This is a genomic window from Methanobacterium sp. (assembly GCA_039666455.1).
Classification (GTDB): Archaea; Methanobacteriota; Methanobacteria; order Methanobacteriales; family Methanobacteriaceae; genus Methanobacterium_D.
Genome location: JAVSLW010000014.1, coordinates 1 through 57,671 on the forward strand (window position 1 = coordinate 1; position 57,671 = coordinate 57,671).

Below are 57,671 nucleotides of genomic sequence, written 5' to 3' on the forward strand. Positions count from 1 at the left end.
CTCCTTTCCAAGAAATCCATAAATAAAAGAAATAGTTATAATATCTTTGTTTCCACATGACTATCTTTGGGTCAATCCTTTTTTAAAGGATTGAAAGAGTAGTTATAATATCTTTGTTTCCACATGACTATCTTTGGGTCAATCCTTTTTTTAAAGGATTGAAAGAGTAGTTATAATATCTTTGTTTCCGCCTGACCACCGGTTAGCTCGTTTAATTTCCTATCAAAGCTTCCCTGCAGGCCTCCAGGTACTTCAACCACAGCTATCCATGATCCGTCTGCTTGCCATTCTTCCCTTTTTGTTTTTCCAAATTCTGAGATTACTGAGTATACCTTTCCAGTGTAATCTCCAGGTATCTTAATTGCCATATCCACCTTTTCAAATCTTATGGGTATTTTAACACGAATGGCTTTAAGAACAGCATTTACCTGTTCATCAACACTTTTAAATGGATCAATTTTAACTTTAACCTCTTCCATGGCTATTTCTATTCTTCTTGCTGGGTGAGGGAGTTTTGTCTGTGGATTTATGGCTTCTCTTGTTATTTTTGCAATGATCTTTTTTCTTTTCTCTTCCTGCATATCTCTTCGCTGTTTGGCAGTTAACTGAACCTGACCTTTTTTAATAATTATGGCTGCAGCTTCAAGAGGGTCTGTACTCCCAAAAGCTTTCATCATAGCTTCTTCAGATGCTTTATCCCCCTTTCTTGCATCCTTAAATATTTCCTCAACAGCTAATATTTTATCCACTTCTATTTCTTTACCTCTTTTAAAATCGGAAGCAAGGTCTGGATCTACAAGAATTTCAAAGTGTTCTCCATGATATTCCAAACGTGCTATAACTGAATCTTCAAGAGTAACCATTTTTACTCCTCTTCTGCTTCCTCCTTAGGTTTTCGTAAAAGAAGTTCCTCTACATATTCATCAATTTCATCCTGGGTTAATTTTTTGAACATTCTGGTTTCAAGTTCTATCACTGCGATTTCAACACTTTCAGCACTGGTCTTACCTTCTGTAGCTTCATAAACAGCATCTAAGGCCAGGTCAATGGCTTCATTTAGTGACATATCTTCTCTGTATTTTTTTTCAAATTCTTCCATTGCAATCTGTCTTCCTGCACCTATTGCTGTTGCCTTGTATTCAATTAAAGCACCGCTGGGGTCAGTTTCAAACAGCCTGCACCCACTATCATATACTCCTCCAATGATCAAAGCTGAACCAAAAGGCCTTACACCACCGTGCTGAGTATACATCTGTTTCATGTCACATATTTTTTTGGCTAAACTATCCACTCTTATTGGTTCATTGTAGGTAATTCTATTTATCTGGGATTCTATTCTTGCTCTGTCGATCAGAGCCCTTGCATCAGCTACAAGTCCAGAGGTGGCTGCACCAATATGTTCATCTATCTGGAATATTTTTTCAATTGATTGGGGTTCAACAAGCTTGCTTGTTGGTCTTTTATCCACAACAAGAACAATACCTTCACGAGATTTAACCCCTAATGAAGTTGTACCTCTTTTAACAGCTTCTCTTGCATATTCAACCTGAAAAAGTCTTCCATCTGGGCTAAATACAGTTATAGCCCTATCATATCCTGCTCCTGGCATTGGTTGCATTATATATACCTCTCTTTTTTTTTCAATATATGAATCTAATTTTTTATTTCAGTTTAAATAAAGTTTATTAATTAAAACTATTTAATTAAATGGAATTTCAATAAAATCTTAGAACTCCTGTTACATGAATTAAAAAATTCAAACTATTTATTTATGTTGGTTTTCTATTTTAATAAAGTTTTTTATCGCTGATTTAATTGTTCCTGAAATACCAAGTGTATGAAATACCACAGATTTTCCCCTAAATTTTGATATAAGTGATAGGGCAGCTCTTACCGAGTTAACTTCATTTCTGCTGCACTGAATAATCCCTTTAATCACATTATTATCTGTTGACTCTATTTTCCAGACTTTCATAATCCATAAATCAAATTTACTTGTTTTACATTCTCCGTGAATGTTTAGTGATGTTACCCATACCAGAGATATCACATCGTCCCTATTTAAAGGAATTTCTGAAATTGCTTCAAATGATATGTATCTCTTCTTGTTTCTAAGCGTAGGAGGTAATATTTTGAGCTTATTCATAATCTCTCCTTTTCAATAATATTTACCCCTTTTACCACTGTATTTATTTTGTTTCTTTCTATAATATTAACCGGGTTTTTTGATAGAGAGTCTTCAGCTTCTTCAACTATCATTCCAAAACAGCGTGCAAGTGCAATTATGTCTCTGGGGGTCCGAAGATCGTATATTGAGTATGCATTGCTGGATATTATGATTGGAAACCCAAATTTACGATGCATTTTAATGATCTGTCCAAATTGACTTAGTAACCTGGCCCTTAATGAAAGTCTGGTTTTAATCAGTGGAGCTATACTTAATTCAATTGCAACTTCGTTTTCTGAAGCTTTTTTGGCATGGACATGATTTATTCCACTGTCTCTACGGTTTTTATAGGGATGTGCCAGTATATCCACCCTTGGATCTTCACATGCTGCTCTATTTATCTTTAAATTTCCGCCATTAACTATTAAAACGTCTTCTTTATCTTTAAATTTCTGGACTTTCTTTTTTAAATCTTCTGGATTTCCAGCATAAATTTCAACACCACTCCAGATTTTAAAATCACCATCAAATTTTTTAATTTCAGCAGATTTTTTATGACTATAGTTTTTAGAAGACTGGATAATTGCAACGCCGTTGTATCCAAGCCTGCGTGCTTCTAAGGCTAAGCTGGAGTCTCCATGAACATGGAAGTCAAAAAACATTTGTTATTCACCGAAAATTTCCCTTGCAAGTTCCATGGCTTTTTCTTTTTTAGCAGGATAGGCTGCTATTTTTATCTTAACATGTACAGCATCGCCATGTTCAACAATCTTTAAATCTCCAAGATATGCTCTTTGCTTGTCAAATCTAAGAAATAAATTTCCTTTCTCATCCATTTTACTGTTCAATTCATTTATAACTCTTTTTTTAGTGGAGGAATCCAGTTTCTGCAATAGTTTTATAAATTCTTTAGTTTCACGTTTTCTTTCTATTTTATCGTGCAGTATTAAAACAGGGTTTTTAAAATAACCTTCAACAGTTTCTTTTTGAGGATGAGATTTTGGAAAGAGAGTCCTGATTGCCTCCCTAACCTTTTCCTCGTTTTCTGTTCCATAAACAAACACACGGTATGAAATGTTATGGATCATGGAAATTTTACCTTTTTAAAAAAGAATTTAAGGCTTATCTTGCCTTTTCAGCACCTATTCCTTTTCCTCGAAGTCCACGGGTCTTTTTACCTTCACTGGTTAAACCACGGAATGCTCTTCCTTTATGCTGATTTTCACAGATCCAGTTAATGTTCTTATCGTTTTTAATTGAAGGGTTATTTGGATCAACCAGTATAACTTCAAAGAACTTGAATTTACCGTCTTCCCATACCCAGTATGAGTTTAAAATTTCTAAGTTAGGGTACTTTCGTGCTACTCTTTCTTCAGCAATTCTTTTAAGGGATTTTACAGGAGTTATCTTGTTTACACCCATTCTTTTGGGTTTTCTCCCGGCTGTAAATCGTGTTTTACGTCTTCCACCACGTCTAACTCTTGTTCTTACAACAACGTATCCTTTCTTAGCTTTATATCCCAGGGATCTTGCCCTGTCAATTCGTGTAGGTCTTTCTATCCTGCAAATAACACTTTCCCTTCTCCAAACAGGAGCTCTTTCCTGCATGAGTTCCTTGACGAAGGAATCGTCAGGATTTTTCCATGCGTCTCTTATATATTTATACAAAAAAACACCTCTTTTGTTCAGCTTTCGCCACATCCATGAGACTTTGTCTCAAAAAAAATTATTTTTCGCCAAATTGGCAATAATCATTATAAGTTTATGTCCATATAAAAAGGTTTTGTATATTAATCATAAATCTGCTGAATTTTTAATGGATTCAATAATGATCTTTGAATCTTATCTCAAACCTGGTTCCTCTGGATGTATCCAGATTAACTTCAGCCCCGATTTGATCAGATAAGCTGTATACTAACTTTAAACCCAGAGAATCTGCATTTTCATAGTTCAATCCTTCTGGAATTCCTGTTCCATCATCACTTACTATTAACCTGTATTCATGGTCTTTTAAGTGGAATTCAACTGTTAGATGTCCTTTTCTACCTTCTGAAAACCCGTGCTTCAGACTGTTGGAGACAAGCTCATTAAGGATTAATCCTAAAGGAATGGCTGTATCTACATCTAAAAGTGCATTATCCACATCAACATTGAGCTTTATTTGATTGGAATTAGTGGTATAACTTTTAAAGAGGTTAAAAACTATGTCTTGAGTATAATTTCCAAAATTAATTTTTTTCAGATCGCCTGACTGATATAAACGTTGATGGATAAGTGCCATGGATTTTGCACGGTTTTGACTTTCTCTAAAAATATTTAAAGCATTTTCATCCTTTATATATTTTGACTGAAGCTTGAGGAGACTTTGTATGATCATTAAATTATTTTTAACCCTGTGATGTATCTCCTTCATCATAAGGTCTTTTTCCTCTAAGGACTTTTTTAATTCTTTTTCCACATTTTTACGCTTATTTATGTCTTGAATTATGATTAGTTTCCCCTGAAATAAATTATTATCATATATTGGCGTGATCTGAACCTGAATCCAGCGGTTTAAGGGATCACCTAAATAGATTTCTGATTCATGTTGCAGTGATTCATAAGCCTCTTCAAGCTTGGAAAACTTGCTAAAAACCTCCCCTGAATGTTTACCAATATCCCGATCTGTTATCCCAATTAAACCTGCAGCTGAATTTACTTCAATCAATTTATTTTTAGCATCAAAAATCATAAAGCCGTTAACCATATTTTTAAAGAGTAGATTATATGCTAATGGAAGAATATCAAGAAAATAGAGCCTGAAAATACCTATAACAAGCAGTATTCCAGATATGGAAAAGGCAAATGGAGTAATATCCAGTCCTGGAATTTTAATAATATTAGCAGTATAAAGAGAACTAAAAATCAGAGGTATTAAACCGCTTAATAAAATAACGTAAATCTGTGCCCGGTATTTTTGGGAATAGTTTACAAGCATTTTAATTAAAATAAAAATCCCTGTTAATACAACTGCGAAACTGTACAATATATTTATCCAGAAAACAGGACCATGCTCGTAAATCAGAAATGATCCAGGTACACTTGAAGCTGGGGTAATGCTTGGCCATAAAAGCCAGTGCCACTCGTTTGTAAGTGCCATAGTTAAAACCATTAATGGTATCAAAAAAAGCAGCCCCAAATAGGATTTTTTGAGATATTTATCGTATTTAACATATTTTAATACGAAAACAAGCCAGAGAGGAGCGGCAGTAGTAACTCCAATATAGCTAATTTTTATCCAGAAAACTTTTGCCTCCATTTCCACACTGAAAAATTCCATTGCAGATCCAAAGCACCAGAAAAATACAGAAGCCATTAAGAGTATGAAACAGGTGTGTAAACTGGATGAACGCTTATTATAACTGTAAATAGCTAAAATAAGTATTATAAAAATATTTAACATTAATACTGCACCGTAGGATGAATACTGAAGACTCATGATTTTCCCTCGGATTTTTTGATTAATTTGATTAACTAAATTTTGGAATACAAATATATTCAAAAATATTCAAAAATAAGATCGAACTTTTTAAATTTTTTGTGTACAGTTTCATCAGGCCATTTATTTAAGTTAAAATTAAAGAAATAAAGAAATCATTAAAGAATCTTTATAAATTCAGTTTATTAACTGGTTAACTTATAAAGAATTCTCATTGCTTTTATAAATGGCGGATTTCCAGATGTTAAAAGAACCACTCTTAAAACATCCACTATTTCATCCTTTGTTATCCCAAATTCGTTTATAGCACTTTGCATTTGCTTTTCCATGGCACGATCATCTGAGGCTCCTGCAGTGATTCCAAGAGCAATTAGTTTCTGTGTTCTGTAGTCTAAGACTTTTCCAGTATATGCTGCCTCATTTAATTCTACAACTGCTTTATAAATGTCTGGATAGTCTTTTTTAACGTGTACCATTCCTTTACCATAGAATACATCCTCTTTCATTCCTGAATTCCTCCTTAATTGAATTTATCTCCTGTTTTATGCAAAACGTTACCCTGTGTAACGCTGTACTATTATATGAATTTAATAATATACATAATTATTCATATAATTCATATACTCTGATCATTAGAATAAGGCCATATCTCTATTTTACTGGAAAAAAAACATATGAAACATGAGAAATTTAAGCTTTTAAATTATACAGGCCCTACATCTTCTCGCCCTTCTCTCATACCTTTTCCTGCTTCTTTAAGCATGGCATCAGGTTTGAACATCATCTTAACCAGATTTCTGGCGTGATCACGTGCCCTGTTTTCTGCTAACCACTTCAGATCTTTTGCATCCTTTCCCTCATCTTCATGGACAAAAACCTCAAGAATATGGGTGTTTGTCATAAGTTGAGCTTGAATAAGGCCTGTCGAAGCTTCATGGGCGCAAACTTTGTCTTTTTCTTCGCCTCCAGGCATTCCAAGAGCCATTACAATTTCACACCCTTCTTCTTCTATTAATTTTTTAGATGCTACTGGAAGATCCTTTATTCCGGGAACAGTACGTCTTATAAATTTAATATTTCCAACATGCTGCTTAATTTCATCTATTGCATGCGCGCCCATATCCACTCTGGCAAAGGTAGTATCACAGATTCCTACTTTCATTCTATCACCTACTTGCAGCTAAGTTTATCTTTAAAATGATCCTTTAATTTCCTTCTTGCTTCTCCTATGGTTAAAGGATATGGTTTTTCAAAGGGCATTTCATCCTCTTTTTGCAGTATCTCCATAAGATGAGCAATCCTTGGAAGTCTTAAGTTAGCATCCCTTATTGTTTTAACATCCCCAAATACTTCCTGAGGGCTTCCTTTTTTTATAATCGTTCCATTACTAATTATATAAACATGATAAGCATAAAGAGGCACCAGATCTACGTCATGAGTTGATATAATAATGGTCATCCCTTCTTTATTTAATTCGTAGAGTATTCTAAGGATCTGTGATGCACCCTTTGGATCAAGACCTGAAGTAGGCTCGTCGAGCACCATGATCCTGGGATTCATGGCCAGTATACCCGCAATGGCCACTCTCTTCTTTTGACCCCCGCTTAAATGGTGAGGTGCTTTATTTTTAAATTTTTCCATCCCAACACGCTTAAGAGATTCGTCAACTCTCCTTTCAACTTCATCTTTAGATAAACCCATGTTCATAGGCCCAAAGGCCACATCTTCAACTACTGTGGGTGCAAAAAGCTGATCGTCAGGATTTTGAAACACTATTCCCACATTCTGCCTCACTTTCATAAGGTTATTTTTATCGTATTTAATTTCCTCGCCATTTACAATGATGCTTCCAGAAGTGGGTCTTAAAATGCCATTAAAATGTAAAAAAAGTGTGGATTTACCTGCACCATTTGGACCTAAAAGTGCAATGATTTTTCCATCAGCTGCTTTAAAATTAACTTTTTTCAAGGCTTCAGTGCCGTCAGGATAATGATAAGTAATGTCTTTTGTTTCTATTATATTCATGAATTCACCTTGATAATAAATAGTATAATGGGATCTATTTATTAGTTCAAAGTTTCATTTTTCTATTATATAAAGTCTAATTGTTAACATTTGATTATAGAGCCGAAAGTGGAAAACAAAGATAGTTCATATAATTTTTAAGCCCCATGTTAAATAAGTGCCTAACAAAAGGAGTGATTCAAATAATAGCAGTAATATTATATTTTTAACGCCCATGTTCTCATGAGTTTTAAATGAGTTAATAGAACCATCATAACACCTTGACTCCATTGCAATATATGCCTGCTCTCCTTTTAGCCAGGTTCTAATAAAAAGATTGCTTGATAACATCCCCAGTGCTTTATAAGTGTTTTTTATGTTATTGTAGCCCATTCGTGTTTTCTGTGAGTTGTACATATTTCCTGCCTCTTCTAAAAATAGAAATATGTAGCGGTACATGAGCATCGCAATTTCAATTACTATTTTGGGTACCTTCAAACCTTCAAACATGAAGAACATTTCATTCATCGGTGTTGTAAGTGTTAAAAATGCAAGACAGGTAAATCCCCCCATAATTCTACTAAAAATTAGTAATCCAAGGTTAAAACCGTCTTCAGTTACTGCAAGATTGAATATTCCAACTTCTAAAAGCGGTGCACCAATTCCAAAGAAGATTGACATAAAGATGAATGTTAAAAATCCAAAGAAGAAGGGAATGCTTAGAAATTTTAGATAAAAGTTCCATGGAATTTTAGCTTTAAAAATAATCAAAAATGACATTGAAAAAGTTATAAATAGAGGAATAACCGGTGATGTGGCTATTAAGCTCACCATCATTGTTAAAATTGCAAATAAAACCTTAAAATATGTATTCACATTTTTAAGGCTGTTGGAATGAGCATAGCTATCTAATGTGTTTTCAAACATCACGTCACCAGTTTCTGCATGTTTTATTTAGCGTTGGACACATTTCTTTCTGTTTCATCCATCTTTTTCTTCTCTTTTGCCTGGCCATTATAATATCCAAGGACGTAGCCTATTATAATCCCGCCAATAGCTGCCTGCAATGAAAACAGGAGACTTGCTATCTCCCCACTTGGTGGTTCCCAGATAGAACTGAACCATGGTTTATAGCCGGTTTCCTCTATAATTTCACTGGCTGCGCCATCTGCACCACCAAAGTAACCTTCATCTTCTCCAAGACCACTATAGATGACAAGGGGGGAAATTGCAATTAATGCAACCAGGCAAAGTAAAATAACTGGTTTTTTATCCACCATTTAAACCACCGCCTTTGTTTTTAGCCCTATTACTTTTAAATTCTCTAAAATATCAGGCCTTAATTTCATCAGATAATCGAATATTACAACTGTTAGCAGGCCTTCTGCTATTGCAAGTGGTACCTGGGTGTAAGCAAATACTGTCATGAATGTTACGATTGATTCTCCAAATGTAGGTATTGGAAATGCCAGAGATAGCTGTACTGCAGTAACAACATATGTCAGGAGGCCGCCGATAAACACTGCCAAAAATACTCCAATTGATGTAGATACTCCTGCTTTTGCAGCTCCTTTATAAATTATCCATGCTGCAAAAGGTCCTACAATACCCATAGAGAAAATATTAGCACCTAATGTAGTTATCCCCCCATGTGCAAGGAGTAAAGACTGGAAAAGCAGAACAATTGTACCTAAAACACATGTTACTGCCGGTCCAAATAGTACAGCACCCAGACCAGTACCTGTAGGGTGAGAACAACTCCCTGTAACTGAGGGAAGCTTTAAAGATGATAAAACGAATATAAATGCACCTGATACTGCCAGTAATGGTTTTAGTTCAGGGTTTTTGTCTGTAATCTTTTTAATTTGAATTATGCCATATGCAACTACTGGTAATGCTACCATGTACCAGAATAAGCACCATTCAAGAGGTAAAAATCCTTCCATAATATGCATGTTCAAATCTCCTTTACTTTTTATAAAGTATACTTGAATGATTTTTATATATAAATATTTCCACGGAAACCAGGGACAAACCATTTAAGTAAATTAGACCAGATTAATTCCATGGAAGTGAAAAATAACATTATTCTGGCACTGGACGTTTTAAACATGGAAGAAGCACTGAGCATCGTTGATAATGTTCATAAATACATAAATACAATTAAAATTGGATATCCTCTTGTTTTAAGCCAGGGACCAGAGTCAATAATGGTTATTGAAGAAAATTTTGACTCTAAAATAATAGCAGATTTTAAAGTTGCAGATATTCCAGAAACTAATAAAAAAATAGCAGATCTCACATTTGAAGCAGGGGCAGATGCTTTAATTGTTCACGGGTTTGCAGGTGAAGACAGTGTCAAAGCATGCATGGAATCAGCTGAAATCTATGGCAAGGAACTATTTCTTTTAACTGAAATGTCTCATCCTGGAGCTTCAATGTTTATCCAGCAGCATAGCGAAGAAATTGCTGAAATGGGAGTTAAAATGGGTATAACTAATTATGTTGGTCCTTCAACCAGATTAGATCGGCTCCAAAAGATTAGAAGCATTATAGGAAATGAATCCTTCCTCATTTCTCCAGGAGTAGGTACTCAAGGAGGAGATCCAAAAGAAACCCTTAAATTTGCAGATGCATTAATTGTTGGAAGGTCTATTTACCTATCAGAAGATCCTGAAGAAGCTGTTAAAGGTATCATTAATGGAATAAGATCTTAAAACTATCTTTAAGCCGTCGAACACTATGTGTTCGGGCCAACCAAAATCAGAGATTTTGATTGATTTAGAATCTGTAAGTTCCAATAATACTGTAAATTCGGCTATAGATCGAATCAAATTTCAAGCCAGCAAATTCATAAGCTAATTCAAAGATTAAAAACAGTACTAAACTTTGAATTGCCATAAAGTGAACACCATAAACCTGAAAACCTGGATAAAAACTGTTAATAGCTCCAAAAAGTGCTAAAACAAGAATTGCTGTTTTAAGAGCAAATCTGTATTTAAAAAATATCTCTAAGATCTTGCCTTTTTCATAAATCCTTTTGTTATCATTCCCGATTTCGTCGATATATGATGCAATAGCACATACTGCCAGCGTCCCTATTCCAACTGCGGGAAAGCCATGTAAAAATGCAATTAATAGAAATATAACTGCTGTAACTGCATGATTGATACAGTTTATTTTTTTTGCAATAAAAGTTCCAGTAAAGACTCCGAAAAAAATATAGGCAGCATCCAGGTTGAATGTTACCAGATAGCCCATGAACACCCCGCATAAAATTCCAGCAAGTATTCCAAGAAGCTTATTATTCTTTTTATCATGCATATCATCAGATATTTTCATGAAAAAACCCGATAATGGGTAAAGTAAAATTTCTAACAAATTATCTCTCCTCAAATAATATTTGAATTCGTATTATATATTTTTTTAAACTGGTTTAATATCCTATTCAATTATTTCCCCTACTTAAAAAACATTAATTGTAGGGATAATTATATACTTTAAAGGTGAAACAAATGGAAATAGAGATAGAAGTGGTGGGAAAAGGTAAAGCTCTTGGGAAATTAGACAGAAGAAACCCTGAAACTGCAGGAAAAATTTATGAAAGTTTACCTTTCAAGGGAAATGTAAATATATACTTTGAGGAAGTATATTTTGTTATACCTCTAAATTTAGAATATGAAAATCCTTCTGGAAAATCTATATGTGGTGATATATCTTACTGGCCGCCTGGAAATGCCTTCTGTATTTTTTATGGCGATTCGCAACCGGCATCAGACGTAAATCACATTGGTAAAATAACTGAAAACTTAGACGTCATAAAAGAAGCTCGAGATGGAGATAAAATAATAATCAGAAAAAAGTAAATCCTGAGTCTTTAATGGAGATTATTCAACTATCAGTTTAAAAAGCATGTCTTTAAAACTTCTTTAAAATTTGAATTACTTCATCCTCTGTAACATCTGACCATTTCATATAAGCATCTGCAACTGCAAAGGCCCATCCACTTCTTAGATTTGCACAGTACACAGCTTCAACATTTGGGACAATATGTTTTACAGCTTCCAGGTGCCCTGTTGGAACTGCTACAATTATTTCATCAGCACCAGAATTTTTAAGAGCTTCTACAGCTACGAGCATGGTGAAACCTGATGCAATTCCATCATCTACCAAAATGACAGATCTCCTCTCCACCTGAACTGGAGATTTAACCTTTCGAAATTCCATAACACGCTTTTTGACTTTGTCCAGTGTTTTTTGAATACCTTTTTCAATTTCATTTTCACTAAGCCCTGTTCTGGAAACTATATTTCGATTTATACGTACTGTACCATCAAAAGCTACTGCACCATAACCTGCTTCCCTGTTCCATGGAAGGGTGATCTTGCTTACAACTGCCACATCCAGGGGGATTTGCAAATTTTTAGCTGCGGCAGCTCCTACAGGTACTCCTCCAGCTGGAATTGCAAAAACAACTGCATCAGAATTTTTGTATTGTTCAAGCATTTTGGATAGAACTTCTCCTGCATGTTCACGATCATGGAAAACTCCTGCCTGATTTCTAAGCTCTGGTAGGTCGAAAAAATTATCATAGGTCGATACCATTAAATACACACCTCCACGTTCATTTAAATCATTTAAATGAATATGAAAATAATGAATAAAAGCTGTTAAAATGAAATTACATGCATTTAAGATATTTGTCTGAATATATTATGTAAATTATTTGAAAATGAAAAGGGAGTTAAGAAGCATAATTTATAGATATAACTCCCTGACCTCCAGAAGTACTTTGATCTACAACAACATTCCCTTCTTTAACCAGTTTTACAGATAAAGTTCCAGCATTTCTGGTTTTCTTTAGAGCAATTGTAATAGCACCTGGATTTGGACCTAAATCATATTCAACATTTCCATTTCCATTTATAATCTGAGTTTTACCATTATATGTTAATGTACCGCTCCATAAAGTGTCTGAATTAATCTGAACTACTGTATTTGAATTACTTTGTATATTTGAATTATTTTGAGGAGGGGAAATGCTTGACTTTGAATTATTATTGCTTGTGCATCCAGACGCAAAGACTACTAAAAGTAGAATGGGTACCGCTAAAATTGCAATTTTTTTCATTTAAATATTCTCCTTTTTAATTAAATATAAAACTGGAAATAGCGCTTTTTCAATTAGTTATCTACTTTTTTTTATTTGCATACCATCAAATGTTTTAAACAAATTTTTTAATAATATATTGTTTTTAAATCATAAATATTCATCGATTCGAATTTTTTTAAAAATAAAATGAAAAAAAGAGAGATGCAAGGCTTTAATGGCTTCGAATAAAATCTTAAGCTCAAAAAATATAAATAATACAAAATAGGTTAAATCTACAATCTATTACACAGCAACATGTTTCCAACCCCGACGTTTTCTGCTTCAACTTCCCGTATTATAGTCACCATTGCTTCTACTGGTAACCCCATAATTTCACTTGCACTTTCTGCAAAAGATTTTACAAGCTGTTCTTTCTGCTGTTTAGTTAATTTAGGTCCGTCTATTGTAATTACAGGCATAATTTATCTCCTTTAATTCTTAATTCACATAAACTAATTAAATCACTCGTTATTTAAGTTGTTAATGTTATTTTTTAATATTTTGACTATAAATACTTATAAGGAATTTATTCTTTCTCTGTATCTTTCAAGTTCTTCTTTTACATCATCTTTAGACATTAATGAAGGTCCAAATATCCCGAATGAAGGTAAAACTTCTAAACCTGCAAGTTCAAGCGTAGTGTGAGTTATATATTTGAATAATTCATCAATATCTCCATGAGGTCCATTTTTAGAATAAGCTTCTTTTACTGCACCGGTTGTAAATGAAAGCATGGCTTTTTTGCCTTTAAGTAATCCATATTCATAATATTTTTCTTTAGAGCTATCAAATGCAAATCCATTTGCAAATACTCTGTCAATCCAGCCTTTCATAATCGCTGGAGATGAAGTCCACCATACAGGAAACTGGAATATCAAAAGATCTGCCCATTCCACCTTTTTCATTTCATCCCTTACATCCTCTGTAAATGATCCTGTTCCAGAGGCATTAAGCTGTTCTACAGTTGGATTAAAAAATGATTCATCTTTTCTTTGTGTAAAATCCTGTTTATCCATGGTAGCTTTAAAATGCATTCCATAAAGATCTGATATTTTAACTTCATGCTCATTATCCCGCAATGTTTTAGCTGCAAGGTCTTTCATTATGCCATTTAGGGAATTTAGCTCTGGATGAGCAAAAATAATCAATACATTCATATCATCACCTCAAAATTTTGTTTTTTGTGGCGCTCAAACGCTGCTAAAATCTTTCAAAATTCATTGAACTTCGGGCTCGAAAAATTTCATTTATCGACAATTCGAAGATATGTATTATTTTATTAACTTTATATATTAATATATCTAAAATTTAAATTCTTTTTAATTAACTGAAAAACTAATTCATTGAAATATTTAAGTTGAAAATTTAGTTAACGGTTCCTTTTAATAATATTAAATCTATAATTAATATTGCAAAAATTCAGAACTAATAATTTCAAAGAGTGTTTTTAAAAGTATAAGACATAGTGGAGTGAGTTAATGAGTAAAATAGCAGTTATACTTGCAGATATGTTTGAAGATGTGGAGTATACCAGACCTTCAAAAGCTTTTAGGGAAAATGGACATGAACTAAATATTGTAGGGCTTAAAGAGGGAGAAACAGTGAAAGGTAAACAGGGGACCGTATCAGAGAAGATTGAAAAATCAGTAAAAAATGTATCAGTAAATGATTTCGATGCTCTTTTCATACCTGGTGGATACTCTCCAGATAAATTGAGAGCAGATGATGATGCGGTGCAGTTTACAAGAAAATTCGTTGAAAATGGTAAACCCGTATTTGCAATCTGCCATGGCCCACAGCTTTTAATTACAGCCCAGGTTATTAAGGGACGTAAAATTACAGGATGGAAATCAATAATTCAGGATATTAAAAATGCGGGGGCTATTTTTGTAGATAGAGAAGTTGTTGAGGATGGTAATTTAGTTACAAGTCGAAATCCGGGCGATATTCCTGCTTTTATTAAGGCATCACTTAAAAAATTAGAAAAATAGGATAAATATATAAATTTAGATCATTTCAACTTAAAATCAAGTATTAATCTCACCATAGCCTGTTCTTGATTTATATCAACACCAACAGGAGGACCTTCATCCATATACATATCAGCTAATACAAAATCGTCAGATATTTTTTTACCATCAACTCCCACAGTCTTTAGGCTGAAAATCTCCCCTTCAGATTCTTCAAAGAAATCTCTGACTTTTATTGCATCACCACCAGCAATCCTTATCATTATCATAAGATGTTTGTCTGTTGAAAAATGAAAATCTCTGATGAAATCTTCTGGAATTATTAAATCACCAATTTTACCTTCTATTTCACGGCTGAATGTTACAGGCTCTAAAATTTCTGTCAAATTAATCACCTCATTTAGTCAAGTAGAATTAGTTAATTTAAATAGATTCTATTTATTCTCTTATTTAAAAGGATTTAAATTACCTAAAAATTATTTTAGCACCTCCATTTGCAGGTGTTGTATGGCTTCTTTTAAGTTACAGCCTGCAGCATGATCAGTGCTCCCCCAATATTTCCCAAAAATTCCATTAGAAGTCTCTCTGGTCATAGATGGCAGAGATTTCATTTAAACACCAGAAGAAGTATGTACTTCCTCCGTATTAAATTTACTGGTTTAGTTATAGGTTAAATCATATACAGATAAAAAATAAACTTGTACCCTTCTACAACCCCCAAATTTGGAGGGAGCTAATATTTTTTATTCAAAAAAAGAGGGCATACCACTTGAAAATTGAAAAACGTACCCCTCACCAGCAACTTTACAGTTCCAATCCTTTGTAAAATTCTACTACAATAATATTAAATACCATAAATATACTATTATTTAATTGAAAGGAACTGTGAAATTTTAATCACCTTAACTTTAATGAATAATTTAATATTCACGTTTAGAGGTGGTAAAATGTTAAAAAATGCTGGAATTGAAAATTATCCCGGTAAAATAAGGGATTTAAACCGTCGAATATTACATGCTGCTTTAAACTCAAGTGATTTAAAAAATTTTTTAGATGAGATCGTTGAAATAGGTGCTGAAAGTACAGAAGCAAAATCCTGTAGTATATATCTATTAGAAGAATCTGAAAACAGAAATGGAAAAATATTAAGGTTATATTCCTCTTCAGGAGATATGGATAAAATTCTAAAGGATGAGGAAACAAGATACTATATCCCCAAAAGAAGCCCGTTTACAAAAAAGGGTGAAGGTAAAAGAAAGATAATAGCTTATCTAAGGAGATACTTCCTTGAAAAATGCAATTACAGTACTGAAAAACTTGAAATTTATGAACAAGACCTGTTAAAAGAGAGAAAGACATTAATAGATTTACTATGGGAAAATGAAAAGTCTTTAATTAATATAGCTAAAAAAATGGGGGACGATTTAATAGATTTGATAGAAAAGGGAGAATTACCAATGGGAATAACTGCATATAATGTGAAATCTAAAGAGTTCATACCCCCATTACAAGGAGCAGAAATATGTGAACATCCAGAATGGATGGGAAGCTACTGGGGTATCCATGAAATCTGCACGACCCTTGTTCAGGTCCCTTTGTTAAAACAGCGCGATGGAGAAATAGTGGGCTTAATAAAAATCAAGAATCATAAAATAGGCGATTCTCACTGTTTTACAGACAAACATAAAGAAATTCTAAGTATTCTTGCAGATAGTATAATTATTGCAATCCAGCAGATTATATACAAATCTGATACCTACAAAAAACTTTATGGGACCGAAATTCTAAAAAAAATAAATGAATTAAAGATTGAAAACCCTCCACTCAACAGAGAAATTCAAAAACCATTAAAAGAATTCTACAGTAAGCTTGAAATAGAAATTGAAGATATTGGAGGGATTGACAGAATTTATAATAAAGTGACAAGGTTGGTAAGCGACATTGCGCAGGCCTTAAATTTATATGCCGTCCTTGATATTATAGACAGTATTGGACCGGCGTTTGAGCCACTTTTAGGAACAGATGTTCAATATAGAGAACATTTCATACACCAGTTTAATGTATTTTTGCTTGGATACTATCTGATCAATAAAAAAAGCCCTCTTCGTAAAAAGCTTATAAAACATTTACAAACCATAAATCCAGATTATAATTTAGAAGATGTTTTAAAAGTCTGGTTTATTACAGCAATGTTTCATGATTTCAACTATTCTGTTGAAAAAATGGAAGGCTGGTTAAAAAATTATTTTTTAAGGGTGGCAGTTCCATCCAGATTTCATATTAGCTGGGCAGATATATTCACCCACTATGAAATTGAAAAAATAAACTTAATTGAGTTAATTTACTCTAATTCAGATAAATCAAAGGAGGAAATTGCAAAAATCATTAAGGATACCTTTATAGAAGAACATGACCATGGAATTATGTGCGGATTGATGCTGATGGACATTTTAGAGGTAGAGGATGCGTTGCTTAAAGAAGCATGTTGTGCGATTGCCTTGCATACAAAAACAGTTTATTCTAAGCTTGAGAAGCTTAAAATTGATAATTTTCCATTTGCATTTTTATTAGTGTTCTGTGATAATGCTCAGGAGTGGGGGCGCCCTGTTATGATGAATTTAATTCCGCATTTAGACGTTAAATTAGAAGGTATTATTACAGATGAAGATAAAGTCGATATAAAACTTAGATACCATAAGCTTACATCTGAGCAGAAGAGAATAATTGAAACAAATATATCTCCTTTAACAAAATACTGGTATTCAAAACCTTCACTTAAATTTAGCATTAAACTCTATGAAAGTATTAATAAAGAACCTTTTAGACATTATATCTTTCCCTATGAATAATCTAAAACTTAATTTTTTTCCTGCATTAACCGCATCAGTCCCTCATTAAACCCTATGAATAAGCCAAATAACTTAATTTCATATATATTAAGCCAGTTAGAAGCTAATATATGTATTTTTACAGATTAAGGTGAATAAATGAAAATTTTCAAAAAGAAAGGAGAACTTACCAGATTCCAGATTCTGGCAGAGATTGCTAAAACCCAGCCTCACCTGAGGCAAAAAGACATAGCAAAAAAGCTTGGAATAAGTATTCAGGCAGTTTCTGAAAATATTAAAAGCTTAACTGATGACGGTTTTGTAGAAATAAGAGGAGACACCATCAGATACCATATAACCAAAAGAGGTATTGAAAAACTTAAAAAAGAAGCTGTTGACCTTAGAAAGTATGCAGATGAAGTTTCTGAAATAATGAATACTTATAAATCTATATGGCCTGCAATAGCTGAAGACGATTTAAAGGAAGGAGAAAAAGTATGGCTGAAAATGGAAAACGGAACACTCTATGCCACAAAACATAAAACGCCTGCAAGTGCTGAAGTGCTTCAAAACGCACAAAAAGGTGAAGATGTCGCTTTAACCAATTTAGAAGGTACCATAGAACTTAAAGCAGGTGATGTAACCATTATTAGACTCCCCCCTATAAATAAGGGCGGTTCAAGGGTCAGTGATCTGGATAAAATTAATAAAATATATAAAAGAGGATTTGACCGTGTTGGTGTCATGGGAACCATTTCCAGGGCAGTTGCAGATAAATTAATGATTTCTCCTGATTTTGAGTTTGCCACGCCCTATGCCACTGTAGCTGCTTCAAAAAAAGGTTTAAAAGTACTTGTTTTTGCTGTTGGTAAGATGACAAACAGTATTACAAGGAAACTGGATGAAGAAGGAATTCACTACATTATAAAAGACGTTGAAAAATGATTATGGAGAATTTTTGATTTACATCTCTCTATTATCTATAATTTGGGGGTTTTTCAAAATTTTATAAAAATTTTAATCCATCATGGTTAAGTTTTGCAACTATTGCATCTTCAATGCTTGTGTCCTCTCTTTTAGAAATAGCAAAGGCAGTATTTCCAAGCATAGCCATGGATGCTCCCATTGTTTCATCTTCAAGTATCTCAACTGTCTCTTTAACTTCAGTACTCATAAGTTCGGTGTTTTCAGCAAATTTTCTGGATAATTCCATGAATTTTCGTGGTTTGGGATCTTTAATAAGTTCTTGTAGCAAATTTCTTCCTATTTTATTGATTTTCTTTTTATAACGTGGGTCTTCAATTATATCTGCGGTGTTAATTTCTCCAAATGTTTTAAAGATAACAAAAAGTTCTTCTGATTCATCTACTAATAATTTATCAGTTATTCCAATTCCTGGAGCCCCTTCTTTAAGTCTTAAAACCATTCCACCCGATATTTCCCCTATAACATCTCCTAAACCGCTTTTCATTTCGACCTCAGCAATGTGGGCAATTTGAGCCGCCCTGTTAAATGTTAAAGGCAGATTAAGTAAATTCGAAAGTCCAAATGCTGTTCCAAGGGCAAAAGCAGCAGATGTTCCAAAGCCAGCGCCAGCAGGTACCTGAACCTCATGTTTTATGAGTATTTTTTTATCATCCAAATTAAAACCCCTTTTAATAATTTCGATGGTTTTTTCTGTGATTGTAGCATTTACAGGGTCATTTTTGCCATTAATCTTAATCTGTATCCCCTTTCCATCACTTATTTTTGTTCTGGTTAGGACTCCTTTATCCATAACAACTCCAGCACCTCTGGAACCTTTTTTAAGGGGGTCCTTGTTATCTATTATTTCAAAAAAGCCAGTAAGATGGGAAGGAACAAATACAGAACAATTCATATTAACACCTGTTTAGCATTCAACTTATCAGCATATTTAATTATATCCTTTGATAATAAAAGGATCAGTCAATAAATAAATTCAGGTTTTAAATTAGTCTAATTAAACATTTTAAATTACTGGAGGGAATTTTATAAATAAAAGGATAGACCTTCACATGCACAGCATATTCAGCGACGGTGAGCTTTTACCTTCTGAAATTGCAAGAAGAGCCAGCGTACTGAACCACGAGGCAATTGCAATTACTGATCACGTGGATGCATCAAATATTGATTGTGTTAGACGAATACGGAAAGTAATACTGGACATAAAAAACAACTGGGATATAGAAGTGATTCCTGGAGCTGAAATCACCCATGCACCTGTAGAAATAATAGGAAAACTTGTAAGTAAGGCTCGAAAGCTTGGAGCAGAAATCATCGTTGTTCACGGCGAAACCCTGGTTGAACCAGTGATTGAGGGGACCAACATGGCTGCTTTAAACTGTCCTGAAGTAGACATACTGGCACATCCCGGGCTTATTACCCACAAAGAAGCAGAACTTGCAAAAGAAAACAATATAGCACTTGAAATAAGCTCCAGAAGAGGACACAGCCTTTCAAACGGTCATGTTGCTAAGGTAGCGCTTGAAGTTGGTGCAAATCTTGTTTTAGATACTGATGCACATTCACCTGGAGATATCATACCCTACGAAACTGCATATAAATTAGCATTAGGCGCTGGAATACCAAAAAAACATGTTTCAACTATTTTAAGGGATAATCCTGTTGAAATTTTACAGAATAAAGATTTATTATAACTTATTTTATTTTTTATGGAATAAAACTGCTGCTTTAGAAATGTTTTCAGGTGATCCAAGCAGTACTGCAGTGTCATCGACATAAAATATGGTATTTTTATCGGGATTTGGTAAAATTTCATTTTTATTTGAGTTTTTAAATATTGCAAGCACGTTAACATCATATCCACTTTCAAGTCCTGTTTCAAGAATTGATTTCCCCTCCACTGCAGAATCTTTTTGAACCTGAAATAAACTTATTTCAACGTTGGACGGGCATCTTTTTAAGTTGCAAATGGATGTGCCATTTATAGCAAGGTCACGGAACATTTCATAATGATCAAGACGGATTCTGGATGTGAATTCATTGATCTCTTCTGATGGAACAAGATATTTGGTCAGTACTCTACTGAATATTTCTACAGAAGTTTCAAATTCTTCAGGAATTACTTCATCTGCACCTAAATTATATAATTCATCCATATTCTGGATATAACGAGTTCTTACAATGATATATACTCCCTCATTTAATCTTCGTGCTGACCCTGTTATTTTTTGAGTTGCAAATGGATCAGAAATGGCCACTACAAGAACTCGGGCATTTTCAATATTTGCATGTCGAAGCACTGTTTCATGAGTTGCATCACCATAATAGATAGATTCACCCTCTTCCTTTTCTTTTTTTACTATTTCAGGATTCATTTCAACAACCAGGTAGGGAATATCAGCAGTTTTCGTTGCTCTTGCCACATTTCTACCATTTACTCCATATCCCACTATAACAACATGATCTTCCAATTTTAATTTTTCTGATATACGCATAGGATAAGAACCTGTTTTTAATTTTTCTGGTACTGGTAATTTTAATAAATTCCTGACAATAAAAGGAGATGAATTCAAAATAAAAGGAGTTACAGCCATTGTTATAACAGAAAGGCTTATAAATATTTGATAGCTGCTTTCAGAAAGTAGATTGTATTGAATACCTGTTGCAGCCAGAATAAATGAAAATTCACCAATTTGACTGAGTATCAGCCCAACTAAAACAATAATACGGAATGAAAACCCTAAAATAGCTGTTACTATACTTGCAATTAATGATTTAAGAATCAATACACCTGCAACTATTAAAAAAATTACAAAAAAATACTGAAAGAAGAAATTAATGTTAAATAGCATTCCGATAGATATAAAAAAGAAGCTTATGAAAACATCTCTGAATGGAAGGATGCTACCAAGTGCCTGGTGGCTGTGTTCAGTATTGGAAATCATTAAGCCTGCTAAAAATGCTCCTAAAGCCGGAGAAATACCTATTACAGTAGTTAACCATGTAATGGATAAACATATTGCAATAACACTGAGTATAAAGAGTTCACGGCTTTGTAAACGGGCAATATGATATAGAACCCATGGAATAATCCATTTTGTACCTGCTGTAATAAAAAATATTATTACTGCTAATTCCAGAAGGAAAACAAATATATCAACATTTAAATTTTCTGCAGCTCCTGCAAGTAACGGTATAAACAGAATCATAGGTACTACAGCAATATCTTGAAAAATCAGGATTCCAAGAGATGTATGCCCCTGAGGGCTGTCCATTTCATCTTTATCTTGAAGAAGTTTAAGTACGATAGCAGTACTACTTAAAGAAATAAGAAATCCAATAAATATCGATTCTTTAGTGCTTAAACCTGAAAAATGAGTTATGAGAAATACTGCTAAAAAAGTCAATGCAATCTGGAGTGATCCACCTAATAAAACCGATCTTCTAAGCTGTGAAAATTTTTCAAGTGAAAATTCCATACCAATTGTAAACAGTAAAAAAATAACACCTATTTCTGCTAAAAGCTGGACTTCGCTTACAGCCTTTACAAGACCAAATCCACCAGGGCCTGCCAGTATACCGGTTATAAAGAAACCTACAATGGCTGAAACTTTGATACGTTGAAAAAGATACAGTACCAGTACTGATAATACAAAAATAGTGGCTATATCTTTTAACAGAAATATTTCCATGGCACCAGTTTCCAACTTAAGTTTACCTATTAAAGAGTAAGCTGTAAACGTATTAAAATAGTTTGTTGGTCACGATTCCGTCAACACCCATATTAGCGAATCTCTTAAATGTTTGAGGATCATCTATTGTCCAGGGATAAACAGTTAGACCATGATTTTTGGCGTTTTTAACAAGTTCTTCAGTCATATATCTGTAACTTGGAAAAATCACGTTGGCACCAGCATCAGCAGCTAATTTATGAACATTTACCGGCTCTCCCACAAAGATTATTCCAGCATCAATATTCAATGATGATTTTCTAACATTTTTCACTGATTTATGGAAAAATGAGGTTAAAATAGTATTTTCCAGACCACTATCCTCTATTTTTTTTATTATACTACCCTCTATACCTGGTTCTTTAATCTCCACAACAAGGCCGATTTTATTTTTTACAAGTTTTATAACTTCTTCAAAGGTTGGAACCTGTTCTCCAGGGCCTGCAGAAATTTCATTTTTGTGGTGATAGCCTGCATCAAGTTTTTTAAGTTCTTCCAGATTAAAATCCTTCACCAGTCCCTTTCCATTAGTTGTCCTGCCCACATCAGCATCGTGCATTATTACAGGTTCTTTATCTTTACTTAAACGCACATCTACCTCAATAAAATCTGCACCCATCTCTATTGCTTTTCTATAAGCCCTAAATGTATTTTCAGGCTCAAAAAAAGATGCACCTCTATGAGCTATAATTTTCATGATATCTTCCCTACTTACTGTAATTTACGTTTTAACTATTAAAAATATTTTTTGAAACCCCAAATGGTTTTATTGTTAAATCCATTAAAATTGCAGATTAACCAAAAAAACTTTAATATTAACCTATTAACTTTATAAATTAACCACTACTATCTAAAATAAAAGCAGAAAATTTACCATTCCCTTTCCAGTAATTTTTTCAATTTCCCTATATAAAACTATAATAATAACTTTAAAGATAAATAATAATAAATTATGGGGTTTATATCAATGAACGATAAATTAATGGGAATAGTATATATTATAGTTGCACTTTTGATAATGGTAGTATATATTGGAGTTCCATGGTTCTTTGTCTACTTAATATGGATAATAGCTATTATTTTACTGATTTTTGGGATTTATCTTCTCATATTGAAAAAATAGTGGTTATTAGTTTAGTGGACATGATTTAAATTTTAAATATTCGATTAATCACCTTATACTCCAGAATCAAATCAGGGCCCAGAGAATAACTTTTTATTAATTTTAATTTAATCGCATTCTTCATCTGGTCAATACCTTCACCATCAACAAGAGTTTTTGATTGTACTCCCCCTGCAATCATTGGAGCTATACATACTCTCACTTCATCAACAAGGCCATTTTCAAGCATTGAATAATTCAGTGTTGACCCTCCTTCAAGCATCAATGCATTTATTCCAGTTTTTGAAAGCTCTTTCATCAATAATTTAAGATCAACTCTGTCTTTACCGCACTTCAGTACAGTTGCCTTTTTTTCCAGTTCTTTAACTTTTTCAGGGTCAGCATTTTCTGCTGCAGCAATTATTGCAGGTGCCTCCCTATTTAAAATACGAGAATTCAGTGGAGTCCTTGCATAGCTATCAACAACTATCCTTACAGGATTATCTTCTACTTCTGCATCTATTTTATGTACGGTGAGCCTTGGATCGTCAGCAAGCAGCGTATTTATGCCCACCATTATGGCATCCATTTCCTTTCGAAGATTATGGACCCTGATTAGATCTCTCTTGCCAGAAATTTCAGAACTGCCTGTTTTAGTGGCTATTTTACCGTCAAGGGTCATTGCAGCATTTAATATTACATAAGGCTTCATTTTACCACATGAAATTAAAAAATAATTTATTAAGCCCTGCCCGATGCTTACAGGAACTGTTGAATTTGCTGTATTATGAAATTAATACTTTCAGGATTATAAAAAATTAAGCGTCACCAGCAAATAATCTTCATTTTCAGTTTTAATTGTTTTATCTATTTAAGTATTTTAAGTATTTGCTAAAGCATGGTCCTGGATTTTTAGTATTTAATTTGATACTGATCTTACAAATAGTTAAATTGGATGAAAACAATAATAGTAATTAATGAATGAAGAATTAAAATCCAGGAATTATTTTATTGATACAGAAATATCTCCGCAATACCAGAATGAAGTTCTAAAATTCATACAAAAGAATTATCTTAAAGTGCGTCCGGAATATTTTAAAGAAATTAAAAAATCAGGTGTTAATGGGCTTAATCAACTTTCATTTATCTCCATGGATCCAAAAAAGGATTTTAGTGTAAAAGTTACAGTTAAAGCAGGGGATCCTGTTGAACTGGTTTTAGATGATAATAATGCACCTGAAAGCTTTTTAGAATCAATTAAAGATGACCTGTATTTTTTGATTTCTTCATTTGAAGAAAATGTACTGAGCTCTACATTATACTTTTCATGGATTGAAGGAGATGATATCATCCCTGAAGAGCCTCCAACAGCCAGAAAAAAGTCAGGGAATGTGCTTTTTGGAAGCAGCTTACTTTTACTCTATGTGCTATTTTTTGCAGTTAACATTTTTCTTTTCATTTTACTGGGACTGCTCTTTGCTGTAATTGCAATTCTGGTAATACAGTTTTTAATTGTAATTTTTGCAGATAAAATCCTTTTAATGAGCAGTAACTGGAAAATAACTTCTGAAAATCCTTATCTTCACATACTGGAGTATCAACTGCCTGTTGGAGAATATATGGAATTTCAAAAGAAGTTTGGTAAAGAAAGTATTTTGAAGATGAAAAATGAAATTTATGAGAGAACTCTGGCTCAAAAAAGAAAGCCTACATGTGAAGTTGGAGACGATGTTTTAAAAAACTATGGATTTCATTGCAATCCTAAAAACAGTGTTTATAAAGTAATAAATGTCTACGATATTGTAAAAAAGGCAGCAGATAGCTTCAATTTACCTGTACCTCAGATAACAATATCCAACACCATGATACCAAATGCAGCAGCCACTGGACCAACACCAAAGAGGGGTCTGGTACTTATTACAACAGGACTACTTGTTCATCTAAACGAAGAAGAGGCTTTGACTGTTATTGGACATGAAATGGGACATCTTCAAGGGAGAGACCCTTTAATACTCTTTGGTTTAATAACTGGAGAATTCCTGCTGCGGTTTACAGTCCTATGGCCAGTAGTCATTATTAACCCCTTCCTGTATTTAATCGTTGCATTTGCAGCTATTTTCTTTGTGGCTAAATTCTTTGAAACACGAGCAGACCTTTTATCTGCAATTAAAATTGGAAAGCCAAAAATACTTGCAGCAGCACTTAGAAAAATAGCTTTTAGGAGACTTCAACTGGAGAGGATCTCCAGATCAAAAATTCCGGGCTGGCTGGCATTTGATCCTCATCCACCTATTTATTTTAGAATAGATCAACTTGAGAGGATGAAAACGCCTGTAAATGTAAGAAATCCCCTTATACAATCTGCAAGAAATGTGTTTAATGGTTTTATTGCTGCATTCAGGTGATATATTTTTAAACCATTGAAAAAGAGCTAACAGTGGGGGAAATTGTGATATGTGTATTTATTGCAGCATGTATTGTGCATGATTTTTTAGCTGGAACTAATGTGTTATATAGAAAATGAGAATATCTGCAAAATGTTTTATATTAAATAAAATAGATGTTTAGGTGAAAGATGCTCCAAAAATCTGGGAAAACTTCAATCACTGGAGTAGTGGATAAATGGTACAGATAATTAAAACCTCTGTTAAATGTTACAAAAAGAAGGCTAAAAAGACTGTTGGCGGTAAACAAAAGATTTATGAGTATAATCAGTATCTTATACCTCTTAAAAGAGATGATAACCTGAATTGTGGGGAAGGAGTACTCATAATACCAGAACAATATTTTGAAGAATTATTTGGAGTAGAAGACACGTGGTCTGTTAAAGAATACATAAGTAAACTCAAAGGATATGAAAGAAACATAGGCGAATACATAAAGGAATTTAAAGACCTTGAGTGGAAACACAACGAACTTTCAAAATCCTACAAGGAACTTTTAAGCAAGCACACCAAATACAGAAAAAAATACAGAAATGAAAATGAAAAGATGGCTGAACTGGAAGCAAAAAATAAAGAATTACAGGTTAAACTTCAATCTCAGGAATTGGAATTAAAAAAAATAAAACATGCCTATGAAAGAGAATCTAAGAAGGCAACAATCCTTGAAAACGAACTTAAATCAGATGATGATAAAGATTTCTGGTCTATGATAAAAAATCGTATTGGTAAAAAGGAACTGGCATCAAAAAAAGATGAATAAATATTATTTTAATTATTAACATGATTGAATATCCTGATTTTGAAAATATCGTTGTTAATGTGCTTGAAAGAGATATAAGACCTTTCATTAATAAAGAGCAGCATAAAGCTATTAAAGCACCATTAAACATTTCATTATTGATTGCTGCCGGTCCTGGAAGCGGTAAAACCACAGTCATGGTTCTTAAAATTCTAAAATTTATTTTTATTGATAATATTCATCCTTCAAGCATCCTTGCTACAACATTCACCAGAAAAGCAGCTTTAGAACTTAAATCAAGAGTTATAAAGTGGGGAAATAAACTTAAAAATGAGTTTAGAAACGATCCTAAATATTTTTATTTCAGGGACTATCTAAACTCAGTTGATTTTAAAAAGGTAACCATAGGAACAATTGACAGCATTTCAGAAGAGGTTTTAAGGAAAAATAACCGTTTAGAAAATTCCAGTTATGCAATAATTGAAGATTTCATTGCTAACTCGCTGATGATAAAAACTGGACTTGTAGATCAGAAACTGCAAAATGACAGACAGCTTAAAAGCTTCCTGAACCATATAAGAGGTACAAAATCACAATTAAATCTTTCAACCATGAGTCAGATATTACTGGAAATAAAAGACAGAGCTCACCATGATAGAATAGATTTAAAAAAGTTTATAGAAAAATATGAGCATCCAGGTGCACAAAAAGCATTTAAAGCCATCACCTGTTATGAGGATGATTTAAAAAAGAGGTCTCTACTTGATTTTTCAATGCTTGAAGAGGAATTTTTAAGAAAACTTCAAAACAATGAACTGCATAATTTCCTTGAACACATAAAAATAGTTATGGTGGATGAATATCAGGACACAAACCTTCTTCAAGAATCCATCTACTTTGAAATTGCAGAATCTGCGGTAAAAAATGGTGGAAGCATGATCGTTGTGGGTGATGATGATCAGTCACTTTACAGATTTAGGGGTGCCACAGTTGATCTTTTTAAAGATTTTAAGGATAGAATTGGTTTTAAATTAGATTTGAAGCCACAGTTTATAAATCTTTCACAGAATTACAGGTCTACAGAAAACATTGTGGATTTCTGCAACAGTTACATACATCTGGATGAAAAATTTCAAAAAGCACGGGTTAAAGGGAAAGGATCCATTATTTCTGCACGTAAAAAACCCTATGAGAATTTTCCAGTGCTTGGAATGTTTAGAGATGATATAAAAACCCTTGCAACAGATCTTGCAGATTTCATTCATAAAGTTGTTCAAAAAGAAGGTTCTCCCCGAGATATAGCATTATTATGCAGTTCACCGCTGGAACAGGATTTTAAAGGCAATTCCAGACTTCCATATCTATTAAAAGATGAATTATGTAAATTTAATCCTCAAATAAGTGTTTTTAATCCACGGGGCCAGCACTTAGGTCGTATACCGCTCGTTGAATTGATATGTGGGTTAATTTTAGAATGCATCGATCCAGAATCAGAGGTACAGAAAACACTGAAAATTCCTCGAAATGCAATTTTAAATATTAAAGCATGGCGTGCAAAGGCATTAAATTATATGGATCATCCAGAAAACACCGGAAACATTTTAATATTCAAAGATACATGGAAATATGAATTGAAACAGGATAAGGGAGAAACAGAAATTTCAATAGTAGATATTATCTCCAAAATCATAAAATTGATGCCTGAAATTCAGGATGATAACGAACTGGTCTATGTTGAAGTCATAACTAAAACCATTGTTCAAACAGGTTTATGCAGCGACTTTAGTGCAAATATTATTTTAGGAAATGGATATGAAATAAATAGAGATTCAGTAATTGAAGCTATCTGGAATATATTTGTTCCCATTGCACTTGGAGCTGTAACTGTTGATCTGGATATACTGGAAGATATTCCCAAAAACAGAGTGAATATCATGTCCATACACCAATCTAAAGGCCTTGAATTCCCTATTGTTATTGTTGATGTTGGATCTGATTTTAAAATGAATTATGCGTATCATTCATTTCGGAGATTTCCAGGCACACCTGGAAAATCATGCACAATTGAGGATAAGATGAGGGAATTTTCACCCATTGGAAAACCAGGTAGACGTGGTCTGGACAGGGCATTTGATGACCTTATAAGACAATATTTTGTGGCCTTTAGTAGAGCTGAAAATATTTTGCTTCTTGTAGGTCTTAATTCAGTTAAAAATGGTTATTATTTCAATAGTGATACCAGATACATCCCTAACGTGGCTACAGGGTGGGATAGAGATATGGAATGGGGTTGGAAGGGTCTTGAAAACATTGTTCATATTTAAGATTTTTTCAAAAGACTATAATATACAGGCCTGAATTAAAATTATGCACCCTAATTTGCGACCGATACATTTAAATACGAATACATGTAAATATTTGACTTGCCACTTGCAGATAAATCTGCTTACTTTTTGTTAATAGTCCTGTGGGGTAGTGGTAATCCTGCTGGTCTTTGGAACCGGCGACGGCGGTTCGACTCCGCTCAGGACTATCCTTTAAAACGCCATATAATGTGTATAATGACTTTGTGCATGGTTCAAGCACTGAAGGTGTCAAATTCCAGACTTTATACTACAGTTTGTAAGCGTTTAAAAAGCAAGAGGTTAATATATGAAAAACATTCTTGTTGCAGGTATTAATACACGACCTGTGGCCTGTTCTGCAAAGAAAATGGGACATACTGTTTATTCTGTAGATTATTTTTGTACAAAAGACCTGGTTAAATGTTCTGACTATCTTCGATGTATTTTAAACCAGTTACCATACGAATCTTGCGGAAATTATGCAGATACATTTGATCCAAACATGCTTCAAAAATATGCAGATGAAGTAGTGGATGATGTGGATTATATTTTATGCAGCGCTGGAGCAGTCCCTGATAATTTCCCGGAATCTAAAATTATCGGAAATAAAAAAATAATGCACGTGGAAAATAAATATAACCTCTATAAATTGCTTAAAAATAAATTCCAGGTTCCAAAAACCTTTTTAGTATCGTCTTACAGGGAAGCATTTGAAATAGCAGAAAGCTTTGAAGATAAGAAATTCATTGTTAAACCAGTAATAGGTGCGGGAGGTAAAGACATCCGCCGCTTTGAAGAAACCACTGGAAACTCTGATTTTAGCAAATTCATACTGCAGGAATTTATAGAAGGAGAAAGTATCAGTGCATCAGTTTTATCAACAAAAAATGATGCTAAAACAATTCTAACAAGCAGACAGATAATAGGAAATAGTCTGCTGGGGCAGAGGGATGAATTTGCCTACTGTGGAAATGTAGTGCCCCATTCAGATGATCATCAGATAAAAAGGACAGCAGAAGAGATTATAAAGGAATTATCTCTTGTAGGATCAAATGGTGTGGACATGATTCAAGGAGAAGATGAATTATTTATTATTGAGGTCAATCCAAGATTTCAAGGTACACTGGAATGTGCTGAGGAAGTTTTAGGTATAAATATGTTTGATGCACATTTCAAAGCATCTACTGGAACAATAATTGACATCCCTGAGCCAAAAAGATATGCTGCTAAAATGGTCGTGTTTGCTAAATGGTGCTCAATTGCAGGGGATTTAAATATTGAAGGAGTATATGATATTCCTGAAAAAAATGTGATAATTGAAAAGGACGAACCTGCTGCAACTGTTGTGGTAAGTGGTGCAACACTTGAAGATACAATTAATAAGGCTCAAAAAACTGTAAATAAAGTTTATGACCTGCTTTATCCATATCCACAAAAAATACTTGCCAGAAATATCAGTACTTAAATATTCCAAGTGCCCATAGAATGAAAATTAAAGTTCCCACAACAATTAAAATTGTTGATAGAATCTGTACTCCTACAAATAATAGATAAAGCTTTGCCCTTCTATCAGGGTCTTTAAACATTTCTTCAAGGGGATCTATGCTCAAGACGATGCCTCATTGTAATTTCTGATTAATTTATTTGTAAAATTTTTATTTCCTATCTTACTAAAAAGATATACTGAGTAGCTGTTGGAAACTCCTTCCGGAGTCCCTTTATATCTGGCCTGTATATAAAAAGTTCACTTTTACATGGTTCTATTTCTAATATTCTGCATATAATCTCTGTTTCTAATCTTCCTGTGATTCTTGATCCTCCTCCTGAAGTGGAATCAATTTCTATATAGATTGGAAGCTTTAAATTCCTGTAATCTTTCTCTTCTATAAAAGCAGCTAATTTTTTAATTTCAGAGATTTTAAATCTGTGTCTTGTGCCATCAACGCCTATTACATATGGGGTTTCTTCTTCAAGGAGTTCTGCAAGGTTTTTTCGCCTTCTTGGAAGATGTCGATTTAAACTTAAAATCTGCTTTTTTACTAAATTATCTCCACGATCCATACTGCTCATTTAATAAATTTATTAATTTCATAAAATATATACTCTTCACAAGTGTTACCACAAATTATATTATCTGTCTTTGTTTAGAGTAACGGGAAGTTCGCTAAAATATGATTCCGATTACAGTAGTTATTTAAAAATAGAAAAAAAGTTTATCTCATTACCTCTACTGGAAGAAGAATCAAAACTCCCAGTAAATCATCTTTCTTTATGCTACCATCAAAGCCTGCAAGGAAAAAAGCACGGTCAACTGTTTTTTCCAGGGCCATGGGGAGAGGTATTTCTTCTCCCACTGCAACTGTATGTCCATACCTGTTTGATGCATAGGCAGCTAAAAAAGTGATGTGGTTAGCTGGGATTTTAATCTGCTTGATTTTAATTGATCTGGCTTCATTAGCTTTAATTTCAATATCTCGAGCTGCAATTATGGCCCTGAGCTTGCCGATAATGGTACCTACCTTAAAATCACCTAATGCAAGTTCTTCAAGTTCTGTATACTCTTTTTTAACTTCATCAAGTCTTGTAATTATTCTAACCATGTGAAGTCTCCATAGCTTTTTTAATCATCTTCAATCTCACGAAGTTCTCTCTTTCCATCTCTTCAAGCCGCATATCGATGTACTTGACTGTGTTTTCCATTCTTGGAATTATAATGTGTTCTAAGGCATTAACCCTTCGTTTTGTTGATTCAATTTCTGCTGCAAGAAGTATTATAGTCTTTTCAATTTCTGCAAGTTCAATGATCAGTTTAATTGATTCTTCGAAATTCTTTGCTGCCTCATCAAGCTTGGCAGAAGTGTCCACAAATCCATAACCCCTCTCCACAAGGGTTTTGGTTGAGGTTTCAGATTCGATTAAAGGCACTGAAACGCCCATTATGCTTCTTGAATCAACATCCACCTTTACAGACTCTTTTACAGACATGGCTGCTTTTTTAACTGCCATGTCACCCATAGTGATCTGGGCCGCAGTTAAATCTTCAAATGCTTCAGCTAATTTATTTTCAACATTTTCTCTGGAGCCCTTCACACGGTCCAGAATATTAAAAAATTCCATTATAAGAGCATTTCTTTTCTCTTTAAGGAGTCCGTGTCCTTTAACTGCCAGTTTTTCACGGTCTTTAAGTTTTAGAAGTTCCATCCTTGTTGGATTTATTCCTTCAATCATTTCCTGTGCCATTTTTTTTTCCGCCTGAAAATAAATAAAGGAGGTTATTCTTTGTATGCAGGGTGATATTTTGGAATATGCTCTGCCCTAACCCTCTTAAGTTCAGCTTCAGGAAGCAGACTTAAAAGCTCCCATCCAAGGTCAAGAGTTTCCTGTATGGTCCTGTCCTCATCTTTTGTTTCTGTAACGAACCTGTTTTCAAACTCGTCTGCAAAGGTGAGGTATTTTCTGTCACGTTCTGTAAGTGCTTCTTCACCAACAACCGCCATAAGGTCTCTTAAGTCACGACCCTCTGAATAAGCAGAATAAAGCTGATCAGATACACTGCTATGGTCTTCCCTTGTTCTTTCTTCACCAATTCCACCACTCATCAACCTTGAAAGTGATGGAAGCACATCTACTGGAGGATATATACCTTTCCTGTGAATATCTCTGCTTAATACAATCTGTCCTTCTGTAATGTATCCAGTTAAATCTGGAATTGGGTGGGTGATATCGTCTTGAGGCATAACAAGAATCGGCATCTGAGTAATTGAACCCTCTTTATCTTCCACACGACCTGCTCTTTCATAGAGAGATGCAAGATCGGTGTACATGTAACCCGGGTATCCCCGTCTACCTGGAACCTCTTCACGTGCAGCAGAAATTTCCCTTAATGCTTCACAGTAGTTGGTCATGTCAGTAAGGATAACCAGAACATGCATTCCTTTTTCAAATGCAAAGTACTCTGCAGTTGTAAGTGCCATCCTTGGAGTAATGATCCTTTCAATTGCAGGGTCGTCTGCAAGGTTCATGAATACTGTAACTCTTTCCAGTGCCCCGGTTCTTTCGAAATCTCTCATAAAGAAGTTTGCTTCTTCGTGAGTAATTCCCATAGCTACAAATATAACTGCAAACTCAGTTTCTTCTCCCACCACCTTGGCATGCCTTGCAATTTGAGCTGCAAGGTCGTTATGAGGTAATCCTGATCCTGAAAAGATAGGAAGTTTTTGCCCACGTACAAGGGTGTTCATCCCGTCTATGGTTGAAATACCGGTTTGAATGAATTCTGCAGGGAACTCCCTTGCAGAAGGGTTCATTGGAGCTCCGTTAATGTCTAATTCTTTTTCTGGAATGATTTCCGGTCCGCCGTCTATAGGTTTTCCTGTACCTCCAAATACTCTACCAAGCATGTCCAGTGAAACACCAAGATGGGCTGTTTCGCCTGTAAATCTGACTTTAGTTGTTGCGGTGTTAAGATTGCTTGTACCTTCAAATACCTGTACAACTGCAATTCCTTCACGCACCTCCAGAACCTGCCCTCTTCTTGTTTCTCCTGCTGGTGTTACTATATCTACAATTTCCCCGTAAGCAACACCTTCAACACCTTCAACAATCATGAGAGGACCGGATACTTCAGCAACAGTTGTGTATTCTCGTGTTTTGATATTTAAATCCATTTTCAGACCTCATCCGTTTGTTTAATTACTTTATCCTGAATTGCTTTAACCTCATCTTCAAACCCGGCTTCAGGTATGTACTTCATTCTACCAATATCTTCCTTAACACTCAGTGCTATGACATCTTCAGACGCAGCACCTCTATCTAAAGCTGCAGTAGCGTTTTCCTGGAACATAACTATGGTTTTAAGCATACCATACTGCTTTTTAGGTGAACAGTAGGTATCTACTTCATGGTAAGCGTTCTGCTGCAGGAAGTCCTCTCTGATCATCCTTGTACTTTCAAGGGTGATCCTTTCCCTGTCCGGTAATGCATCAGGCCCTACAAGCTGAACAATTTCTTGAAGCTCTGATTCTTTCTGAAGTAAAACCATTGCCTTATCCCTTAATTCTCTCCAGTCTTCACCCACATTGGTGTTCCACCAGGAGGATATGCTTTCCACATATAATGAGTAACTCTGCAGCCAGTCAATTGAAGGGAAGTGACGTTTATCTGCAAGTGATGAGTCAAGCGCCCAGAACACCTTGGATATACGTAAAGTGTTTTGAGTAACTGGCTCTGAAAGGTCACCGCCAGGCGGTGAAACTGCACCAACAACAGTTAATGATGACATTTTATCCTCTGTTCCTGCTGCACTTACCCTTCCTGCTCTTTCATAGAACTGTGCAAGACGGGAAGCAAGATATGCAGGGTAACCTTCTTCACCAGGCATCTCTTCGAGCCTTCCTGAAATCTCCCTCATAGCTTCTGCCCATCTTGAAGTTGAATCAGCCATAAGAGCTACATCATATCCCATATCTCTGAAGTATTCAGCAATTGTAATTCCAGTGTATACAGATGCTTCCCTTGCTGCAACAGGCATGTTGGATGTGTTTGCAATGAGAACAGTTCTATCCATAAGCGGCTTACCTGATTTAGGATCTTCAAGTTCTGGGAATTCCTGTAGAACCTCAGTCATCTCGTTTCCACGTTCTCCACACCCGATATAAACGATAATATCTGCGTCAGCCCACTTAGCAAGCTGCTGCTGTGTAACAGTCTTACCTGAACCAAATGGGCCCGGCATAGCTGCTGTACCTCCTTTAGCAACTGAAAAAAATGTGTCCTGTGCCCTTTGACCTGTTATTAGTGGTATATCTGGATCGAGTTTCTTTTTGTATGGTCTTCCAACTCTTACAGGCCATTTTTGCATCATCTGAACTTTTTCCACTCCACTTGCAGTTTCAACTTCGGCGATGTCTTCTTCTACTGCATATTCTCCGCGAGCAGCGATGCTCTTTAAAGTACCTTCAATTTTGGGAGGGATCATAATTTTGTGGACTATAGATGATGTTTCCTGGACTTCACCAATGATATCTCCACCTTTTACTGCTGTTCCAGCATCTAAAACTGGAGTAAATTCCCATTTTTTGTCTTTGCTCAGTGCTGGAACATCCACACCTCTTTCGATATAATCGCCAGTTAGAGCCTTAATGTTTTCAAGTGGTCTTTGGATCCCATCATAGATAGATGTAAGAATTCCTGGACCTAATTCTACTGAAAGTGCTCCTCCTGTACTTTGAATTTTTTCTCCAGGTTTTATACCTGCAGTTTCTTCGTAAACCTGAATGGTTGCAGTGTCACCTTCAAGTTCGATTATCTCTCCGATAAGTCCTTCTTCACCGACTCTAACCATTTCATACATCTGGGTTCCCTTCATGCCGTCTCCGACAATAACTGGACCTGCTATTTTAATTATCCTTCCTGTAATCATTTTACCATCTCAACCCCAATTACTCTTTTTATAAGCTCCCTCATAGGATCAGTGGCCCTTTCAGTTGGCCCTGTTTTATCGGGTATTTCAATTATCATCGGTAATACGCTTGAACCTGTCAGCTTGTCTATTGTTTCTCTTAAACTGTCACCAATTTTTTCTGTGATTATTATAATAGAAACATCTTTTTTGAAAACTTCTTTAAGGGTATCTTCTGCTTCCTTCATGGTATCTACAGGATATCCCTCTTTCACGCCTCCGAGTTTAAAACCTGTAACTGTATCTGCGTCTGCAATCACCACTATACTCATATTAACATCTCCTTAATTTTTGAGTTAGGGAATCCTACTTCTCTTTTAGCGCGAACAATGACTTTTAAGTTGCGTATCTCCTTATCCTTTCTATTCAGGTAGCCTATGATCGGTCCTACTCCAAACGGTATTTTCATTGACAGTGCTCTGGCTATTTTCCTGATCTGCCTGTCTAAAGCTGCCTCAAAAGGTGCTATAGAACCTGTTTTTGTGTATTCTACCATTGAATCTGCGAGAATCTGCGCATATTCTGTTCCTTCAAGACTGCTTATGACTCCCCCTACATCTTCAGCTTCCATTAAATCCTTCAGCTTCCATTCCCTTATCCCGTAACCTTTAGGAATGATATATTCCTTTATGTCTTCATACTTCAATCCTTCAACCTTTGATCTTAATATAATGCTTAAGTTTGCAGCATCAACCTGTGCCCCTATATAAGAATGCAAAATTCTTGTGCTTTCTTCTGCAGGATTTGATGCAGCGGTTATTAGATTTTCCATGAAGTATCTGTCAAGGGAAGCTTCTAAAGGCAGGATCATGCCAGTATCATGGTACGCTGAAAGTGCATCATCAAGAACACGGGCATAGGGTGTTCCTTCAAGACCATTAATGATATCAGTAATGTTTTTTGCATCCAAAAGCTTATCCATTAATTCACTCAGTTCCCCAAATGGAACCAGGAGATCTGCAGTTTCTTTTTTGGATAAACCTGCATCTTTAGCAATGATTAAACTTTTAATATTGTTTACATCCCATTTTTGAAGTAAAGCCTTGAATATAGGCCTGATACCTCCAGGCGTAATTTTTGCAAGTGTATCATAAGTTTCTGCAAGCTCTGTATCCAGAGCTTTTTCCAGCGGATATTTGTCCACGTATTTTGCATATTCTGGAAGCCCTCTAAGGTAATTTTTTACTTCTTCAATTGTATCTGCTTCAATTATTTCTGATAATTGTTTTTCGCTTAGAAGTCTTCCCATTCGCGCCCTTACCCTTGCATTAGGGTAAGCGTAAGGAAAGTTGTCTAAAACTGGCCTTATAGTTGCTATTACTGCTATAACTCCAATAACAGCTCCAACTATAAATATTAGACCTAAAAAGGATTCAATAGAAGGAAACCCCATTGCAGTTACTACTGATATAATTTCGTCTGCCATGATACTTCCTCCTAACTAAATAACACCTTTGCAACCTCTGATCGTAGAACTTTTTTGAATCTCTGCATTCTTGCTTCAATTGTGTTGTTAACTTCAATGTCTCCATTTTTAGTTTTTAAAACAGCTCCACCAATGGTTTTAATGTTTTCACCAATCTCTAAGGTTGTTTTTTGGCCTGTTTTCTCTTCAGTGTCTTTTTCGATTGATGGAATTATGTCCTTTATTTTTTGAACATCCTCTTCCTTTAAAGATAATATCAAATCTCCCCCACCAATCTCTACAGATGCTTCCTGTATGATTTTTTTAAGGGATTCTTTGTATTGTGGAGATGAAGTGGATGCAATTTTTTGCAGTTCTTTTAGAGCGTTTTTAAATACGTTTTCAATGATTTCTTCTCTTGCCTCAAGCTCTGCTCTTCTGGCATTCATTTTAGCTTCAGAAATGAGCTGCTGATACTTCATCGCAGACTGTTTTTTTGCATTTTCCAGAATTCTTTCTTTTAAAAGAGCTGCTTCTTTTTCACCTTTCTGGGTAATAACTGCAGCTTCTTTTTCAGCTTCCTGAATTATGCTATCAGCCTTGTTTTGAGCTTCAGACAGTATGCTTGAGACAATTTTTGCTGCCCCAGAGTTCATATAATATGTCCTCCTATCCTAAAATTCTGCCGAATACCATGAGCAGTATAGCAATCAGAAAACCGTAAATCGCCTGTGTCTCTGGCAATGCTGAGAATATAATACCTCTTGCAAACATGTCAGGATCTTCCACTACAGCACCTACTGATGATGCGGCAGTGATACCCTGACCCATACCGGAACCAAGACCTGCAAAACCAATTGCAGCTCCTGCACCAACAGCTATTAATCCTGCTGTAACGTCCAATCCTTCCCCTCCACCGAGAAGACCGGAGAATACGAGTAACAGTATAGCAATCAGAAAACCGTAAATCGCCTGTGTCTCCGGCAGTGCAGAGAATATAATACCTCTTGCAAACATGTCGCTATCCTCTGCAACTGCACCTACACTTCCTGCTGCTGCTATACCCTGTCCTAAACCTGATCCTAATCCAGCAAAACCTACGGCTACGCCCGCACCTATTGCTGCTAAAGCTGTACCTAAAGCTATTTCTACCATTTATTTACCTCCTAATTTAGTAAGTTTTCTTTTTGTACGAAAAGCCCTGAATTTGGTGCTTCCGCCGATATAAAATTGACTGAAAAACTCAACATAATGTAAACGAAGCGAGTTTATGAATGCTCCAAGGGTCTGGAATGCACCATTTGCAATGTGTCCAAAGAGAGATATTATGATTATGGCTATGATCCCAATTACGCCGCCTATAATATCGCCTATGAGATTTGCAAGTATATTTACTGTGGTTGCTATTCCCCCAGTTGCAAGACAGAGTGCCAGCAACCTGGCGTAGGATAATATTGTACCCAGGAATCCAGAGATATCCATGATTCCAAGAGCTCCATTGAAATAAACAAGCATCCCCAATGCTATAAGAATGAGTGCTCCTCCAGCGTACAGTATAATTGAGCCCAATCCAAGCATCATACTGGCAGCTAAAAGACCAACACCTACAAATAGAATTAACCATACGACCTGTTCACCCAGAGCTTGTTTGATTTGTCCCATCCGCACGTTGTCCATGGCTCCAATTATTAATCCCATTATGGTGTAGATCACACCTACAATTAAAGCCCAGATCAATATGTTTTGAGGGAATACAAATGAGTTAACAGCAGCTATAGTTGTTGGAAGCGCTGCATTAGGGTCTCCTATTATCCATCTTGGGATAAAATCACCAAATAAACTGTTTGTAACCAGACCAAGTATAATTGCCCATATACCACAGGCAACAAGAATCATACCTAAATCACGCATTATTCTATTGACTTTACCTAATCCAGACACCAGGGCTAATCCAATAAGTGCATTTGCAGCACCGTATCCTGCATCTGTAAGACAGAAGCCAAAGAAAAACGGAAATACCATTGCCATTAGCAGTGTAGGGTCAGTTTCTTTGTACCTTGGAGGAGAATACATATGCACAAATAGCTCGTAAGGTTTGGCAAAACGAGGGTTGTCCAGGTGAATTGGAATATCTTCACTACCATGCGGGTTTGTTACCTCAACAATAGAGTGACCTTCGCTTGCTTGTTTGATTATCTCCAGTGATTTATCTAATTTTTTCTCAGGAACCCATGCTTCTAACATTAAAGTTTTCTCTGTCTCTCCAAATGAAGAAAAGATTTCATTTCTATCTTTTTCAATTTCAAGCTGTTCTTTTAATACTAAAAGATCATCTATCCACTTCTCTGCCAGTTCTGCAAGGTTATCCATTAATTGATCCTTTTCGTTATTAATTTCATCAATTCTGGACTTAGAATTTTTGATTATTGCCTCTGGTTTTCCATATAATATAGAAATATCATACAATTCAAATTCATGTTTTCTAAGAAGTGATGAAACTTCGCTTCCAAATTCCTTTAAAGTAACCACAATTATTGTTCTATAATCCTCTTTATCTTCAAAATGCTCTAAAATTACAATTTTGTCAGTTACTGCTTCCACTTCTTTTTTGAAGTCTTCAAATGCCTGAGCATGCATTTTTCCAGCTATTGCAGAAATATAACGTGAATCTTTTAAATCACTGAAATCAATATCAAAACCTTTCAGTTTGTCTGCAACGCTTAAAGCATTTACATTTTCGTTTTTTTCAGTATCAAGTTTGGTTATTTTTTCTTCGATTGTCTTTGTTTTTCCTTCCACATCTTGAAGGAGGTTTTCTGCGCGTTCAATTAGATCGGGAGTATCTAAATGCTCTACTTCTCGCTTCTCTGGCACTTCTGGATTTATCATGCTCAAAATACTCTTAAGTATGCTTTCTTCTTTTCTTTCTGCAGATTTTAAAAAGTCAATTATTCCGGCAGTTTTCATCTGAAGAGATGATACCTTACTGGTGTAGGCTGTTGCCTTTGACGGTTTCATGATCTGTCTCCATTCAGCATCATGTTGAATGCGTTCAGAGATATCATGAATTTGGACGATCCCCTCTTCATGAAGAGAACTTACCACAGAATTAGAGTAAGCATCTAAAGTGAGTATTTTAAGCTTATTCATCCTCGCTGGCTTAAACATATTCACCACTTTAATTTTTTTAACTAACGAAAATCAAATTACAGTATATTTTTAACTATAATTTCCACAGCTTCTTCAATTCTCCCTGTAATCTGATTTTTTATGTTTATTATGTTCTCGTTAGCCTGTTTTGATATCTGGATGGTTTCTTTTTTAGTGTCTTCCTCTGCCTTTAAGACTATTTCACCAGTATCTTCATGAGCTTCATCTTTTGCCTGTTGAATTAGTGCGTTCACTTTTTCTTTTGCATCTTCCTTTATTTTAGAGGATTCTTGCTTAACATCCTCTATTAATTTATCGGCATCATTTTCTGCCTTTTTAATCGTTGTAATTGCTTCTGATATCGATACCATTTTGAACCACCATGATAAATCAATTCTATTTAGAGTTATATTTATCTTTTGCTATTTAATTTTTCAAGGAATCCCTTCAAATATTATTAAAAATTATTAAAAACGCCCATGTCCTTCTCTGTGTATCATATGCACCTTAAATTTGATGCAAGAATTGATTCAAAAAAACTGAATATTCTATTCATCCTGTTTTAATTAACGGAAATTGCAATTTAATGTACACTGCATTTTTACACCCTTTCAAAGAAGGCGGCCAGTTTGTATTATTTATTACTCTGGCCAATTATTCTGGCCTCGTCCTCACCGTCGTAATAAATCTCTTCTATTTCAAAAAACTTCCTGAAAGGAGCTTCGCGTGTTTTTTCCTCATGCACATGGGCAATAATTGCTGGAAGCCTCCCTATCATGAACATGCCAGTTCCAACACTCCAGTCAAAACCCATGTCTGATAATATTGCTCCATTGGCCCCATCAATATTCATTCTAATTCCCTTTTTTTCAAGAAGAATACTTTGAATTGTAAGGGCAAGTTCAGTGTGTATTCCTGCACAATCGTATTTTTCAGCCATCTCCATTAATTTAGGTACCCTCGGATCTTCAGCATGATATCTATGGCCAAATCCAGGTATTTTTTGGCCGCATTCAAGAGATTCGCAGACTATTTCTCCTGCAATAGTCTCTATATCGCCATCATATCTTTTAACACCTTCTTGAAGGGTTCTCATGGCATTTTCTATAGCACCGGCATGGTGTTTTCCAAAGGCTAATAGCCCTCCTCCTACGCATGCATGCATTGGAGATCCTGTTGAGGCCATGATCCTGGCTGCCTGAGTACTTGGAGGGGTTACCCCATGGTCACAGAAGGAAATTAAAACTGCTTCAAGCATTTTTGCCTCATTATTTGATGGCATTTCACCTTTTATAAGTAAATAAACCATTTCAGGGAAAGACACATTCCCTATAAGGTCTTCCTGTGAGTATCCTCTTGTTATAAGCCTGTTTGGTTCAACTCGGGTTATGCTGGTTTTCCATTTAGGATTACCCAGTTTCAGTATATTTTCTATTGTTTCTCTTCCTATTGCCATCATATATCACTCCAGAATATGGGAAGGGATGAATACCGCTGATCTTCTTGGCTCCACAAAACAGCATGGCCTCATAGATAAAATTCTAACGCCACTTGCTCTTTGAGGACCAATTTTAACAAAAGATCCAAGCGCAGTTACAGAACCACCAATTCCAAGTGTACCAATTCTGGAATCATTGAGGGATTCTGTAATTTCCTCTTCTATTTTGGATTGTTCGTTTAAATTTCCGTATGCCATTGCCTTTAACATCAATGACGAAGCTTCAAAATGAGTTCTACCAATGCCTACAGCAGGGATACATGGTGTGCACCCAAGCATTTGTACCTCTGATCTCATCCATGTTTTAACTATATTAAATACTTTTCTATTATCTCTCCTGTGGAAAACTCTATATGTGGAAGCCCTTATCTCTGGACCTCCCCCTAACATTAAAATAATAATATTTACACCATTTTCATGGGTTTTATCAATAATAAAGGATGGTGGAACCAGTTTTCCAGGATCTTCATATAAGCCTTTACTTTGCTCTATTCGTTCAATATCATCTCCACAAACGGCCATTGGCCTTCCGGGAAGTTTCTGCAAACCTTTTTCTATACCCTGCTTTATATCTTCAAAAAAATTAGAGGGTATTTTTATATCTTCCCCAATTTCCACTAAAACATGAGGAATTCCTGTATCATCGCAAAGGGGAAACTTATTTTTATTTGCTATCTCTGCATTTTTCATTAGAAGTTCAAGCATCCAGGAAGCATTTTCATCTGTTTCCATATCCAGAGCTCTGTTATAGGCATCGAACTGGTCTTTTCTAAAGGTGGTGCTTGCTTCAATTACAGCGTCACTTATTAAATTAACTATTTCCATCTAAAACTTCCTGAATCTTTATTATTTTGGCACTGCTAAATCAGCTGCTCCTTTTTTAGATATTATTGCATGGTCGTAGTATCTGTTTATCATATCCTGAACAAGAGAAACCTGTCTTATACGTTCTTCTGCCTGTTTTTCAGTTGTATCCCATCCATGATGCCCGGCAACCGCACCACCTGTTTTAAGATAGACTGGTGCAGCATACTTTATCATTTCCGGGACTTCATAGTGCCTTATAAATCCGCCTGATGATTTTGGGTTTTCAGTGTGCAGGTCAATTGAAATATCAATTGCATTTCTAATTGATGCAATCATTGGAATCTGCAGGTCTCTTACAGGATTAAATGAATCTGCCCCAATTTCTTCTAAAAGCTTTGCAGATGCAGGATTTCCATGTCCTGTGTGAGCTGATACTTTAAAGTGTGTATCTTTGGGTATTTCACCTGCCTGGCGCATTTTATCAAGTGTCCATAATAACCCTTCATCATAGACTACAATTCCTCTAACTCCAAGCTCTAAAGCCCTTTTAACATCTTCAATGGCATAAACAAGGTTATCGTATCCTCTTAACCTGTATCCAATTCTTTTTCCCTCTTCTGTTTTTGCAGATGCGCTTGTATCATAGGTTGCACGTGGTCCAACACTTAAAAATAGTTCTATTTTTCTGTTTCTTGCAATATCTATCATTTCAAGTATTTCTGAATCTGTTAAAAGCATTATTCCCTTTGTTTGAGTTACTCTGTGAACTTCAACTTCGTATCTGTCTGCTGCATCAATGAGTGCCCTCATTGCAGCGGGTTTTTGAATTCCAGGAACCTCAAATCTATACTGTGCTCCATCAGCAAACCTTTTTTCTGATTCATCAAGCTTATTATTTTCTATTCCCATTGTTTTTAGAAATTCTCTGGTTTTCATTTAATTACCCCTCCTTGAATTTTTTATTAAACATTGTCATTAACTCTTTGATCTTGCAATTTTCTAAACCATCGATTATATCCTGGATATCTGCATTAATTTCAGGATTTAGATTATAGAATTTATCCAGTAGTTCATATTTGCTAAACTGGTTTTCTGGTTCGCCTCCAGGTAAATCTACTCTATTACAATAAGATTGTATGTCTGTTTGAATGGTAACTTCTGAAGGTCTTTTGTATGGATAGAGCTCATCCAGATTTTTACTGCATTCAATGACAATTTTACTTGAAATTTCTGCCACATCTTCATTAATTTCAAGAACATCAGGGTTTAAATCTTTATTTTTAAGTGCAATGGCCAGACTTGTGGGTAAGCTCTGCTTTAGAGCCTCAATTGTCTCAGGGTTATAGTCATCGTGATTAGCAGCAAGCTTATATGTTTTAACCCTTACTTTTTGGATATCACTGGCTTTTAAATCATTATCATTTATAATATTCAGTGCTGCATCAATTGTAGAATGGAGGTGCCTGCATACAGGATATTTTTTAAAGTACACATTTAAAATATGGAAATTACCTAACTTGAAATGTTTTTTAACCACACTATATTTTGCCATTGCAGACAAAAAACCTTCTTTACCTTCAATAATAGTTGAAGCACCTGTAAATCCTTCTTTTGCAAGAAGTGCCGATAAAACACCTGATTGAGCAGCCTTTCCTGCATGAAGGTGTTTTCCCATCGAACCTGCATGATCTGATTCTAAAAGTCCGCTTGCCTGGGTACCTGCAAGCCCAAGTGCATTTATTGTCTGCTTTTTATTTAAATTCAGGGCTTTACAGGCTGCCGCTGCTGCTCCAAAAGTTCCGCATGTTCCAGTACTGTGAAATCCTCTGTTTCTATGCTCTGGATTTACAAGCATTCCCAGTGAAATCGCTATTTCGTATCCTGCCACAATGGAGCTTATAAGTTCCTTTCCTTTTTTATCATATGCTTCACAGATTGAAAGCGCTGCAGGGATAACACACACTCCTGGATGAAGATGGGCCATTCTACTTCCATCATCCATATCCAGTGAATGTGCAGCTACACCGTTTGCAAGTGCACAATCAAGAATTGTTGACTTTCCATGGCCAATAACAGTGGATTCCGTCGAATACTTTGTGTTCGAGCACCAAAAACACGGAGTGTTTTTGAATGCTTTATTTTTTTTAATTATCTTATTTACTGCAATGGCGCTTTTTGTTTTAGATCCCTTTAAAGTAACCCCTAAAAAGTCTAAAAAGCAGAGTTTGGCCTTTTTTATCACCTCTTCAGGAAGGTCGTTGTAGCTGACATCCACAATAAAGTCTGCAAATTTTTTTGTTATCATTAATCTCAATTCTTCTTCATAGGATAAAGTTTTTGTTTAAATCCACATGATATGTTGATAATGAAGATAATTTCCCTATTTTTTTATTAATAATATATAGTAAAGTAATATAATGTATATCGCCTGCTAATTTTAGTATCATGTCATTCACGTTTGTTTTATAGGGAATAGCTTTTTATAAGATTAAATACATATAATTAAAACAGATCAGGCTTTTTAAAAGCATTCTACTCATTGAAATGCCATTTCAGGTTATTCAATGATCATGAATTTGATGTGTTCTCAAAGCCTGATCATAATAAATGGGGAATGTGGTGACATGGGTGTTGTTCAATTCATTAAGATTTTATTAGTTGAGGATAATAATGCAGATGCCCGTCTGTTTGAAGAAGCATTTAAAGAATCCTGCTTTAAAAACGAATTATATACAGTAAAAGACGGTTGTGAGGCTATTGAATTTTTAAACCAGGAAAATATTTATTCAGATGCACCCCGACCAGATTTAATTTTGCTTGATCTGGATTTACCTCAAATCAGCGGTCTTGATGTATTAAAAAAAGTTAAAAATGACGCTGCATTAAAATTAATCCCAGTTATGATACTTTCAGCCTCCCTAAGCGACAAAGATATGATGTACGCCTATAAATACCATGCAAATGCATTTATCATAAAGCCCGGTGATTACCCTTCTTTAATCAGGTTTTCAGACTCTCTTGGAGAATTCTGGAGTAGGTGGGTCAGGCTGCCTGGTGAAGCTGAATATAATCAGATGTAATACATAGAAAAATTTTAAAGCTACCTGTTCATCCTTATAATTGGTTTACTCAAATGTCTTCTTGCAGATGGTGGAACCTCATAAAAACCTGTCTTCAAATCTCTTTCTATTTCAACAGAGTCTTTAACACCTTCTCGAAGCTTTGTACCGCACTTAACACATTTAAACCCTTTTTCGCTTCCTGCAGATTTCATACGCTTTCCACACCCACAAAGGGGATTTTCAGTCTTTTTGATTTTAGCAAGTTCTATGATATTAATCTTCTCTATGTTAAGCGTGCCCCTCTCTCCAATGCCCCCATAAACTCTTAATTTGTCCCCTGGAGCTAATTTTCTAATTACATCTCTAAATTCCTTTGTAGGTTCATAGGCAGCACAGTGAATCTCTCCTGACCCATCACTTAATATAAATATAACATGGCCTCCCTCAAAAGTAATAGGATAGTTTTTTACAGTTCCATCAATAATATAGCACTTGTACTTCTCCATTTTAGAAATATCATCTGCTTTTACAAGATGCATGTCAGTGTGCTGGTTTGTCTGGAAAATTGCAATTTTTTCAACTGGTTCACCTACTTCAATCATTTCGTGAGCATTTAAAACAGCTTCTGGGCTTTCGCCACGTATTCCATAAAGTATGGGGCATGGTGTATGGGGTTCTATTGCAATATAACCATTATTTCCATCAACATTGTCAAAGGTATCAGGGTAGGTGGAATTATTCATTTTAAAAACAGAAATCTGATCAATAAGCCTTTTTTTACCGTAATTTTCAGGCATCCTGTAGGCCAGAAGTTCATATGTTTTATCAGTATCTGGACATCCGATAGCTGCAAGTGCACCAATTATGCCTCTTCCTTTTTTAAATTTAAAAAATTCAGCTCCAATATCTTTAGCAAAGTCTTCAGCCTCATCAATTGTTATTATGTTCCTTATAACGTTCAAAGAATAAGATTTAAGGCTATCTGTAATTTTGCCGCAGTAAAAAACCACCCCCGGATTGGTTCTCTCGTCATTTAACATGGAAAGCTCTTCTATCTTTTTTAAAACAATATCTTTGACTTTTTGAACCTCCGCATCACATTTAACATTTAATTTAAAGGAAATTGCCCCATTTCCACGAGTTTTAAACCTTGTAAATGGATTTAAGCGTATTAAACGAGGATGACCAGTTACATTAAAACCAAAATATTTAAGTTCATCAATTATAACACTACTTATATAAGTGGTGCACATTCCATTTACTGAATCAGTATCATCTATACCAATGTACATCAAATCAATCCAAATTACATTATTCAATAAACATTATTCAATAAAAATCCAACGGGTGTCTTATGCAAAGAGATCATATCTTAAGGGAAATTAATGAACTTTTATCAAACCATAATTTTGAAACTTCTCATATATATGATAGAAGTTGCTTTGATATGGTTGCCCGAAAAAAATTGTTGCTTCTATTACTTAAAGTTTTAATAAATATAGACGGCTTTACAGGAGAGCAGGCAGAGGAAATAAAAAAAGTAGCCAGCACCATCCTTGCATCTCCCGTAGTTGTAGGCATAAAATCCAAATATGAATACCTGGAAGAGGATGTTGTCTATGAAAGACATGGGATACCTGTAATAGCTCCTGAAACCCTGCATAACATGATTGTTGATGACATATACCCTGAATTGTTTGCAGATCGTGGAGGATACTTTGTAGAGGTGGATGGAAACGCCATAAAAGAAGCAAGAGAGAGAAAAAACCTATCTCTTAAAGATTTAGCGAATTATGCGCATGTTTCAAGGGAAACCATATATAAATATGAGCATGGTATGGTTAGGGCATGTCCTGAGACAGTAATAACGCTTGAAAGCATTTTAAACATGAAAATCACCCTTTCTGTGGACATTTTTAAAATTCCAGAATCTGAAAATGTTAAAATGATGGAAAATACTCCTAAAGAATTAGCACAGCTCGGATTTGGAGTAATCAAGACCAAGAAAGCACCATTTGATGCTATTTCTAAACCAGACTCTGAATTAGAAGAGTTAAAAAAGAATATTGCTATGATAACCAATATGGACAAAAATAGAAATCAAAAGGTTTTAAAAAAAATGGCATTAAATGTAAAGGATCTTTCTGGTGTAACTGGAACTGAAGCTGTTTTCCTATTTGAACATAAAAGAAATCTGAAATGCATCGAAGGAGTTCCTGTAGTTCATAACTGGGAAATAGAAGAGATGGACAGTTCAAGAGAATTTTTGAAGATTATCAAGGAACGTAAAGAGTGTTCTTAGAAAATACTCTTATAGAGCCTGAAAAAATGTATTTATCCAGAACTCAATTTTGAAAGTTAAGATTCGGATATTATTATAAATTCACCCACTTTCTCCACTTTTCCAAATGGAACCAGCAGGTGATCTCCTTTTTTCTTTGCGCCTTTAACATGGATATTTCTACCTTTTTCGACTTTTATAACAACATCAGTAATTTTCCCTGTTTTACCGTTTATTATAAGTTCATCCAGTTCACCTAATATCCTTGCATTGTTTGTTGCAACCTGATATCCTTTAATTTCACTCCAGACTTTTTCTTCCCCTTTAATAAGTTTTCTCTCTTCAGTCATCTAATCACCCACCAGCTTCTTAAAAAGTTTTATGTCTTCACAGGTATTAATGTTCAGGGCAAGTTCTATTTTAGAAACAATTAAAACTTCCTCATTTTGAATCTTGTTAATTCCCCTTAATATATTTAATCCCGAGGGCACCAGATTATCAAATACTGTGGTGGGTTTGATTGAGTATTTCTGGAAAATTTCAAGTGGAACCATGACACTCATGGCCGGCTCTGGAGATTTTTCATATTCATTCAGCACCTTATCAATAATATCCCCAGTTATAAGGGGTAAATCTGCAGCTACTGTAAGTAAAATATCATTTTCATCAAAATTAGAAAGAATTAATCCAAGATCATGTATATAATCTTTACCTGGAGCCATAATTGTTTTAATCCCAATTTTATTTAAAAATTCATCAGTTTCAGGCGTGTTTTTGCTTGTAGCTGCAATTATTTCATTCACTTTTTTAGAATCCTTAAGTGCATCAATTACATATTTAATGAGAGGATAATTATTTATTAATATAAGTGGTTTTTCACCATTAAAACTCATCCTGGTGCCCTTTCCACCTGCCATTATCAAAGCTATTACCATCTGCCCAGCTTCCTTAAAATTTAAAGATAGTATCACTTAGCACAAAGTTTATATACTCGATACTTATAATTATATTTGCAAGAAAATATTTGCAAAAAGTAATAAATATATTTTACATTAAAACTGTGGTGATAGGTAGATGTTTTCAAAAATTAAAACATTGCTTTTATTTAGCGTATTGACCTTTTTACTTATAGGCATAGGCTATTTAATAGGTTCATTCTTTAAAGTAGGACTTTTGGGCGCAGCTTTATTCTTTTTGATTGCTGTTGCTATGAACTTTGTTTCATATTTCTACTCAGATAAAATTGTGCTTAAAATGTATGGGGCAAGAGAAGTATCAGAAGATGAGGCCCCACAACTGCACTCCATTGTGGATGAACTTACACTGAATGCAGGAATTCCAAAACCTAAAGTTGCGGTCATAGAAAGCAGCACCCCCAATGCATTTGCAACAGGTAGAAATCCTGAAAAAGCTGTTGTAGCTGTAACTACAGGCATACTTGGTTTGTTAAGCAGAGATGAGCTTGAAGGAGTCATAGCTCACGAACTGGGGCATGTTAAAAATAGAGATATCCTGATAGGCGCAATAGCAGCCACAATAGCAGGAGCTATATTCATAGTCGCAGATTACGCACGGTTCTTTGCAATCTTTGGTGGTGGCGGAGACGATGATGGCGGCGGATTAATTGGAATACTTGCAATGTCCATAATTGCTCCAATAGCTGCTATGATGGTTCAGCTTGCAATAAGCAGGGCAAGAGAGTACAAAGCCGATGAAAGTGGTGCACAAATCTCTGGAAAACCATGGGCACTTGCAGATGCACTTCGAAAACTTCAAATGGGAGTTAATGCAAGACCAATGGATACAAATCCAGCGACAGCCCATATGTTCATAGTTAACCCATTCGGTGAAAAAGGAAAAACATTATTAAATTTATTTTCAACTCATCCTCCAATGGATGAGAGAATTAAAAGATTAGAAGAGTTAAGAAGCTTCTAATCATTTTCATTCTTTATCACATGTAATTGCCAGTACTTTATCTGGACAAACTTCAATACATGCAGGGATCAGCTTTTTGTCTATACACAGGGTGCATTTGTGTGCTAACAGGTTTTCGACTTTCATAGCATTAACTGGACAAACCATTTCACACATTTTACAGCCAACACATAGTTCACTGTCCACAATAGCAATATTATTCTTAGTATAAATTGCGTTAACCTTACAAACTTCTTTACAGTCGTTGCATTGTATACACATCACTGGAAGATCGTCAGATTTTACTATTCTGCTAATACCATGTATTTCTTCACACTTAACAGAGCACAGATTGCATTTAGAACATTTCAATGGATCAGTAAGAGTAATATATGGATTCATTATTATCACCAATTTGCTTAAAATTTATTTTAAAACTTGTTCATGAATGGGGTGAGAGGTGATCCAGGGATCACCTCAACCCATACATACTGGTTTGGAGGCTTTTTCTATAATGTTACCCCATACATATTGAAGGTTCCTGGGGGCTTTTTCTGGGTTCCCAATTCATTTCTTTGAGTTTTTTCAAGATTTCATCCTTTTCTTTAAATGGAATTTCTTTCTCGTCTCTGATATACAGATGTAAATCAGAAGGTAAAGTACCGTAGTACTTTTTGTAGAGGTCTATATAGTTTGATAACTTGATCATTCTCCCTCTTGGTGTATCATTGGGCCTTATACACAGTTTTGCTGCCAGAGTCATGCATTCATTTATGCTTTCAGCAGAATAAGCCAGGTGAAGAGGGGCTGGTTCGCACATAACTTCACTCTGGTCTCGCTGGTCTTTTATGTTTCGTGGTTCAAGGTCATCTCCAAGATATAGTCTGCGGTATTTTGACGCCTGGGGCCCGATAATAGCAGGGATTCCCCAGCGGTTAGCACCGGTAGCTATGGCAAAAGCTTTTTGTGACATGGCCCCCCATGCAATTACACAAACCCCAATACGATTTACAATGTAATCTGCTACTTCGGTGAAGTTGTTCTCAAGCGGGACTTTGGCAAATATATTTGTTATTTTAATAGCACTGCCTATAGCATGAGCATTTGCAACACAGGGGCCTAAATTTAGAAGACCTCCTTTATCAAAGTCGCCCGGATATTTTTCATAAAGTGTTTTACCTTCTTCGTCTTTGTATAAAGCTATGTCCATGGCTGCACACCCTGCAGCTACCACAATGTATCCTCTTTTAAGGTATTCTTCTGCAATAAGTGCTATTTCTTCTTCTCCCTTATCGTAGTTGGAGCATGCTGCCAGGGCTATGACTCCTGGTATGTCTCCAAAGACTATGGGTGCGCCTACTTTACGTATCTCAACATCCTGTACAGGGCCTCTGCCAGAGCGTATCAGATACTTTTCAGATGCAATTTTTTCTTCTGCAGCCATACGTATCAGATCGATGACGGGGATATCCTCAGGGCAAGCTTCCATACATTTACCACAACCAACACAGTTCCCATAGAAACTGGCTAAAAGAGAAGTGTCTCCATTTTTAGCCTCAGATAATGAAGCGGTAATTGGTAACATGGCAAGACACACCCTCTCGCACTGTCCACATTCAACGCAGTCATGGATAATGGACTTAAGGTCCTTTTCTTCCTGTAATGATTTTTCATTGAGTAAAGATCTGGCTTTAACTTTAAGGGCTAGATCTACGGCTACTTTCCCTACCTGGTCCACATCTCTTATTAAAACCCCTGGACTATCCCCATTCATGATTTCACTGACAATTTTTTGGGGGCTTTCTCTGGTTCTGTCAGGTAGGCCTAATGAACACTTGTCACTTGTAGCTATGATAGGAATGTTTCTTTCTGCGCATAATTCAAGTATATCTGCCCGTATACATTGCTCATCAAGAACAACCACATCAGGGATTCCCGCTCTTATAAACATCAACTGTCTGGATATGGACCCTACTATTTTTGAACCGGGCGAATACCTTTGCTGTTCTATTGCTGTACAGCATAGTCCACAGATCTCAATGTCTTCTAATAACTCTATTTTATCTGCATAATCTATTATTTTGCTACTTGGAGCTATGTTATGCCCTATACATAGTATAACTGGTTTTTCGCTGTCTACAACTCCCATCCCAATTTCAAGAAGAGGAGTATCTGGCTCTCCTTTATCCAGATCATAAAGATTTATTTGAGCTATTTCAGCTATTTCCAGTGCTAAATGATCCAGTATACCTGCATGAAGTGCTTTTGATTCAAAATCCATGTGAGCACCTTCCTGACCAGTATGGGCAGAAGCCATGAGATTGGTAAGTTCTTTTTCAACACAGCTCATGACCTCATCCAGTTCATTAGCTGTTCTGGGCGTTATCCCTGTCAGGGTGGTAATGATGGGTGATGTTAAATCAATTGAATTACTGTATTTTAGTTCCATGTCCGGGTTTTCTTCCAGTAATTCGTCTGTCAAGTCTCTAGCATGAGCTGCGTGTGTTGAAGCACCAATACATGCTGTCAGGAGTGCTATCCTGGACTGCTGCTTTTCCAGATTTATTCCACATGCTCCTTTCTTATTGTTTGATAGATCACATTTACCATAGGTACACATACAGCACATATCACAGAGGGGAGCATAAAAAGGTTTGAAATATGAAAGCAGATTCAAATCCCATTCTCGAAGTTGGGGATAATTTAAACTTACATTTTTTTTGTGTGCACCATCTGCTTTCTGTTTTTGATCTAAATAGACATCTATATCTTTGAAATCTACGTCCAATCCTTTAATTATTACTGAATTATTTTCTTTCTTGGGTCTGGTTTTAAACAAAACATCACCTTTATATACTATCATGATTAATCATTATTATATAAGTAGTGTTTGCACATCATTTATAAAGTTATTGGTGATATTATGTCAGCATGGAATCCAGCATTAATAAGTATTAATCAGGCCAGGATCTGGCCTCCAGAAATGGCTGCTTTGACTATAAAGCAGTCAAAAAGACCTCTTTTTATCATGGGGTCACTGTTAAATATTATACCTGAAAAAATAACTGAAAAATCCATAAAAGTTGCAAAAAAAAGTAATGCAACTGTGGTTGCAACAGGAGGATCCAATTTAGCTCTGGATAAATTTGAATTCAAACCTGATTATACCACAGGTGCCGTGGAAATAATAAACAACCTCAAAAATCCGGACTGGAAAGGTTTCGATGGTAAGGGAAACTATGATCTGGTACTGTTTATAGGTGTTCCTTATTATCTGGGCTCACAGGGACTTTCCACCTTAAAAAACTTTGCCCCCCACATAAAAACCCTTACTTTATGCCGTTTTATGCATCCAAATGCCGATATGTCTTACCCCAATATACCCTACGAAGAATGGCTGGACTGGCTTTCAAAACTAATTGATCATCTGGATCAATAGAAAGCCTTTTCTTTTTTAAATTAATTTTTGATAAATCCCATAAATATGTGTTAATTAAGTTTATTAAAAGCTGTTAAAAAATTGATTTGCAATAATAATCACTATTATTACTGTGTGAAGCATATATGGCTAATTTAGGACTATTTTTTTCAAAAAATACTGTTAACTGCACTTTTTTTTATTTTAAAGGAATATTTAAGTAAAAAAAATAAAAATAAACTTTATTTTTAATTTTAAGTAATAAAAAAGTTTATTTTATAGTTTATAAATAAAATGAATATTTCTTCAATATTTTAAAATTATTTAATTGTTTATTAAGGCTTACAATAAATTTAAACATTTTAAAAACTCAGTGATTTAAGATTGAAATAATCATTTTGTATTATTGTAATATATAAAGATTACTACTTGTCCTGAAAGAGAAAAGATTTTTATAAGGAAAGTATAATTCAAAATTAATAATAGATTACCTGAGGAAATGAAATGAAAGGGAAGTGGGCATTTATAATTTCAGTGTTTGTTTTTGCACTGGTATTTTGCAGTGCAGTGACTGCAGCTAATGTAACTTACAATTATACTGCTTCTGATGATTTTAACAGAGGTAATGGCACTGGTTTAAACACTTCTAATAACCAGTTGCAGCTTTCCAGTAATTCTTCAGCATCCAGTTATTCATTTATCTGGGTTCCTAACAGTAATGAGGGAACTGTATCTAAGGTTAATACTGTTACTGGTCTGGAGGTGGCTCGTTATAGGGTTGGTCCTTCTGCAGGTTCTTCTCCTTCTCGTACTACTATTGATCTTGATGGTAATTGTTGGGTCTGTAACCGTGGAACTGGAACGGTGGTTAAGATTGGTTTGTTTGAAAATGGAGGTTATTTTGACCGTAATAATGATGGTTATATTAACACTTCCAGGGATCTGGATGGTAATGGTGTTATAACAGCAGATGAAATTCTTCCTTGGGGTGAAGATGAATGTGTGTTGTGGGAAGTGGTGGTTATACCAGGACGTGAAGGTACCTATAGGCCGGGAAATTATACTGGAGGATATTCTAATGTTCCTGGACCCCGGGGGATTGCTGTTGATAGTCAAAACAATATCTGGGCAGGTACTTACGGCACACATAAATTTTACTATATTGGTTCTGATGGTCAAATATTGAAGACAGTGGATGTTTCATCAGCAGGACATGGATCTTATGGAGCAGTGATTGACCAGTATGGTGTATTATGGTCTTCTGGAGGTGTTGGGAATAATATTTTAAGATTAGACCCGTCAAATGACACATTCAAGAGAATTAATCTTCCTCACACTGCTTATGGACTGGGACTTGATAGAAATAATCATTTATTTGTTTCTGGCTGGACATATTCCCGATTCTCCAGAATCAACATTCTCACTGGCACTATTGAATGGACAAAACCATGCCCATACCAATCCAGGGGAGTTGTTGTTACAGATGATGGTGATGTGTGGATTGCTAATTCTGCAGCAGGAACAGTGACTCGATATTCTAATGATGGTGACTTTAAAGCTACTATAATTGTTGGAAACACTCCTACCGGTGTTTCAGTGGACAATCAGGGTAAAATATGGGTGGTGGACTATGGAGATGAGTATATTCACAGGATTAACCCGCAAAAGGTTGATTCAGGAGATATTGAGAATGGGGTGGAATTATCCAAAAGAATCATCGGAGGTCTTCATTATGGTTACAGTGACATGACCGGGGTGGTGTCCAACACCATCACCACAAACAAAGGCATATGGACTGTAATCCATGACACACAGATTAACAATGCTCTTTTGGGGGAAAGTGTCCTGGAACAGTTTTGAACCAGAAGGCACCAGAATAAAAGTGCGTGTTAGAAGCTCCAACGATAAACAAAGCTGGTCTGCTTGGGAAGAAGTAATTAATGGTGTTTTTCTTAGTTTAACACCTGGAGGCAGGTATTTAGAGGTTGAAGCAACTCTGTTTAGAAATAAGGGTAGTGTTTCACCTGTGCTTTATGATTTAGCTGTTAAAGCTTTAACTGCGGATGTTACACTCACCACAATTGTGGATAATCCGGTACCTCGCATGGGAGACACTGTTATATTTGTAACCATGGTTAGAAATAATGGGCCTGATACAGCAACCAATATAATGGTTTATCCTGTGTTACCATCTGGATTTACGGTGATTACACCTTCTGTGGGAACATACAGTGACGGAGTATGGGGTGTTGGAGTTTTATGGCCTGGTGAAAAAGCAACACTGGAAGTTACAGGAGTTATAACACCGGAATTTGCAAGTAAAAATATTAATTATTGGGTTAGTGAAACCCATAATGAATATGACCCTACAAACAGTTCAGTATCATCTGCAAGTGTTTATGTTCCATTTCAAAATGTTGAATTAAGCTATGAATTGAAAAATGGTAAACCTACGCTTACTGTAAGTAACACTGGAACTGATTATGCGTTTAATACTGCAATAAAAACTACTATACCTTCAGGATTCACTCCTGAACCCTCTCATGGTTCATATAATAATGGGTTGTGGTTTATTGGTGCATTGTCTCCTGGTGGGGCGGTTGCACTGACTTTAACACCTATAATTAGTGGAGATAATGATCCATCTCCTCCTGTCTCTGTTGATGGTCACACCAAAGTTTCAAAAAAAGCAGTTCAAAAAAGAGGTTATTACAGGTATGGTGGTAGCATCCCTCCTCCTGAAAGGGATAATAGGACTGTTCCTATGCAGGATACTGGTGTGCCTCTTAATTTTTCTGGGCTTGCGATTTTACTGGTTTTATTTGGATCCTATCTTAACAAAAGAGAAGACAAGTCCAAAATCAATAAATGGCTTTTATTGATCATAGTGTTATTTGGAGTTTTATTGTTCTGCAGCACTTCATTTGCTGCAGGCACCAATCAGACCTATAACTCATCAGATGATTTTAATAATGGTACTTATAACAATGTAAATGGGTCAGGAGATAAACTGGAACTTTCAAACAGCACCAACCCCGCTCATAATTATATTTGGGTTCCTAACACTAATCAGGGCACAGTATCCAAGGTGGATGTGCGTACAGGGCAAGAAGTGGCCAGGTATCGTACCAGCCCTCAAGGTAATGCTCATCCTTCCAGAACAGTGGTAGATTCTAATGGTAACTGCTGGGCGGCTAATTACCAAACAGGAACCGTGGTTAAAATCGGCCTATTAGAGAATGGAGGATATATTGACCGGAATAATGATGGAACAATTCAAACAAGCCGGGATCTGGACCATAATGGAGTGATCACTGGAAGTGAACTCTTAGACTGGGGAAAAGACGAATGCGTGCTTTATGAAACAGTTTTCATACCGGGACATGAAGGTACATACGTCCCTGGAACATATAAAGGAGGTTACGCTAATAACTGGGCGAATCCCGGGCCACTGGCACTTGCACTGGACTCTAACAACAATGTGTGGGTGGGATGCTATGAGTTAAAGAAGTATTTCTGTCTTGATGGTGCATCTTGCCAGATCTTGAAAACCATAGATGTTTCACCGGCAGGGCACACACCTTATGGGGCTGTGATAGATAAAAATGGCATTATATGGTCTGCTGCTGGTCCAAATAACAATATTCTCAGTCTTAACACTAAAACCAGTTCTTATACAAGAATAAATCTTCCTCACTGGACGTATGGCGTGGCCCTCGATGGAAATAACCATCTTTTTGTCACAGGTTACGTGAATTCACGGATTTCAAGGATTAACACCTTAACTGGTGGGGTGGATTGGACTAAAACCGCTCCATATGGGGCGAGGGGAGTTATGGTTACTGAAGATGGTGATGTGTGGACAGCTAATCTGGAATCAGACACAGTTACCAGATTCTCCAACGATGGTATTTTGAAAGCTACAATACAGACAGGAAAGGGACCCAGCGCTTTATCAGTTGATAGTGAAGGTAATGTCTGGGCTGTTGACCATAATGATGTTTACATTCACCGTATAAACCCTGCAATTAATGGAGTGGACTTCTCCAAAATGATAGTCTCTGGAACACACGTGGGCTACAGCACCATGACCGCTCCAACATCTAAAGTTTATGATAAGGGAACCTGGACAGTAATTCACGATTCACTGACTGATAATGCTTACTGGGCCACTATAAGCTGGAACAGTCACCAACCAAAGGGCACGAAAGTAACTGTACGTGTTAGAAGTTCCAACGATAAAACTAACTGGTCCAACTGGGAACCGGCAAATAATGGGCTTAATTTAAAATTAACACCAAATGGAAGGTATCTGGAAGTTGAAGTGACTCTTGAGAAATTTAATAGTACACAGTCGCCTGTAGTTTATGATGTTACTGTAAATACTTTGGATTCTACTGCTTTAACAACTGATCTGGGTGTGACTATCACTGGAAATCAAAGTAGTTTGAATGTTGGGGATACAGTTAAATTAACCGTTACAGCTTTTAATAATGGTCCAAATAGTGCAAGTGTTAAGGTTAATTACAAAATACCAATTGGTTTGAAGTTATTAAGCAGTCAGGGCACTGGAACTTACGATTCCGATACTGGAATTTGGAATGTGGGAGTTTTACCTGCTGGAGGTGATGCTACAATGGAGTTGATTCTTCAGGTTAATAATGCGGGTTATTTTGTTAATTTAGTTAGTATTTATGGTGATTTGGCGTTGTTCAGTACTAAAAGTTTA

At 35.5% G+C, this 57,671-nt stretch carries 62 protein-coding genes and 1 tRNA gene (1 of these 63 running past the window's edge); 18 read left to right on the forward strand and 45 right to left on the reverse strand.

Translation table 11 applies throughout. The features are described 5' to 3' along the window. Window positions 1-170: 170 nt before the first annotated feature. The 13 genes from PQ963_04435 to cbiM form a co-directional block, all read right to left on the reverse strand. Window positions 171-863 carry a ribosome assembly factor SBDS gene (locus tag PQ963_04435; GenBank protein MEN4028912.1) on the reverse strand — a complete coding sequence of 231 codons (693 nt, stop codon included), beginning with the start codon at window positions 861-863 and terminating at the stop codon, window positions 171-173. A 2-nt stretch (window positions 864-865) separates the two neighbouring features. Then, a complete protein-coding gene (psmA, locus tag PQ963_04440) occupies window positions 866-1,618 on the reverse strand; it encodes an archaeal proteasome endopeptidase complex subunit alpha (protein ID MEN4028913.1) in 753 nt (250 codons plus the stop codon). A gap of 147 nt (window positions 1,619-1,765) precedes the next feature. After that, window positions 1,766-2,146, reverse strand: a complete 381-nt coding sequence (locus PQ963_04445; protein ID MEN4028914.1) for an Rpp14/Pop5 family protein — start codon at window positions 2,144-2,146, stop codon at window positions 1,766-1,768. Further along, a complete protein-coding gene (locus PQ963_04450) occupies window positions 2,143-2,829 on the reverse strand; it encodes an RNase P subunit p30 family protein (protein ID MEN4028915.1) in 687 nt (228 codons plus the stop codon). Before PQ963_04450 ends, PQ963_04445 begins: the two co-directional genes overlap by 4 nt. A gap of 3 nt (window positions 2,830-2,832) precedes the next feature. Beyond that, on the reverse strand, window positions 2,833-3,255 hold the full coding sequence (locus PQ963_04455; protein ID MEN4028916.1) for an RNA-binding protein: 423 nt from the start codon (window positions 3,253-3,255) through the stop codon (window positions 2,833-2,835). A 34-nt stretch (window positions 3,256-3,289) separates the two neighbouring features. Continuing rightward, window positions 3,290-3,835 (reverse strand): 50S ribosomal protein L15e, encoded by a 546-nt coding sequence (locus PQ963_04460; protein ID MEN4028917.1) that lies wholly within the window; start codon window positions 3,833-3,835, stop codon window positions 3,290-3,292. Between the two features lie 154 nt (window positions 3,836-3,989). After that, entirely contained in the window at window positions 3,990-5,645 is a 1,656-nt protein-coding gene (locus PQ963_04465; GenBank protein ID MEN4028918.1) for a histidine kinase N-terminal 7TM domain-containing protein, read from the reverse strand. Between the two features lie 185 nt (window positions 5,646-5,830). After that, window positions 5,831-6,151 carry a carboxymuconolactone decarboxylase family protein gene (locus PQ963_04470; protein MEN4028919.1) on the reverse strand — a complete coding sequence of 107 codons (321 nt, stop codon included), beginning with the start codon at window positions 6,149-6,151 and terminating at the stop codon, window positions 5,831-5,833. 197 nt (window positions 6,152-6,348) lie between these two features. Further along, complete coding sequence (gene ribC / locus PQ963_04475; protein ID MEN4028920.1) at window positions 6,349-6,807, reverse strand: riboflavin synthase; 459 nt, start codon at window positions 6,805-6,807, stop codon at window positions 6,349-6,351. 8 nt (window positions 6,808-6,815) lie between these two features. Next, a complete protein-coding gene (locus PQ963_04480) occupies window positions 6,816-7,670 on the reverse strand; it encodes an ATP-binding cassette domain-containing protein (protein MEN4028921.1) in 855 nt (284 codons plus the stop codon). A gap of 126 nt (window positions 7,671-7,796) precedes the next feature. Further along, window positions 7,797-8,576, reverse strand: a complete 780-nt coding sequence (cbiQ, locus tag PQ963_04485; protein MEN4028922.1) for a cobalt ECF transporter T component CbiQ — start codon at window positions 8,574-8,576, stop codon at window positions 7,797-7,799. Window positions 8,577-8,599: 23 nt separating this feature from the next. Continuing rightward, on the reverse strand, window positions 8,600-8,929 hold the full coding sequence (locus tag PQ963_04490) for an energy-coupling factor ABC transporter substrate-binding protein (GenBank protein ID MEN4028923.1): 330 nt from the start codon (window positions 8,927-8,929) through the stop codon (window positions 8,600-8,602). Further along, on the reverse strand, window positions 8,930-9,604 hold the full coding sequence (gene cbiM, locus PQ963_04495) for a cobalt ECF transporter S component CbiM (protein MEN4028924.1): 675 nt from the start codon (window positions 9,602-9,604) through the stop codon (window positions 8,930-8,932). It abuts the gene before it with no gap. A 111-nt stretch (window positions 9,605-9,715) separates the two neighbouring features. Here cbiM and pyrF point away from each other — a divergent pair, with 111 nt between their 5' ends. After that, window positions 9,716-10,366, forward strand: coding sequence for an orotidine-5'-phosphate decarboxylase (gene pyrF, locus PQ963_04500; protein MEN4028925.1), 651 nt, complete (start codon window positions 9,716-9,718; stop codon window positions 10,364-10,366). Window positions 10,367-10,430: 64 nt separating this feature from the next. Here the strand turns inward: pyrF and PQ963_04505 are convergent, their stop codons facing one another. Further along, window positions 10,431-10,991, reverse strand: a complete 561-nt coding sequence (locus PQ963_04505; protein MEN4028926.1) for a hypothetical protein — start codon at window positions 10,989-10,991, stop codon at window positions 10,431-10,433. 173 nt (window positions 10,992-11,164) lie between these two features. On the opposite strand from PQ963_04505, the gene PQ963_04510 reads away from it, so the two are divergent. Further along, entirely contained in the window at window positions 11,165-11,515 is a 351-nt protein-coding gene (locus PQ963_04510; protein ID MEN4028927.1) for a cyclophilin-like fold protein, read from the forward strand. Window positions 11,516-11,567: 52 nt separating this feature from the next. Here the strand turns inward: PQ963_04510 and PQ963_04515 are convergent, their stop codons facing one another. From PQ963_04515 to PQ963_04530, 4 genes are all read right to left on the reverse strand, one after another. Continuing rightward, on the reverse strand, window positions 11,568-12,254 hold the full coding sequence (locus tag PQ963_04515) for a phosphoribosyltransferase family protein (GenBank protein ID MEN4028928.1): 687 nt from the start codon (window positions 12,252-12,254) through the stop codon (window positions 11,568-11,570). Between the two features lie 139 nt (window positions 12,255-12,393). Further along, window positions 12,394-12,780, reverse strand: a complete 387-nt coding sequence (locus tag PQ963_04520; GenBank protein MEN4028929.1) for a hypothetical protein — start codon at window positions 12,778-12,780, stop codon at window positions 12,394-12,396. 254 nt (window positions 12,781-13,034) lie between these two features. After that, window positions 13,035-13,220, reverse strand: a complete 186-nt coding sequence (gene dmpI / locus PQ963_04525; GenBank protein ID MEN4028930.1) for a 4-oxalocrotonate tautomerase DmpI — start codon at window positions 13,218-13,220, stop codon at window positions 13,035-13,037. A gap of 96 nt (window positions 13,221-13,316) precedes the next feature. Next, window positions 13,317-13,958 carry an NAD(P)H-dependent oxidoreductase gene (locus PQ963_04530; protein ID MEN4028931.1) on the reverse strand — a complete coding sequence of 214 codons (642 nt, stop codon included), beginning with the start codon at window positions 13,956-13,958 and terminating at the stop codon, window positions 13,317-13,319. A 321-nt stretch (window positions 13,959-14,279) separates the two neighbouring features. Here PQ963_04530 and PQ963_04535 point away from each other — a divergent pair, with 321 nt between their 5' ends. Continuing rightward, entirely contained in the window at window positions 14,280-14,792 is a 513-nt protein-coding gene (locus PQ963_04535) for a type 1 glutamine amidotransferase domain-containing protein (protein MEN4028932.1), read from the forward strand. Between the two features lie 20 nt (window positions 14,793-14,812). On the opposite strand, the gene PQ963_04540 is transcribed toward PQ963_04535, so the two are convergent. Together PQ963_04540 and PQ963_04545 are read right to left on the reverse strand one after the other, a co-directional pair. Then, window positions 14,813-15,166, reverse strand: coding sequence for a hypothetical protein (locus PQ963_04540; protein MEN4028933.1), 354 nt, complete (start codon window positions 15,164-15,166; stop codon window positions 14,813-14,815). A gap of 81 nt (window positions 15,167-15,247) precedes the next feature. Continuing rightward, window positions 15,248-15,382: a hypothetical protein gene (locus PQ963_04545; GenBank protein ID MEN4028934.1), complete on the reverse strand. Its 135-nt coding sequence runs from the start codon at window positions 15,380-15,382 to the stop codon at window positions 15,248-15,250. 336 nt (window positions 15,383-15,718) lie between these two features. On the opposite strand from PQ963_04545, the gene PQ963_04550 reads away from it, so the two are divergent. Together PQ963_04550 and PQ963_04555 are read left to right on the forward strand one after the other, a co-directional pair. Continuing rightward, window positions 15,719-17,620, forward strand: a complete 1,902-nt coding sequence (locus tag PQ963_04550; protein ID MEN4028935.1) for a hypothetical protein — start codon at window positions 15,719-15,721, stop codon at window positions 17,618-17,620. 138 nt (window positions 17,621-17,758) lie between these two features. Next, the gene (locus tag PQ963_04555) at window positions 17,759-18,544 is read left to right on the forward strand and encodes a winged helix-turn-helix transcriptional regulator (protein MEN4028936.1); all 786 of its coding nucleotides are present in this window, start codon (window positions 17,759-17,761) and stop codon (window positions 18,542-18,544) included. Between the two features lie 61 nt (window positions 18,545-18,605). On the opposite strand, the gene PQ963_04560 is transcribed toward PQ963_04555, so the two are convergent. After that, on the reverse strand, window positions 18,606-19,478 hold the full coding sequence (locus PQ963_04560; GenBank protein ID MEN4028937.1) for a pantoate kinase: 873 nt from the start codon (window positions 19,476-19,478) through the stop codon (window positions 18,606-18,608). Window positions 19,479-19,611: 133 nt separating this feature from the next. Between PQ963_04560 and PQ963_04565 the strand changes: the two genes are divergently transcribed. Continuing rightward, the gene (locus PQ963_04565; protein ID MEN4028938.1) at window positions 19,612-20,277 is read left to right on the forward strand and encodes a histidinol phosphate phosphatase domain-containing protein; all 666 of its coding nucleotides are present in this window, start codon (window positions 19,612-19,614) and stop codon (window positions 20,275-20,277) included. Between the two features lie 6 nt (window positions 20,278-20,283). On the opposite strand, the gene PQ963_04570 is transcribed toward PQ963_04565, so the two are convergent. Then, window positions 20,284-22,275: a cation:proton antiporter gene (locus PQ963_04570; GenBank protein MEN4028939.1), complete on the reverse strand. Its 1,992-nt coding sequence runs from the start codon at window positions 22,273-22,275 to the stop codon at window positions 20,284-20,286. 52 nt (window positions 22,276-22,327) lie between these two features. After that, complete coding sequence (locus tag PQ963_04575) at window positions 22,328-23,011, reverse strand: glycerophosphodiester phosphodiesterase family protein (GenBank protein MEN4028940.1); 684 nt, start codon at window positions 23,009-23,011, stop codon at window positions 22,328-22,330. A 270-nt stretch (window positions 23,012-23,281) separates the two neighbouring features. Here PQ963_04575 and PQ963_04580 point away from each other — a divergent pair, with 270 nt between their 5' ends. Beyond that, a complete protein-coding gene (locus PQ963_04580) occupies window positions 23,282-23,437 on the forward strand; it encodes a hypothetical protein (GenBank protein MEN4028941.1) in 156 nt (51 codons plus the stop codon). 25 nt (window positions 23,438-23,462) lie between these two features. Here PQ963_04580 and PQ963_04585 read toward each other — a convergent pair whose 3' ends face one another. Further along, entirely contained in the window at window positions 23,463-24,128 is a 666-nt protein-coding gene (locus tag PQ963_04585) for a 2,5-diamino-6-(ribosylamino)-4(3H)-pyrimidinone 5'-phosphate reductase (protein MEN4028942.1), read from the reverse strand. A gap of 265 nt (window positions 24,129-24,393) precedes the next feature. Between PQ963_04585 and PQ963_04590 the strand changes: the two genes are divergently transcribed. The 5 genes from PQ963_04590 (at window position 24,394) to PQ963_04610 (ending at window position 30,409) form a co-directional block, all read left to right on the forward strand. Continuing rightward, window positions 24,394-25,821 carry a M48 family metalloprotease gene (locus tag PQ963_04590; GenBank protein MEN4028943.1) on the forward strand — a complete coding sequence of 476 codons (1,428 nt, stop codon included), beginning with the start codon at window positions 24,394-24,396 and terminating at the stop codon, window positions 25,819-25,821. Between the two features lie 217 nt (window positions 25,822-26,038). Then, window positions 26,039-26,620 (forward strand): hypothetical protein, encoded by a 582-nt coding sequence (locus PQ963_04595; protein ID MEN4028944.1) that lies wholly within the window; start codon window positions 26,039-26,041, stop codon window positions 26,618-26,620. 20 nt (window positions 26,621-26,640) lie between these two features. After that, entirely contained in the window at window positions 26,641-28,923 is a 2,283-nt protein-coding gene (locus tag PQ963_04600) for a DEAD/DEAH box helicase (GenBank protein ID MEN4028945.1), read from the forward strand. Window positions 28,924-29,060: 137 nt separating this feature from the next. Continuing rightward, window positions 29,061-29,132 (forward strand) — tRNA-Gln (locus tag PQ963_04605). 119 nt (window positions 29,133-29,251) lie between these two features. Continuing rightward, window positions 29,252-30,409, forward strand: a complete 1,158-nt coding sequence (locus PQ963_04610) for an ATP-grasp domain-containing protein (protein MEN4028946.1) — start codon at window positions 29,252-29,254, stop codon at window positions 30,407-30,409. On the opposite strand, the gene PQ963_04615 is transcribed toward PQ963_04610, so the two are convergent. The 16 genes from PQ963_04615 to PQ963_04690 form a co-directional block, all read right to left on the reverse strand. Continuing rightward, window positions 30,399-30,554, reverse strand: a complete 156-nt coding sequence (locus PQ963_04615; protein ID MEN4028947.1) for a hypothetical protein — start codon at window positions 30,552-30,554, stop codon at window positions 30,399-30,401. The two genes, PQ963_04610 and PQ963_04615, sit on opposite strands and share 11 nt — an antisense overlap. Window positions 30,555-30,606: 52 nt before the next feature. Next, window positions 30,607-31,014, reverse strand: coding sequence for a DUF61 family protein (locus PQ963_04620; GenBank protein ID MEN4028948.1), 408 nt, complete (start codon window positions 31,012-31,014; stop codon window positions 30,607-30,609). 143 nt (window positions 31,015-31,157) lie between these two features. Continuing rightward, complete coding sequence (locus PQ963_04625; GenBank protein ID MEN4028949.1) at window positions 31,158-31,544, reverse strand: DUF22 domain-containing protein; 387 nt, start codon at window positions 31,542-31,544, stop codon at window positions 31,158-31,160. Then, a complete protein-coding gene (locus tag PQ963_04630; GenBank protein ID MEN4028950.1) occupies window positions 31,537-32,184 on the reverse strand; it encodes a V-type ATP synthase subunit D in 648 nt (215 codons plus the stop codon). The genes PQ963_04625 and PQ963_04630 overlap by 8 nt, the downstream gene beginning before the upstream one ends. A 32-nt stretch (window positions 32,185-32,216) precedes the next feature. Continuing rightward, window positions 32,217-33,611 carry an ATP synthase subunit B gene (locus tag PQ963_04635; GenBank protein ID MEN4028951.1) on the reverse strand — a complete coding sequence of 465 codons (1,395 nt, stop codon included), beginning with the start codon at window positions 33,609-33,611 and terminating at the stop codon, window positions 32,217-32,219. 2 nt (window positions 33,612-33,613) lie between these two features. Further along, on the reverse strand, window positions 33,614-35,365 hold the full coding sequence (locus PQ963_04640; protein ID MEN4028952.1) for an ATP synthase subunit A: 1,752 nt from the start codon (window positions 35,363-35,365) through the stop codon (window positions 33,614-33,616). Further along, window positions 35,362-35,676, reverse strand: coding sequence for a V-type ATP synthase subunit F (locus PQ963_04645; GenBank protein MEN4028953.1), 315 nt, complete (start codon window positions 35,674-35,676; stop codon window positions 35,362-35,364). Before PQ963_04645 ends, PQ963_04640 begins: the two co-directional genes overlap by 4 nt. After that, complete coding sequence (locus PQ963_04650) at window positions 35,673-36,830, reverse strand: V-type ATP synthase subunit C (GenBank protein ID MEN4028954.1); 1,158 nt, start codon at window positions 36,828-36,830, stop codon at window positions 35,673-35,675. The genes PQ963_04645 and PQ963_04650 overlap by 4 nt, the downstream gene beginning before the upstream one ends. 11 nt (window positions 36,831-36,841) lie before the next feature. Beyond that, window positions 36,842-37,465: a V-type proton ATPase subunit E gene (locus PQ963_04655; protein MEN4028955.1), complete on the reverse strand. Its 624-nt coding sequence runs from the start codon at window positions 37,463-37,465 to the stop codon at window positions 36,842-36,844. 13 nt (window positions 37,466-37,478) lie between these two features. Continuing rightward, a complete protein-coding gene (locus tag PQ963_04660; GenBank protein MEN4028956.1) occupies window positions 37,479-37,964 on the reverse strand; it encodes a V-type ATP synthase subunit K in 486 nt (161 codons plus the stop codon). Then, a complete protein-coding gene (locus tag PQ963_04665; protein MEN4028957.1) occupies window positions 37,965-39,977 on the reverse strand; it encodes a V-type ATP synthase subunit I in 2,013 nt (670 codons plus the stop codon). It abuts the gene before it with no gap. 38 nt (window positions 39,978-40,015) lie between these two features. Further along, window positions 40,016-40,330: an ATP synthase archaeal subunit H gene (gene ahaH / locus PQ963_04670; GenBank protein ID MEN4028958.1), complete on the reverse strand. Its 315-nt coding sequence runs from the start codon at window positions 40,328-40,330 to the stop codon at window positions 40,016-40,018. 263 nt (window positions 40,331-40,593) lie between these two features. Beyond that, window positions 40,594-41,415: a citryl-CoA lyase gene (locus PQ963_04675; protein ID MEN4028959.1), complete on the reverse strand. Its 822-nt coding sequence runs from the start codon at window positions 41,413-41,415 to the stop codon at window positions 40,594-40,596. A 6-nt stretch (window positions 41,416-41,421) separates the two neighbouring features. After that, window positions 41,422-42,282 carry a fumarate hydratase gene (locus PQ963_04680; GenBank protein ID MEN4028960.1) on the reverse strand — a complete coding sequence of 287 codons (861 nt, stop codon included), beginning with the start codon at window positions 42,280-42,282 and terminating at the stop codon, window positions 41,422-41,424. Window positions 42,283-42,303: 21 nt separating this feature from the next. After that, complete coding sequence (locus tag PQ963_04685) at window positions 42,304-43,200, reverse strand: peptidase (protein ID MEN4028961.1); 897 nt, start codon at window positions 43,198-43,200, stop codon at window positions 42,304-42,306. Window positions 43,201-43,204: 4 nt separating this feature from the next. Then, the gene (locus PQ963_04690) at window positions 43,205-44,569 is read right to left on the reverse strand and encodes an MmgE/PrpD family protein (protein MEN4028962.1); all 1,365 of its coding nucleotides are present in this window, start codon (window positions 44,567-44,569) and stop codon (window positions 43,205-43,207) included. Window positions 44,570-44,828: 259 nt separating this feature from the next. Between PQ963_04690 and PQ963_04695 the strand changes: the two genes are divergently transcribed. Continuing rightward, window positions 44,829-45,344 (forward strand): response regulator, encoded by a 516-nt coding sequence (locus PQ963_04695; GenBank protein MEN4028963.1) that lies wholly within the window; start codon window positions 44,829-44,831, stop codon window positions 45,342-45,344. A gap of 20 nt (window positions 45,345-45,364) precedes the next feature. Here the strand turns inward: PQ963_04695 and PQ963_04700 are convergent, their stop codons facing one another. Further along, window positions 45,365-46,618 (reverse strand): tRNA(Ile)(2)-agmatinylcytidine synthase, encoded by a 1,254-nt coding sequence (locus PQ963_04700; GenBank protein MEN4028964.1) that lies wholly within the window; start codon window positions 46,616-46,618, stop codon window positions 45,365-45,367. Between the two features lie 62 nt (window positions 46,619-46,680). Here PQ963_04700 and PQ963_04705 point away from each other — a divergent pair, with 62 nt between their 5' ends. Continuing rightward, entirely contained in the window at window positions 46,681-47,628 is a 948-nt protein-coding gene (locus tag PQ963_04705; GenBank protein ID MEN4028965.1) for a transcriptional regulator, read from the forward strand. A 56-nt stretch (window positions 47,629-47,684) separates the two neighbouring features. On the opposite strand, the gene PQ963_04710 is transcribed toward PQ963_04705, so the two are convergent. Continuing rightward, on the reverse strand, window positions 47,685-47,957 hold the full coding sequence (locus PQ963_04710) for a PRC-barrel domain-containing protein (GenBank protein MEN4028966.1): 273 nt from the start codon (window positions 47,955-47,957) through the stop codon (window positions 47,685-47,687). Beyond that, on the reverse strand, window positions 47,958-48,542 hold the full coding sequence (locus PQ963_04715) for an NTP transferase domain-containing protein (protein MEN4028967.1): 585 nt from the start codon (window positions 48,540-48,542) through the stop codon (window positions 47,958-47,960). Window positions 48,543-48,681: 139 nt separating this feature from the next. On the opposite strand from PQ963_04715, the gene PQ963_04720 reads away from it, so the two are divergent. Continuing rightward, window positions 48,682-49,545 (forward strand): zinc metalloprotease HtpX, encoded by an 864-nt coding sequence (locus tag PQ963_04720; GenBank protein MEN4028968.1) that lies wholly within the window; start codon window positions 48,682-48,684, stop codon window positions 49,543-49,545. 6 nt (window positions 49,546-49,551) lie between these two features. On the opposite strand, the gene PQ963_04725 is transcribed toward PQ963_04720, so the two are convergent. Next, entirely contained in the window at window positions 49,552-49,926 is a 375-nt protein-coding gene (locus tag PQ963_04725) for a 4Fe-4S binding protein (GenBank protein ID MEN4028969.1), read from the reverse strand. A 115-nt stretch (window positions 49,927-50,041) separates the two neighbouring features. Further along, window positions 50,042-52,363 (reverse strand): CO dehydrogenase/acetyl-CoA synthase complex subunit alpha, encoded by a 2,322-nt coding sequence (gene cdhA, locus PQ963_04730; protein ID MEN4028970.1) that lies wholly within the window; start codon window positions 52,361-52,363, stop codon window positions 50,042-50,044. Between the two features lie 84 nt (window positions 52,364-52,447). On the opposite strand from cdhA, the gene cdhB reads away from it, so the two are divergent. The 3 genes from cdhB to PQ963_04745 form a co-directional block, all read left to right on the forward strand. Continuing rightward, on the forward strand, window positions 52,448-52,963 hold the full coding sequence (gene cdhB / locus PQ963_04735; protein ID MEN4028971.1) for a CO dehydrogenase/acetyl-CoA synthase complex subunit epsilon: 516 nt from the start codon (window positions 52,448-52,450) through the stop codon (window positions 52,961-52,963). Between the two features lie 483 nt (window positions 52,964-53,446). Then, a complete protein-coding gene (locus PQ963_04740) occupies window positions 53,447-54,802 on the forward strand; it encodes a hypothetical protein (protein ID MEN4028972.1) in 1,356 nt (451 codons plus the stop codon). Further along, on the forward strand, window positions 54,747-57,671 hold the 5' portion of the coding sequence (locus PQ963_04745) for a hypothetical protein (GenBank protein ID MEN4028973.1). The gene runs 897 nt beyond the window's last position; 2,925 of the gene's 3,822 nt are visible here — the first part of the coding sequence; its start codon is at window positions 54,747-54,749; the stop codon falls past the right edge of the window. Before PQ963_04740 ends, PQ963_04745 begins: the two co-directional genes overlap by 56 nt.

What these genes read in the sequence shown, in the direction of transcription:
- PQ963_04490 (MEN4028923.1), bottom strand. Translation starts at nt 8,929, where the DNA reads ATGGTGGATAAAAAACCAGTTATTTTACTTTGCCTGGTTGCATTAATT.
- PQ963_04710 (MEN4028966.1), bottom strand. Translation starts at nt 47,957, where the DNA reads ATGACTGAAGAGAGAAAACTTATTAAAGGGGAAGAAAAAGTCTGGAGT.
- cbiQ (MEN4028922.1), bottom strand. Translation starts at nt 8,576, where the DNA reads ATGTTTGAAAACACATTAGATAGCTATGCTCATTCCAACAGCCTTAAA.
- ahaH (MEN4028958.1), bottom strand. Translation starts at nt 40,330, where the DNA reads ATGGTATCGATATCAGAAGCAATTACAACGATTAAAAAGGCAGAAAAT.
- PQ963_04725 (MEN4028969.1), bottom strand. Translation starts at nt 49,926, where the DNA reads ATGAATCCATATATTACTCTTACTGATCCATTGAAATGTTCTAAATGC.
- PQ963_04655 (MEN4028955.1), bottom strand. Translation starts at nt 37,465, where the DNA reads ATGAACTCTGGGGCAGCAAAAATTGTCTCAAGCATACTGTCTGAAGCT.
- PQ963_04510 (MEN4028927.1), top strand. Translation starts at nt 11,165, where the DNA reads ATGGAAATAGAGATAGAAGTGGTGGGAAAAGGTAAAGCTCTTGGGAAA.
- ribC (MEN4028920.1), bottom strand. Translation starts at nt 6,807, where the DNA reads ATGAAAGTAGGAATCTGTGATACTACCTTTGCCAGAGTGGATATGGGC.
- PQ963_04635 (MEN4028951.1), bottom strand. Translation starts at nt 33,611, where the DNA reads ATGGATTTAAATATCAAAACACGAGAATACACAACTGTTGCTGAAGTA.
- PQ963_04630 (MEN4028950.1), bottom strand. Translation starts at nt 32,184, where the DNA reads ATGGCACAGGAAATGATTGAAGGAATAAATCCAACAAGGATGGAACTT.
- PQ963_04590 (MEN4028943.1), top strand. Translation starts at nt 24,394, where the DNA reads ATGAATGAAGAATTAAAATCCAGGAATTATTTTATTGATACAGAAATA.
- PQ963_04560 (MEN4028937.1), bottom strand. Translation starts at nt 19,478, where the DNA reads ATGAATTGTTCTGTATTTGTTCCTTCCCATCTTACTGGCTTTTTTGAA.
- PQ963_04675 (MEN4028959.1), bottom strand. Translation starts at nt 41,415, where the DNA reads ATGGCAATAGGAAGAGAAACAATAGAAAATATACTGAAACTGGGTAAT.
- PQ963_04650 (MEN4028954.1), bottom strand. Translation starts at nt 36,830, where the DNA reads ATGGCAGACGAAATTATATCAGTAGTAACTGCAATGGGGTTTCCTTCT.
- PQ963_04545 (MEN4028934.1), bottom strand. Translation starts at nt 15,382, where the DNA reads ATGAAATCTCTGCCATCTATGACCAGAGAGACTTCTAATGGAATTTTT.
- PQ963_04705 (MEN4028965.1), top strand. Translation starts at nt 46,681, where the DNA reads ATGCAAAGAGATCATATCTTAAGGGAAATTAATGAACTTTTATCAAAC.
- PQ963_04530 (MEN4028931.1), bottom strand. Translation starts at nt 13,958, where the DNA reads ATGAATGTATTGATTATTTTTGCTCATCCAGAGCTAAATTCCCTAAAT.
- PQ963_04445 (MEN4028914.1), bottom strand. Translation starts at nt 2,146, where the DNA reads ATGAATAAGCTCAAAATATTACCTCCTACGCTTAGAAACAAGAAGAGA.
- PQ963_04690 (MEN4028962.1), bottom strand. Translation starts at nt 44,569, where the DNA reads ATGATAACAAAAAAATTTGCAGACTTTATTGTGGATGTCAGCTACAAC.
- PQ963_04645 (MEN4028953.1), bottom strand. Translation starts at nt 35,676, where the DNA reads ATGAGTATAGTGGTGATTGCAGACGCAGATACAGTTACAGGTTTTAAA.
- PQ963_04535 (MEN4028932.1), top strand. Translation starts at nt 14,280, where the DNA reads ATGAGTAAAATAGCAGTTATACTTGCAGATATGTTTGAAGATGTGGAG.
- PQ963_04625 (MEN4028949.1), bottom strand. Translation starts at nt 31,544, where the DNA reads ATGGTTAGAATAATTACAAGACTTGATGAAGTTAAAAAAGAGTATACA.
- PQ963_04665 (MEN4028957.1), bottom strand. Translation starts at nt 39,977, where the DNA reads ATGTTTAAGCCAGCGAGGATGAATAAGCTTAAAATACTCACTTTAGAT.
- psmA (MEN4028913.1), bottom strand. Translation starts at nt 1,618, where the DNA reads ATGCAACCAATGCCAGGAGCAGGATATGATAGGGCTATAACTGTATTT.
- PQ963_04575 (MEN4028940.1), bottom strand. Translation starts at nt 23,011, where the DNA reads ATGAAAATTATAGCTCATAGAGGTGCATCTTTTTTTGAGCCTGAAAAT.
- PQ963_04580 (MEN4028941.1), top strand. Translation starts at nt 23,282, where the DNA reads ATGAACGATAAATTAATGGGAATAGTATATATTATAGTTGCACTTTTG.
- PQ963_04470 (MEN4028919.1), bottom strand. Translation starts at nt 6,151, where the DNA reads ATGAAAGAGGATGTATTCTATGGTAAAGGAATGGTACACGTTAAAAAA.
- PQ963_04480 (MEN4028921.1), bottom strand. Translation starts at nt 7,670, where the DNA reads ATGAATATAATAGAAACAAAAGACATTACTTATCATTATCCTGACGGC.
- PQ963_04465 (MEN4028918.1), bottom strand. Translation starts at nt 5,645, where the DNA reads ATGAGTCTTCAGTATTCATCCTACGGTGCAGTATTAATGTTAAATATT.
- pyrF (MEN4028925.1), top strand. Translation starts at nt 9,716, where the DNA reads ATGGAAGTGAAAAATAACATTATTCTGGCACTGGACGTTTTAAACATG.
- PQ963_04700 (MEN4028964.1), bottom strand. Translation starts at nt 46,618, where the DNA reads ATGTACATTGGTATAGATGATACTGATTCAGTAAATGGAATGTGCACC.
- PQ963_04640 (MEN4028952.1), bottom strand. Translation starts at nt 35,365, where the DNA reads ATGATTACAGGAAGGATAATTAAAATAGCAGGTCCAGTTATTGTCGGA.
- dmpI (MEN4028930.1), bottom strand. Translation starts at nt 13,220, where the DNA reads ATGCCTGTAATTACAATAGACGGACCTAAATTAACTAAACAGCAGAAA.
- PQ963_04715 (MEN4028967.1), bottom strand. Translation starts at nt 48,542, where the DNA reads ATGGTAATAGCTTTGATAATGGCAGGTGGAAAGGGCACCAGGATGAGT.
- PQ963_04520 (MEN4028929.1), bottom strand. Translation starts at nt 12,780, where the DNA reads ATGAAAAAAATTGCAATTTTAGCGGTACCCATTCTACTTTTAGTAGTC.
- PQ963_04585 (MEN4028942.1), bottom strand. Translation starts at nt 24,128, where the DNA reads ATGAAGCCTTATGTAATATTAAATGCTGCAATGACCCTTGACGGTAAA.
- PQ963_04610 (MEN4028946.1), top strand. Translation starts at nt 29,252, where the DNA reads ATGAAAAACATTCTTGTTGCAGGTATTAATACACGACCTGTGGCCTGT.
- PQ963_04740 (MEN4028972.1), top strand. Translation starts at nt 53,447, where the DNA reads ATGAAAGGGAAGTGGGCATTTATAATTTCAGTGTTTGTTTTTGCACTG.
- PQ963_04660 (MEN4028956.1), bottom strand. Translation starts at nt 37,964, where the DNA reads ATGGTAGAAATAGCTTTAGGTACAGCTTTAGCAGCAATAGGTGCGGGC.
- PQ963_04595 (MEN4028944.1), top strand. Translation starts at nt 26,039, where the DNA reads ATGGTACAGATAATTAAAACCTCTGTTAAATGTTACAAAAAGAAGGCT.
- PQ963_04555 (MEN4028936.1), top strand. Translation starts at nt 17,759, where the DNA reads ATGAAAATTTTCAAAAAGAAAGGAGAACTTACCAGATTCCAGATTCTG.
- PQ963_04570 (MEN4028939.1), bottom strand. Translation starts at nt 22,275, where the DNA reads ATGGAAATATTTCTGTTAAAAGATATAGCCACTATTTTTGTATTATCA.
- PQ963_04450 (MEN4028915.1), bottom strand. Translation starts at nt 2,829, where the DNA reads ATGTTTTTTGACTTCCATGTTCATGGAGACTCCAGCTTAGCCTTAGAA.
- PQ963_04455 (MEN4028916.1), bottom strand. Translation starts at nt 3,255, where the DNA reads ATGATCCATAACATTTCATACCGTGTGTTTGTTTATGGAACAGAAAAC.
- PQ963_04720 (MEN4028968.1), top strand. Translation starts at nt 48,682, where the DNA reads ATGTTTTCAAAAATTAAAACATTGCTTTTATTTAGCGTATTGACCTTT.
- cbiM (MEN4028924.1), bottom strand. Translation starts at nt 9,604, where the DNA reads ATGCATATTATGGAAGGATTTTTACCTCTTGAATGGTGCTTATTCTGG.
- PQ963_04435 (MEN4028912.1), bottom strand. Translation starts at nt 863, where the DNA reads ATGGTTACTCTTGAAGATTCAGTTATAGCACGTTTGGAATATCATGGA.
- PQ963_04620 (MEN4028948.1), bottom strand. Translation starts at nt 31,014, where the DNA reads ATGAGCAGTATGGATCGTGGAGATAATTTAGTAAAAAAGCAGATTTTA.
- PQ963_04695 (MEN4028963.1), top strand. Translation starts at nt 44,829, where the DNA reads ATGATCATGAATTTGATGTGTTCTCAAAGCCTGATCATAATAAATGGG.
- PQ963_04515 (MEN4028928.1), bottom strand. Translation starts at nt 12,254, where the DNA reads ATGGTATCGACCTATGATAATTTTTTCGACCTACCAGAGCTTAGAAAT.
- PQ963_04680 (MEN4028960.1), bottom strand. Translation starts at nt 42,282, where the DNA reads ATGGAAATAGTTAATTTAATAAGTGACGCTGTAATTGAAGCAAGCACC.
- PQ963_04685 (MEN4028961.1), bottom strand. Translation starts at nt 43,200, where the DNA reads ATGAAAACCAGAGAATTTCTAAAAACAATGGGAATAGAAAATAATAAG.
- PQ963_04550 (MEN4028935.1), top strand. Translation starts at nt 15,719, where the DNA reads ATGTTAAAAAATGCTGGAATTGAAAATTATCCCGGTAAAATAAGGGAT.
- cdhB (MEN4028971.1), top strand. Translation starts at nt 52,448, where the DNA reads ATGTCAGCATGGAATCCAGCATTAATAAGTATTAATCAGGCCAGGATC.
- PQ963_04505 (MEN4028926.1), bottom strand. Translation starts at nt 10,991, where the DNA reads ATGAAAATATCTGATGATATGCATGATAAAAAGAATAATAAGCTTCTT.
- PQ963_04600 (MEN4028945.1), top strand. Translation starts at nt 26,641, where the DNA reads ATGATTGAATATCCTGATTTTGAAAATATCGTTGTTAATGTGCTTGAA.